Below are 57,671 nucleotides of genomic sequence, written 5' to 3'. Positions count from 1 at the left end.
TGTATAAGCTGGCGGCCTACTACGATACGTGGTTTTGGGCGTACTGTGTCGGCGACATCTATAATAAAGAGCGTTGGCTGCCCGAATCAGAGATCGATGCGAAGCAGTGGCTGAAATTCGGTTTTTATACGGAAAATGAGGATAGTCTTGCGGTTATCCGTCAAGAGCTTGCTTCGTGGAACCAGTTGGAGATTACGAATTCGCACCCATGGAATCTGGAGCTTAATCCGAAGGGCATCAGCAAAGCCAGCGGATTAAAGCGGGTGTGTGAGCTGCTTGGAATCCATATGTCTCAAGTGATGGCGATGGGCGACAGCTTGAACGACGCGGTGATGCTTCAAGAGGTCGGACTTGGCGTCGCGATGGGCAACGCGCAAGATGAGGTCAAAGCTTTGGCCGACACCGTGACGTTAACGAATGAAGAGAATGGCGTCGCCCAAGCGATTAGGCAGTACGCTCTAACATAGGCTAAAGTCCGGAAGGAAGGAGATCGCGCGATGACGGTTGCAGCATGGATCATCATCATTATCTTATTTGCAGTCGGGATGGCCGGAGCGGTATATCCGGTGCTGCCGGGCGCACTGGCCATCTACGCGGCTTTCTTCGTATATGGCTGGATGATTGGATTTGAGCCGTTCGGACTATGGTTTTGGCTCATACAGACCACGATCGTGGCTGTTCTGATGGTGGCCGACTATGCGGTTAGCGCACTGGGAGTCAAGAAGTTCGGGGGCTCCCGTGCGTCCGTTGTCGGCAGTACGATCGGACTTTTGATCGGTCCGTTCGTCATTCCTGTAGCAGGCCTCTTAATCGGCCCATTCCTTGGGGCGCTGATCGGCGAGCTGGTTGCAGGCACCCAACTGCGGCAGGCTTTCCGTGCGGGTATCGGGGCTGTGGTAGGCTTTTTCTCAGGCCTGGTGGTCAAGGTAGCGATTCAGCTGCTGATGATCATTCTGTTTATCGTATGGGTACTAAGGTATTAACGGGGAAGAAGGGAACGTCTTGTCTAAAGATTCGTTAGTCAAAGGAACGCTGATCCTGACCCTGGCTGCATTGGTGGCCAGGGCTCTTGGCGTGGTGCAGCGCATCCCGCTGGTCTACCTGCTCGGGGACATCGGGATGGCGGCATACGGGATCGCCTTCAATCTGTATTCGGTCCTCTTGGTCGTGGCTACGGCAGGGATTCCGAGTGCGCTGAGCAAAATGATATCCGAGCGTACGGCACTCGGTCAGCACGCGGAGGCCGACCGGATCTATAAGGCTGCGCTGGTGTTCGCAGCCGCCGCAGGCATCGTGATGACGGTACTGCTGTATGCAGGGGCGCCTTATTATGCTAAAAGCATCGCCAACCCGGAAGCGGCTCTGCCGATTCAGGCGATCGCGCCGGCTCTGCTGCTGTTTCCGCTCATCGCCATTATGCGCGGTTATTTCCAGGGCCGGCGGATGATGATGCCTAACGGGATGTCGCAAATTATCGAGCAGATCTTTCGCGTAGCCACGTCGGTGCTGTTGGCGTATTTGCTTCTCAGCCACAGCTTGGAGTATGCCGTCGCCGGCGCTTCGTTCGGCGGCGTGATGGGAAGCATCGCAGCTGCCGCCGTGATGCTGTACTACGCCATTCGTCTTAAGCGGAGCGACCGCAAAGAGCGGCTGGAGGAGAGGGCCGAAGCGCCCGGTCCAGACCGGGGCGAACCGTTGACGTTCAAAAAAATCTATGCGCAGCTGTTTAGATTATCCGTACCGATTGTCATTTTCTCCATGACGGTCACGCTGATTTACACGATTGATGCTTCGATCGTGACGCTGCTTTTGAGGGATCAAATCGGAGAATTGCCCGCGAAGGAAATTTTAGGAATACTCGTAGGGCGGGCGCAGTCGTTGGCCGGTATTCCGATCATTCTCGCCATTGCGCTCAGTCAATCCATTGTGCCGATTATCTCTTCGGCTTACTCGCAAAACGATATGAAGCAGGTGGAGGGACAGACGGCAAAGGTGCTTCAGCTTTCGATCCTGTCGGGTCTGCCGATGGTGCTGGTGATCTGTGCCGCAGCAGGCCCGCTTAACGATTTTATTTTCGGCAATCCAACCGGGTCGCCTGTCGTTGAAGAATATGCGGCACCAATCATCATTGCACTGACGGTAAGCGCGATGTTCCAAATCCTTATGCAAACCTCCGGCGCCGTGCTGATGGGTATGGGCCGAATGAAGGTGCTGGTGTTCAGTGTCGTCGCAGGTATTGCCGTGAAGCTGATCGCAAGCTTCACGCTGGCTCCGTTGTTCGGCATATACGGAATTATTGCCGCTACGGCGCTTTGCTTCATCGTCATGACGTTCATCAGCCTGCAGATGCTGCGCAGAACGGTTCGTTTCCGTGTCTTCAGCTTACGCCGCTGGGCGGGTCTGGCTGTAGTTGCTGTGGTGATTGTGCTGTTGGGTATCGGACTGGATGCGGTGAGCCGCAGCTACATTCACCCGTTCGGCAGCGAACGTTGGGACGCTATGGTGCAGTCGATACTGATCGTTGGAGTAACCGGCGCCGCATATCCCGTTCTGTTGTTCCTGACCCGGGTGATGACCGTTCAAGACCTGCAGCATTTGCCGGGTCCGCTGCGTAAGCTGGCCGGGCCGATTCTTGGGCGCTCGGGCCGGGACCGTCAGAGTGATCGCGGATAAAGGAATCATTCGGAGGAGGATACAAGCAGACCGCCGGCCAGAACAGCCAGCTCAATCTTGTTCAGTCCCGAGCAGTATTCCTGGGTCATCTCAAAGGAGATCGGCGCTTCAATTGATGTGAAGTGCCACATGGTCTCCATATTTTGGAACCAGTCGCCAGGCTCCGGCGGAGATAAAGGACAATCCTTCCAACTGTCGGCGAGCTTCGGACTATACAGCTGAACGGCTCCAGGCCGAAGCTTGCAGCCGTTCAGCCGCTCCTTCAGCTGGCCGCGAGGCACAGGCGGCTGCTTGCGGGTCCAGGTAAACAGATGAGGCCAATAATCCGCTCTGGATCCGGAATGACTCGTGGAGAAGGCGAATTCCCTGGCCCCCTTAGAAACGACAGGTATGCCGAACAAAATGGCATACAGCTTTTTTCCAACTTCAATTCGTTCCTGCAGGCTGCTGTAATTCTCCAGTATTAATCCGGCCATACGAATCCGGCCGTTATGGAGATAAGGGAAAACGATCTGATTAAGCTGCAGCAGCGACTGGGCCTGGAAAAACAGCGTTTCGATGACCGAATGGCGGAATACGGGATTTTGGACAACTCGTTGTTCAATGTGATTCTGTTCGTTAACGATTAAACCAATGGTTAACGCAACGGAATCTTTGCGTTCCCAAAAGAGCTCCCAGACCGGACGCATGAAGGAAGAGACCCCTAAAAGAGGGAGCAGATAGAAGAGGGGCGATTGGCACTGCAAGCTTGCCCGGTAGAGAAGCAGCTGGGCGTAAGCATCTCTAAAAATGAGCGCATTGGCCCGCTCGAGAAAGGCGAATACCGCCTGCCGCTGGTTCCCGTCGAGCAGCAGCGGCATGAGCTCGCCCTGCAGATCGGTCATGTACCAGCCGCCGTTTCGCGAAACCATATGAGCGAGCAAAGCCCAATGAAGCTCAGGGTGCTCCCGGTACATATTCAAATAAGCGGCGGTGCGGGTCACATTGTTCCGGTTGTGTACGTCGCGCTCCCGTTCAATTCGCTCTAGAAGCTCCCTGTCCTGCGGAGCAAGAGTGATGGCGCCCCCAGCCGGGCCCACGTCCAGCCTCCGGTGCAGACGTTTACTCAACGCCTCGACGGAGGCGGTTTCGACTTCCATCCGGTGAGCTGCGATGAGCAGCTTTTTTTCATGCGCGGGCAGGCGGGCTTTGGCTTTTAGCCATTGCCAGGCCTCCTGGGGGACATCGGCGATTTTATGAAGCAGGTCCAAACCGCTCCAGCGATAGGGTCCTCCGTTCATTCCGTTTTTCCTCCCGTTGTCAGAATGACTAACCTTTTTTTGAAAAAAAGTGCAACATTCATCTCCTATTTTCGTATAACTCTGTAGGCTGTAATATAAATCATCCTTAATTCAGGAGGCACAAATGAAAAAGAAACGCTGGAATTCCGCACTCATTCTCATGATGATCGGTGTGCTTGCTATCCTCGCAGGCTGTCAACCGGTGGCGAACGTCGATATCAGCAAGGCGCTCGCGAACACCTTTGCCGTCAAATCGGCAGAGGGCAAACAATCCCTGACCGTTGAGCTGACGGCTGATCCATCGGCCGTGCTGTCCCCTGAGGACAAGCGAATATTTGACTTGTTCAGCAAAATTACACTGGATATCACCGAATATAAGGCGAAGGATCCTCTCAATGCATCCATGAAAGGAACGTTTGGTTATTCCGGCGGGAGCATTCCCTTCGAAATGGTGATGACTAACACGTATTACATCATTCAAATCGAAGGCGCCAAGAAGCCGCTGCTGATCCGTAATGATGCTTCAACCTGGAACCCGGCGGGCGATCCGATCCCTCTTTCCGACGAGCTGCAAAAACAGCTTCAGCAGCTGACGGAGAAGGCTGTCGATGCGATGCCTTCATTCGGAACGTTCTTCTCCCGCAACCTTCCGAATCCGAACACGATTACCGTTGAGGAAGTCAATGAAACCGTGAACGGTGAAAGCCTGAACCTGCAAAAGGTGCATGCCGAGATTTACGGCAAAGAGCTGGTCGGACTGGTCAAAGGATTTTTGACGAACGTACTGGCGGATGAGCAGGGTTTAAAAGAATTCATCGGTACGCTGTATGATCTGTATGTCCCTTTTGTGAAACAAATGATGCAGGAAATCGGCACGGAACCAAATGATCCGACGGCCGCTGCGATCACACCTTATTTAAATAACAAAACGCTTGCTGTCGAATTCATTCATACCTTCATCAAAACGAATCTGGAGCAGCTGCTGGCAGATTACGATCAATCCGTTGAAGCGCTGTTTGCCTCCGAGGCGGGAGCCAAGGCCAAGGAGTGGCTGAACGGAAATCAAGTGTTCAAAATGGATATGTATGTCGATGAAGATCTGATGACCCGCAAATCGGCTTCCGAATTGCTGCTGACGCTGCCGCAAGGATTGGAAGGCGGACTGAAGAGCATTAAAATCACTTCAACGGCTGAAACGTGGAACATCAACCAACCGGTGGCCATCAATCAAATCCATACGACCGGCGGTGTGATTGAATTGAACGGCAACGAAACACGGGTCACACCGAGCAAAATCGTTGCCTCCCTGGATCCGAATTCTCAGCTGTATAAGCTCTTGAAGAACGATTTGCAGGTAACGAAAAAAGACATCCAATTGTTCATCAATGAAGAAGTCGACCCGTTCCTCAGCATCAAGCCTTTTAACGATCAAGGAACGGTTATGGTGCCGGCGCGTTTCGTTGCGGAAAGACTGGATGCCGACGTGGAATGGGACGCCGCGGCCCGTCAAGTGAAGGTGACGGATCATCTCAACGGAACAGTAATCCTGCTTACCATCGATAGCAAGGAAGCAACGGTAAACGGGCAAGCCAAACAGTTGGAGAAAGCGGCCGTGCTGGTCGACAATGTCACCTATATTCCTGTACGCTTTGTCTCTGAAAGTATGGGAGCTGAAGTCAACTGGGATCAAGACAGCCAGATGGTCTCGATTACCCGTGACTAAACACGAATGGATTAAGCCGTGTCGATGCGCCTTACAGGCGCATTGATGCGGTTTTTTTTGCCGGAGCAAGCGTATTGCCGCAGTAGATGCAAGATTTGGCAGCCCTTGTTGTTACTATGCGCATGATTCAAATTACTATTCGCCAAGTCCGCTAATTTTGAACTGTAAAAACAGAGCCCCTATCTGACTCCGCCTGGGACAGATAGGGGCTTTCTTGGGCATGAATTCTTTTTCTTTTATCGTACTAGTTCTCCTCCGTCATGCGATCGGGTTCCTGCGGCTTGCGAACGGCAGAACGGGAAGAGGGCAGCCGCCCTGCGCGGACAGCCGCTTCACGCAGCAAATACTCGATATGGCTGTTCACGCTGCGGAAATCATCGGCAGCCCATCGTTCCAGCACTTCATACAGCTTGGGATCGAGCCGCAGGGGAAAGTTTTTTTTCGCGGCCATGGTGATCCCTTAGTACAAGCTCCCTGTATTAATGACCGGATTGGCGGAACGGTCGGATACAATGGCGACGAGAAGATTGTTGATCATGGCCGCTTTGCGTTCTTCGTCAAGCTCGATAACGCCTTCCTGCTGCAGCTGGGCGATGGCCAACTGTACCATGCCTACGGCGCCTTCCACGATCTTGCTGCGGGCGGCAATGATAGCGGTGGCCTGCTGCCGCTGGAGCATAGCGCTTGCGATCTCCGTTGAGTAAGCCAGGTGAGTCAAGCGGGCTTCCATGACTTCCACTCCGGCGACGGACAGCCGTTCCTGCAGCTCGCGGCTGAGCTCTGCGGCCACTTCTTCAGAGTTGCCGCGCAGTGAATAGCCGTTTGAATCGAAGGTATCATAAGGATATTTATTGGCTACATGGCGCAGGGCCGTTTCACTTTGAATTTCCACGAATTGCTCGTAGTTGTCTACGTCGAACGTAGCTTTGGCTGAGTCGATCACACGAAATACGACTACGGCCGCGATTTCGATCGGATTTCCTTCAATATCGTTGACTTTCAGCTTGGCGCTGTTGAAGTTGCGAACTCGCAGAGATACCTTTTTGCGGACCGAGAAGGGAACGGTCATCCACAATCCGCTTTTACGAATGGTTCCGGCATAGCTTCCGAAGAAGGTGACCACCATGGCCTGATTGGGCTGCACGACAGTAATCGCAGAAAGCAGCGGTGCGGATGCAACGAGCAGTACAATACCCAGCAGAATGTACTCATTCATCAAGAGTACCAGACCGAGCGCATCGACAGCCAGCATCAGCAGCAGTCCCAGGAATCCATTAATCACCCATGCATTTTTTTCTTTCATAAGACAGCTCTCCTTAGATGAAATTCATTTAATACTTATTTGATATTTTTATGATATCACATTTAGGAATAAATGTAAAATACATTTTTATGGAAAATGACGAGTCTTGTTGAAAGTTGACAGGAGCCGCTTCGAGTGCTATAAGTGATATAATGTTAACAAACAGATTCATCACTTCCATTCAAAGGCGGTGTTTTCCATGGAACACGTTACAACTGAACAAAGATTCAATGAGATTATCGGCGGCTCTAAGCCAACGATTGCCGTATTTAAAGCGACGTGGTGCAAGGACTGCCATTTTATCGAACCTTTTATGCCTGAAGTGGAGGCGGCTTATCAAGACCGGCTGACTTTTATTCATATTGACCGCGATGAGATGCCGGAACTCTGCTCCGAGCTGAATATTTTAGGTATCCCCAGCTTCATCGCATTCCGGGACGGCAAAGAGCTTATCCGTTTTGTCAGCAAGCTTCGCAAGACCCGGGAAGAAATTGAGCAGTTTCTGGATCGCGCCGTTGACGTTGCGAACGAACTGCAGAAATCATAAGTTTCATCCTTCCGGAGAATTCATCTCCGGAAGTTTTTTTATTCTCCGGTTCATTTCATCAGACGTTGGCTTGCTTCTTTCATTGCTTTGTAACATTTCCACATGGATTTGATCCCCATTTATCGCTATAATGTAATTTGGAACATTAGGGCTTGTCTATTATTGTCGGATTTTACGAAGAAGCGGGTGTGAAGAGCGAATGAATATACAACGATGGCTTAAGCGGCTTTCCCTTGCAAGCATGCTCGGCATGTTTCTGATTCTGTTGATGGGGGCGCTTGTGACCAAGACAGAATCCGGACGGGGCTGCGGGGACGATTGGCCGCTTTGTAACGGACGCTTCGTACCGGCTTATACGATCGAGTCGCTTATTGAATACAGCCATCGCTTCGTTGTAGGTGTGGTTGGAATCATTCTGCTTGCAACGACGATTCTGGTGTTTTTATACAGCCAGCGCAAAGATGCAAAATGGTTTGTTGGCGGAGCGATGTTTTTTACGGTGCTTCAGGCGATTCTGGGCGCGTTTGCGGTCTTATGGCCACAATCCGCTCTGGTCATGGCTCTGCACTTCGGATTTTCGCTTTTGTCCTTTGCCTTCACTTTACTGCTGTATTTGGTATTTACGAAGTTCGGCGAAGCGTTGATCCGCGGGGACGGAACGCGGTTGTCGCGTGGAGCGAGGCTTTCGATATGGGGAGTCCTGCTGTATAGTTATGTCGTCGTTTATCTGGGCGCTTTCGTGCGCCATACCGAATCGATCGGCGGCTGTATCGGTTGGCCGCTGTGTAACGGCCAGGTGATCCCCGAGATGACAGGGGGAACCGGAGTTGTATTTACTCACAGGTTGGCTGCTGCGCTCCTGGGTCTGGCCATTCTCGCCGTGTTCCTGATGATCCGGAATCAGGCAAAACCGGGAAGCAGTGTTTATCAAGCGGCACTATGGTCTCTTGTTCTGGTATTTTTCCAAATTTTAAGCGGCGGCTTCGTCACGCTTACCATTGGGTACGACATGTTTTTGGTGGCCAGCTTGCTGCATGCGCTTTTGATCTCATGTTTATTCGGTATCCTGTGTTATTTGGCCATCATCTCTATGCAGACGGCCGATGACAGGGAAGTGCAGGCTTACGCGGCTCCAAGGCTGCCGTAAGCCTTCTGTTCATTTTGAGCTGTTACCGCTATATAGAAGGGAGAAATACTGAATATGAGGTTTGATAATTTGCGTTCCTTTCTGGAAGCGCTTCGTAAGGAAAATGAGCTGCAAGTGATTTCTGCACCCGTGGATCCCTATTTGGAGCTGGCTGAAATACACAGAAGGGTCATCGACGAGGGTGGCCCTGCCCTGCTCTTTACGAATGTGAAGGGAGCGTCTTTTCCTGTCGTAACGAATTTATTCGGTACGAGCCGGCGTGTCGATCTGGCTTTCGGCCCGCGGCCGGAGCAGCTGATGAAGCAGATTGTCGGCGCGGTGGACACGCTTGTACCGCCTACACCGAAGGCGCTGTGGCAGCAGCGCCAGTTGATTGTGGATCTGCTCAAAATCGGAATCAAAAATGTATCTCCGGATTCGGCGCCGATCCTGCAGCAATGCAAAACCGATTCGCCTTTGGACGGCCTGCCCGTTCTGACCAGCTGGCAGGAGGATGGCGGCCCGTTCGTGACGCTGCCGCTCGTTTACACGGAGCATCCGGAAAATGGGCATCATAATCTGGGGATGTACCGTATGCAGGTGTATGACGCCAAGACGACGGGGATGCACTGGCAAATTCATAAAGGCGGAGGCTTTCACTACCATGAGGCGGAAAAGCGCGGCGAGGCGCTTCCGGTCACCGTATTTTTGGGGGGGCCGCCGGCCTTGATAGCATCGGCCATTGCTCCGGTGCCCGAGCATCTTCCGGAGCTTCTGCTGACATCACTCATCGTAGGACAAAAGCTTCCGATGGTGCAAAATCCGCATGGCGGCCATCGATTGGTCGCGGAAGCCGAATTCGCCATCAGCGGTTCCGTGGCGCCGTATCTGCGTCGTCCCGAGGGACCGTTCGGCGATCATTACGGGTACTACTCGCTCACGCATGATTTTCCGGTTTTTGAGGTCAGTCATATGTGGCACCGTAAAGATGCCATCTACCCCGCTACGATTGTCGGAAAGCCGCGTCAGGAGGATTACTATCTCGGTGAATTTTTACAGCGTTTGCTGTCGCCGGCCTTTCCAATGGCCATGCCGGGAGTCAAGGATTTGTGGACTTATGCCGAAACCGGGTTTCATCCGCTCGCTGCGGCCATCGTCCGCGACAGCTACAGCCGCGAGGCGCTGGGCACCGCGTTTCGTATCCTGGGCGAAGGCCAGCTGACGCTGACGAAGTTTTTGATCGTTACGGATCAACATGTAGAGCTGGAGCGCTTTCCCAAGCTGCTGGAGACGGTACTGGAGAGATTTGATCCGCTTCGCGATCTGTTCATCTTCGACCATACGTCGCATGATACGCTGGACTATACGGGTGACCGCTTGAATCATGGGAGCAAAGCCGTGCTGCTTGGCGTTGGCGAGCCTCAGCGTCAGCTGCCGGCCGTATACGATGGCGGAGAGCTGCCGGGGATCCGTTCCCTGGCCGTCTACTGCCGGGGATGTCTGGTGGTTTCGGGAGCGGCTTATGAGGAGGATCCGCTTCTGCCTCAGCACCTTGTGGAACAAGCGGGAGACCGTCTTGGCGATTGGCCGCTTGTCATCCTCGCGGACGACACCTCCTTCGTTAAAGATCAAACCGCATTCCTTTGGACCGTATTTACGCGCTTTAACCCGGCGGGAGATATTTATGCTCATACGCAGGTTAACCGCCATCACATCGGCTATCGACTGCCGCTTGTCATCGACGCCCGCATGAAGCCCGGGTATCCTGATGAGTTGTTCCCGCGCGAAGATATCGTGGAACTGGTGGACCGGCGGTGGAAAGAATATTTTTCCTGAAAATCATAGATCGGCACGTATCCGGTTATACTTGACCAGACCAAATTCACATATATACGGAGATTTGTTATGCTAAGAGCGATGTTCGGCGAGCAGCCGCGCAAAGACGCAGGCCTGCTGCTGGAAGCCATTCAAGCGATTCGTAAATACATGTACACATTGACATCTGCCTCCCGGCAGTCGTCACAGGAGCGGCGGTACATCATCTGGTGCCAAAGCTTCCTGCGTACGTTGGACGATTTGGAGCAAAGTCAATTCGCAGCCGTTCGGTTTGGCCGCAAGGTAAGCAAAAAATACACCGATCAGATGTCCGCCGAGGAGCTTGATGATTACCATCGGCACTTATATTATTATAACAATGCTTTGATCCGTGTATTTGCGGTTTTGGACAAGTTGGGGCATTTCATGAACGAAAGGTTCTCTTTGCACACGGAAAGGGTCAAATCACGCTTTTCTTACTTTACCGTGCTTCGCCATATGCACAAGGACAAGCGGTTTTCAGATTTGGAACAGCAGCTTTATGAGCTCAAAATCAAATATAATGAACCGCTTAACCGGTTGCGCAACCAGCGGAACATGGAAATACACACCATAAATGCGGATTTACTGGATGACCTGATGAAAGCGGCCGAAGCGAAATATGGCGAACAGATAAGGATAGGGACCGAAGACATACAGCAAAATCTTCAAGATTTGGAGCAAGGGTGCCAAATGACATTTCGTGCGGCAGCGGAGGTATTTCGTTATCTGCACCGCCGTTCTTAAGAGTTGAATCGAATTCCGGCATCCACTATACTTTGATATAGCAAGGTAAGTTAGATGAAGCCGGGAGGAACCGAGAGCATGGAGCAGCAGCGGAAAACCGCACTCATCACCGGAAGCGCCAAAGGGCTCGGCAAAATGACCGCACTCCTGCTGGCCGATCAAGGGTTGGATATCATTGTAAATTATGTGAACAGTAAGCAAGAAGCCGAAGAACTCTGTGGGCGAATCCGCCAAAAGGGCGTAAAATGCGAAGCTATTCAAGCCAACGTAGCCCGGGGGGAGGATCGGGAGCGCCTCGTGGACGAGGCCGTACGCCGCTTCGGGTCGATTGACATTCTCATTAATAATGCGGGGCCGTTCATTCGCGAACGAAGGCTGTTTCGCGATTACAAGACTCAGGAAATACTCGATTTGATGCAGGGCAACTTGCTCGGAGTCATGCATCTGGACCATTTGGTCATCCCTATGATGCGAAGCAAACAGTGGGGCCGCATTATCCATTTTGGTTTCGGTCATGCGGCGGAAGCGCGCGGTTGGCCCCATCGGGCCGTATACGCCGCGGCGAAGGTGGGTCTGGTCTCATTTACCAAGACATTGGCTGTCGAAGAGGCGGCAAGCGGCATTACGGTTAATATGATTTGTCCCGGCGATATCGTTGGAGACAACAAGGAACGCACGATCCGCGAGGTTGAGCACATCCATGATGACGAATCTCCGCGCGGCAGGCCGGGAACCGGAGAAGATATCGCCCGCGTGATCCGTTTTTTGTGCGAGGAGCGTTCTGATTTCATTACGGGCAACATCATGGACATTTCCGGAGGCTTGGATCCGATTCGCGCGATTACCGGCAACGGCACGGCAAAAAAGCCCTGAAACCCGCATACTGCGGGATTCAGGGCTTTATGCTTGCATTATTGTGCCTGAATGGGAATCAAGCCGTTAGAATACTTGTACGACTTCCTCTATGCCTTCCACTTCCTCCAGGAGGGCGCGTTCGATACCGGCCTTCAGAGTAATGGTCGAGCTTGGGCAGCTGCCGCAAGCACCCATGAGCTTCAGTTTAACGACGCCGTCCTCCACATCAACAAGTTCCACGTCGCCTCCGTCGCGCTGAAGAAACGGACGCAGTTTATCTAGAACCTCAAGCACTTCATCGTACACCGTACTTTGTTGAGTACTTTCGCTCATTTGCATCATCTCCCTTCTTACCTTATTATATTACAATCAACGAAAAATGAAAATGGCTGCAAGGCGGTGTTACCTTCCTATGAGACCTATTATTGAATTTTGTACAAATAATATGCATCACGGCACAGACAAGCTGTTCAAAAAACTGGAACAGAACGCCGATTACGATGTGATTGAATATGGCTGCCTGGGCAATTGCGGGGAATGCTACGTTTTGCCGTTTGCGTTGGTTAACGGCGAGATTGTCGCCGCTTCAACGGCCGATGAACTGGAGGCGGCTATCAAGGATAAAATAAAAGAGATCGAAGCCATGTTCGATCTCCTGGGTGAGTAATCCGGTTATCCGAAATGTCTCTTGGACATCCAAAGCACCCCGGACTTTATAGCGCGGGGCACCTTTCCAAGCATGACGGTCCGCTTGCCCATCAGGCCAAACCCCGCTTTTTTTCCCAGCGATCCGAGAACTCCTTTGAGCTTGATTTTGCCGAGCCGGGGAGTTTCGTTTTTCCATATCGCTTGAAGGACATGAGCCACTTGCTCTCCTTGGGCCTCCGCAGCCTGACCGCTGGGGGAGAACGGAAGGGCGGCGCAGTCGCCAACGACGAAGATATCGTTATAATCCGGAAGCTGGTGGTATTCGTTGATGATGAGACGACCTTGTGCATCTTTGGGCAGATTCAAGTTCTGCACGATCGGGCTCGGTTGAATGCCGGCAGTCCATATTGTCATGTCGGTGTAAATGATTTCCTGCTGGTTGTACAGCATGCCGCCTTCCAAACGGGCGAGAGAGATGTGCGAACGCAGCTCAATGTCATGCTCGAGCATCCAGTCGCGGACATACCTCTGCAGCTTGCCCGGAAACGGAGACAGAATGCTGGCACCTCGATCCAGAATTCGGATGTTCATATCGGGCCGGCTTTCACGAAGCTCCGCAGCGACTTCAACACCGCTGAGGCCGCCGCCGACGATGGTCACCTGGCCATAAGGCGCTATGTCGTTAACGTTCTGATACGTTTTCCGGGTGGAGGACAGCGTCTGGATACTATGTGAGAATTCTTCGGCACCCGGAATGCCATGATAACGATCAACACAGCCGAGGGCTATGACCAGCCAATCGTAGGACAACGTCTCATCGTTTGCAAAACGGACTTCCTTTTGCTCCGGCAGGACAGAGACCACTTCTCCGTATTTTAAAATAAGCCGGGGGTCGACCGGGAACTGCACCCGAATGTCCCAATCCGATACCGTCCCTGCTGCCAGTGCGTAATACTCCGTTTTGAGCCCTTGATAAGGCATCCGGTCCACCAGAATCATGACGGTGTCCGACGGCAATTCCTTACTGAGCAGTTCTTTGGCTACGGTTAATCCACCATAGCCTCCGCCCAAAATCACAAGTTTTTTCATACAATGGCAAACCCTTTCTATGACCTAGTTATAAACCTTGATCTCATTATAAAAAGTATCCCGCTCTACAGGAATGCGTCCCGCGCCTTTAATCAGCCATACCAGCTCATCGCGGGTCATGCCTTCAGGCGAAAGCGCACCGGCCGAATGGCTGATCCGCTCCTGGATAATCGTTCCGTGAGCGTCGGATGCCCCGAAAGTGAAGGCGAGTTGAGTAAGCTGTGTACCGAGATTGATAAAGTAGGCTTTGACATGCTGGATATTATCCAGCATCAAACGGCTGATCGCAATCGTCTTCAGATTGTCGTATGCGGACACCCGTTTTTTCAAACCTGCACTGACACTGGCCGGCTGCACAGCATTCGGAATGAATACCATAAAACCTCCGGTTTCATCCTGCAGCTCACGCAGGTATATCAAGTGACGGATACGCTCCTCGTACGTCTCAATCGATCCGAACAGCATCGTGGCATGCGTCTTCATTCCGAGCTGATGCGCCGTACGGTGAACTTCGAGCCACTGTTCCGTCGAGGCTTTGTCGACCAGGTGCATTTTTTTGCGGTACCGCTCGGATAAAATTTCCGCGCCTCCTCCGGGCATTGTATCTAATCCCGCATCGATGAGCGTCTGCAGCACTTCTTTATAGCTTAACCCGCTAAGCCGTGAAAAAAACTCGATTTCTGCAGCGGTATGAGCTTTAATGGTTACATTCGGATAACGCTCTTTCAACGCGCGGATGCTGTCCACATAGTATTGGAACGGCACGTTCGGGTTATGCCCTCCGGTGATGTGAAACTCGCGGAGACCCGGATGAATGTGCTGATCGATATATTCAAACATCTGCTCCGGCGTTAACGTATAGGCTCCTTCCTGTCCTTCATCGCGGCGGAAATGACAGAAAGCGCAATGTTCTTCGCATACGTTAGTAAAGTAAAGACTCATATTATCGACGAAATAAACCTTTTTCCCGTTCTTGCGCAGGTTGACCTTATTGGCCATTTGACCTATGGCGAGCAAATCATCGGATTCGTATAAGTATACGCCTTCCTCCAAGGATAGGCGCTCTCCGTGTTCCACTTTTTCGGCGATTTCAGCCATACGCTGCCCGTAATTTGTCGTGATGCTCATTGTTGCACCTCCGTAAACTGTTTAGGCGCCCCCGGCCGGAGAGCCTGGGACGCGATTTTTTAACGTCCGTGAGTCCGTGAATATTGTCACAAGTGAAGAAGACTGTACGGCAAAACCTTATATTATGAAGTCTTCTTGATGACTGGAATCAACCATCAATCCTTCTCATTATAAACCTACTGAACAAGCTGGGCAATATATGATTCGGTGAAAAACGCATTCGGTGGATGTTTATCAAAATCGATTATGAAAGATCGTTAATAAAAATAATTAATATAATTATGCATAATGTATACATTGCCTATTTTCTTTTCTTTCCAAATATAATATACTTTTTCATTGTAGAACTAGTTTAGGGCGGTGTAACGATCGTGTTAGTTTCGAGTTGTCCCGATAAACAATCAGCTATCACCAGTGAAATAGAAGAGGTTCGCGGACGAATGGTCAGCTTAGGCGTTCAATTCGGTTTGCTGCATCCGGAAGTGCAGAGGTGCAGTCAGCAGTTGGATGAATTATTGCTGCGTTATCATCATATAAAACTCGGCCCCGCGGCTAAAGCTCCATCTTTGTAGATAAAACGCAAATCACGCGCCCTTGAGGTAAGAGCCCGGAAGGAGTATACTTTAAGCAGGATCACATTTTAAATGTAAGGGAGGCAACGGATTATGATTACCATTAGCGAAAGTGCTTGCGATAAAATTAAGGAAATGCTGGCGGCGGAGGAAGCTGCGAATTTGTTCCTTCGTATCGGCGTAAAGTCTGGCGGCTGCAGCGGCTTCTCCTATGGTATGGGATTTGACGATACCCAGCAGCAGGACGATAAGGTTTTGGATATTAACGGTCTCAAGGTAGTCGTAGACCCGGACAGCGCCAAATACCTCTACGGCGTCGAGATTGATTACCAGGACGCAGGCATGGGCGGCGGTTTCACTATTCACAACCCGAATGCTGTTGCTACCTGCGGGTGCGGTTCTTCCTTCAAAATGAAGGATGAAGAGGGGACTCCCGAGAAATGCGACGATAAAGTCGAGGTTTAATATAGATACTTAATTGATTAACAACCCCGGATAGCGAACGTTAACGACCCCAAAGTCGGCGTTTCAGGGTTGAAGATAGCGTCCTCCTGACAGATGTTCATACGTGAGCATCGGTCAGGAGGTTTTTTATTATGACGCTAAAGAAATGTGAGAGGCGAGTTCCTAACAGGACTTTGGTTCCGTAATTCCGGAGAGTGGCGTATTTCAAAGGCTATGTTAATGTTCTTGAATGATTGCATGAGGACAACGTTTTTTTAGTTCAGATAAAAATAGTTCATTGAATTCATTTTAAATGAAAACCACCGAAATCAAAACGGTCCCGCTCGTCTGCATCCGCCCGACCGTATCCAATCCGGCGCATAAGTGCGGGCTTGTATAAGAACTAGCGAATCTAAAATGCAACTTTCGGATGGTTTCCGCGTTAATAATTGTGAAGAGTACATCATGTTTTGCAGAAATACGAGGAGGAAATGAATGAAAAAATCGATGGTTCTATTGATGATCGCGGTTGCTATTGTACTCGCAAGCGGCTGCGGGGAGAAAAGCTCCAGGGAAGGCGAGTCCGCTGTCCCCTCTAGTACGCAGCCTTCTGCCGGCACTGAACAAAAAAACGCTGACGCTGGCACGGTGGCTCCTCCGGTGAGTCAACAGCCTGAAGCGGGTACCGAGCACAAAAACGCCGATACCGGTAAAGCAAGCCCATCTGTGGGCACGCCGCCGGCTAAGGGTACAGAAACCAAACCGTCTGGCGCGGGTGCAGCTTCCCAACCGAGCCCGAAGAAAGCTGCCAGCACGGACCGCAAGATCGATGTGGATTACATTAAGCAGAATCTGAAAATGAACATGTCCCAAGATGAAGTGAAAAAGCTGCTGGGCTCAACCTACACCGAAGTAACCAATGCTATGGAAGGCAATAAGATGTGGCGTTATGATATAGGAACAAAGCAGGGGTACAATTATCAGGGGGAAATGGATTCCATCGATATGGATGGTTTGATAAACGGGTCGGTTACCATTCAGTTGTTTGTGGACTGGTCTGAAGAAAAAACCGTGAATCATTATTCTTTCCTTTACCTGAAGGACGGCAAAATCTATGAGTACCGGGTTTTCGAGGATGGTCAGGTAAAAGAAAGTATTGTTCAGGAATAATACATAGATCCGGCGTATGGAGGGCCTTTCGGGTTTTTTGTATAGCGATCTATTTGTCCTATGTATAGATTGGTTCAGATATGGATAGCCTCCTATATTAAGGGGAGGTTTAACAACACATATGTTAACGAAAACCGCAAGCCATGCCAAATGGATTTGTTTCATCACGCTGATGCTGTCCGTATTGGTATGGTTTGGACAAGAACAAAGGCAAGCTGCAGCATTACGCAGCACAAGCTTTACACCCGTTCAGGCCAGTAACATTCCGATTCCGGTTTCCGGTTTTAGCCAAACGGCTGTAACCTTGGAAAGCCCTAAAGGAGAAACCAAGCCCGTTTCATCCCAATCGGGACAGGGTAAGCAAGCTCGTAATTACAAGTTTTTCCCGCATCCGGGGCAGGATTTATCGAAATATACAGCTGTGGAAGTGACCGCAACAGGTTACTTCGCGGGTAAGGAATCCACCGGAAAGAGTCCGGGACATCCGGAGTATGGCGTTACGTATTCAGGTATGATGGTTGCCCGCGACGTACAATCTTTTTCGACCATTGCCGCAGACCCGAAAGTATTCCCCATTGGTACGGTTCTCTACATTCCCGGCTATGGCTACGGAATTGTAGCGGATACGGGCAGCGCGATTAAAGGTAACCGGATCGATTTGTACTTTGAAACCAAAGATCAGGTCTATCAGGAGTGGGGCAAAAAGAAGCTGAATGTGTTTGTGGTCAAAAAGGGCAGCGGGAAAATAAATCAGTCCCTTTGGAACCAATTAAAAAATGAGCTGCTGTATTAAGTTTCCATCATAAAACCCTTCCGGTGCATCCACAATATCGGATGTAGGGGAGGTGAGACCATGGCTAAAAACAAAAACAGAAAGAAAAACGACTCGGAATTTTCCGAAGAAGTCGTTGAAAATAATGTAAAGCGGCCGGCCCAGAATAATCCGAGCGAGGGTGCGGCTCAAAGCGCCAAAAGATAATGCTCTATAAAATGGAGTGCAACGGGCAACCGGTTTGACACTCCATTTTTGTTGGCAGGTCTGCCCACCCAAATTGAATGTGAGGTGAACGGAAGCGTAATTTACGGATTTTATGCGACGCCGGACCGTTTTATGAAGGCCATCTGAGAACATCGATCGAACGGGTCGGGTATGATTCGGAAAAGGTCATTAAGCTTTATAAAGAAGCCGATTATCCCAATGCGGAAATGAGGATACAGATCAAAGTGTAGGGAACGCTTCTGGAAAAAACAACGGTTGGCATTTTACCGGTGAAATTTAAAATTTCCATAATCAATCACAACAATTTTTCCATTTCTGTTTACACGCAAGTTTTCATAATTGGGTTTGCCGCGGCGGGTGAGAACCTCATAAGCTCTGATACCATTGGACTTAAACATGATTCTTAGTTTGTAAAGATTCCGTTTATGTTTTGAAGAATTCGGGAATTTCCTGGTATGCTTTTTCATGATCAACCAACGGTAATGATTCCCATAATCGATAATTTCGGCAAGGCGTTTTCTTAATGGAGAAGGAGATGAACGATAAGTATTTACTTCTCTTTTGTTGCTTTTGATCCCATATTTGGATTTAGCAACTTTTAAAACGTAACCGTTACCCAGATCATATACAATTCGTCTTGCACCCGAGCCAAGCAAACTGATATTATTCATTTTGCTTTTATCACTATTCACGGTTAATTACCCCCGTCTTTAAAAAAATGTAAAGCAGCTTAATTTATTGTATTGAAAAAAAATAAAATGGTTTATACAATTGGTCTTGTTTGAGAAAAAAATGATGTATACATCGGCAGGCAGACCGTATCAATAAGGACAATGGTCCAATGAGGTTTTTCATTCGTACGGTAAATGCGGAGTTCATCGTGATCCCCAATCAAACATGTGCATGGTATTTTGAGTAGAAAATACATATGGGCATAATTTTCCCATATGTAGTCCATTCTATGAATAGACCATAACACTGCTAACGGTTGGAGGAGATACGGATGATTCCCCTGGATTCGTCATTGTTGAACCGCGAAGAAAATTTTGATCAGGTACGGCAATATTTGCATGAGCATGAGTTTGTTTTGGGCGGAAATTGGGATTATGAGCACGGCAGCTTTGATCGTTATTTGGATGAAGGCCGCAAGGTCTGGCTTCGGATTCCTTTTCAAGTCACTCACGGTGTTCTGGACGGGGATGCGGACTCCACGGATGCGGTCGTTCAAATCGGTACTCCGTTTGTGTTGAAGCATGTGTATAATGAAGGGCTGGACGAAGAAGCCCAGGTGCGAGTATCCGGCGCTTTGATCGATCAGTTTCAGGAACCGCTCGATAAGGATGCCCCGGTGGAGGACAAGTGGGTTGCGCAGGCGAAGTCGCTGCTGAAGGAAGTGGAGCAGGGGTGGAGTGGTGACACATCCCCCTAAATCCCCCTTACCTAAGGGGGACCCCAGGGGTTTCGTCCCCTGGACGACGAAAGCTGTCGGGGGAGCGGTTGCGGCGAGTATCGGGAAGGCTGAGCGTGTGCTCGCGATTTGTCTTCCCTGCCTGGCTTTCAGCAGCCTGGGGACGGATACGCTTTCAGTTGGAGCGGTGCGTGCTTGGGAGCAACTGAGGAGGAATCCCCCGCGTCTGTCCGAGCGTGTTCACCTGATGGCGAACTAGTGACGGACCCGCTTAATTGCGCGGATATAAGCCCCTTATTTTGGAGGATTTGCGACAATATTCGATTTTAACTCCATTTTATTTTTTATTAAGGTTTCTTTAATGTCGCGGGTGCAATATGGAATACAAGAACAGAGAGCTAAACAATCCTATTGAAACCTGAATAAGATGGAGGTTTGGTCTTATGGATAACAACAATAAAAATGGCAATCCGTTATATGACTTCTTTGGTCGTGCGAATGACGGTTCCTCTCATCATAAGGAGCAAGAGATTGACGATAAGCAGGAGATGAAAGAGGAAAAAGCTGCAGATATTGAGCGCCATTCATCTCATTACTTTTCTTACGGACCGTTTAAGCCCGGCGAGAGTGCGGCGGCAAGAGAGAATGCCGGTTCTCCTCCGGTGGAGGTCACCCCGCCGAAGCCCTTGCGGACTTACAGCTTTCATTCACCTGAGGAGCCGAATATAACGAACGGCGGCATGGGAAACTGGCAGGTCGGAAAGCCGAAACGCTCCGGCAGCTTCCGCACTATTTTTGCCTCGTTCATGGCGGGGGTCGTTGTGGTCGGTTCGCTGATGTTCGCCTCCGACAAAATGAACCTGTTTACGGGTGCTGAAGGGGTGATGAACAGTGGAGGATCGAACGGTTCGATTCCGGCAGCATCCTCCAATAACGGTGGCGTACAGCCTTCCGCTCTGGATATCAGCCGCCCGAACAGTGTGTCGAGCATCGTTCAACAAGCCAGTCCGGCGGTGGTAAAGATCGAAACCAAGGTGAAACCTAAAGCCTCGAGCCGCACCGGCAATCCGTTTTTCGACGATCCGTTCTTCCGTCAATTTTTTGGTGATAACGGCGGCCAGCAGCCGGACAGCGATCAGCTGCAGCCCGGAGGCATGGGGACCGGTTTCATTTTTGAAAAGTCCGGATATATTCTGACCAATGAGCATGTCATTGACGGCGCGGATGAAATTTGGGTTTACGTGCAAGGCTATGAAAAGCCGTTCAAAGCCGAGCTTCTCGGCAACAGCTACGATCTTGACCTGGCCGCTCTGAAAATTAAAGGCGATAAAGACTTCCCGACGCTGCCGCTGGGCAATGCGGATAACCTGAACGTCGGCGACTGGGTAGTGGCGATCGGCAACCCGTACGGCTTTGACCATACGGTAACGGTGGGCGTGCTCAGTGCGAAGGAACGTCCGATCAGCATTCCGGACACTAACGGAACACGCGAATACAAGCATTTGCTTCAAACCGACGCATCGATCAACCCCGGCAACTCCGGCGGCCCGCTGCTGAATCTGAACGGTGAAGTCGTCGGCATCAATACGGCGGTCAGCTCCCAGGCGCAGGGTATCGGCTTCGCCATCCCGACGAGCACGATTAATGCGGTACTGGATAACCTGAAGAATAACGTGGAAATTCCCAAAGAACCGGCTCCTTATATCGGGGTAAGGCTGGGTGACGTACAGAAGGACTGGGTTGCCGATCTCAAGCTTCCGAATACCGATGGTGCGATCGTTTCCGATGTTGAGCGGAGAAGCCCCGCTTTTACAGCAGGCATTCGTCCTTATGACGTCATTGTGGAAGTGAACGGAGCCAAAGTGAAAACATCGGCGGAGGCGGTCAGCGCTATTCAAAAATTAAAGGTTGGCGACAAAGCTACCATCGGCGTGATGCGTGACGGACAGAAAATAAACATTGAAGTCACCATCGGCGACCGGAACGCACAGAAGCAGCAATAATGGGATTACAAGCAGAGCGGACCATTTCGGATGCTCTGCTTTTTTTTGCCCCGGTGGAGTTTCTCGAGATCCGTCAATTTGTTAAGATGTAAGAAAGCGACCGATGAAGAACTTTCCTGCCTTCGAGGGCGAGTTCTGCTGCGCACACGTGAAGGTTGGACATCTTGAAGCGACGAGTCATTGTTTTGCAATAAATGTTGAGGATGGTGCGAAGGGGATATGAGAGAGAAAATATTAGTCATTGACGACGATGAAAAAATCACATCGATGCTGCGCAGAAGCCTTGCGTTTGAGGGGTACACGGTGCTGACGGCGAATCATGGCATGGACGGTCTGAAGCAAATATTGGAGAACGATCCGGACACGGTCATTCTGGACGTCATGATGCCGCAATTGGACGGCTGGGAGGTTGTGCGCCGCATACGGGAGGGCGGCTCGGATGTGCCGGTGCTGATGCTCACCGCAAAGGACGAGGTTGCAGACCGGGTTAAAGGGCTTGATCTGGGGGCGGACGATTATCTGGTCAAACCGTTTGCGCTGGAAGAGCTGCTGGCAAGGGTACGTGTGCTGCTGCGGCGTAAAGCGGCGGCCAAAACCGAGCCGGAAACCAACAAAATTCATTATCAGGACGTGTTTATGGATTTGGATACCCGTGAAGTATTCCGGGGAGGGCAGAGGATTGAGCTGACGACCAAAGAGTTTGAACTGCTGCATTTGTTTTTGCAAAATCCGAGAAGAGTGCTTTCACGCGACGTGATCATGGAAAAAATCTGGGGATACGATTACAGCGGGGAATCGAATGTGCTTGAGGTGTATATCGCCCTTCTGCGGCAAAAAACGGAGGAGCATGGGCACAAGCGGATCATCCAGACCGTTCGCGGCGCGGGTTACGTGCTGAGAGGAGAGGACTGACATGTCCGTTCGTATGCGCCTGACGCTGTGGTATACGGGCATATTATCCGCAACGCTGCTGCTGCTCGGGATGGGGTTGTATTTATTTTTGCATTATATCTATTACGACAGCCTTCAATCCCAGCTGCAGCAGCAGGCCGAAAGCGTCAGAACGCGGATTGTACCGCAGTTTTCCTTGTCGGAAAAGGGATTGACTTTGGAATTCCGCTACTCCGGGTCAGGACGCGATTTGCTCCGCTACAATAACATGTATTTTCAGGTTGTTAACCTGCAGAACGGAAGCAAATATTATTCTCCGAATGTAGAGGAGGCCGGTCTTCATTTTCCAGATATACCGGCAAAGCAAATTTCCTGTGTTCTGGATGGAGACTGCCGGTTCGAGAAAATTAAAATTGACGGATTGGACTTTCTGGTCTACTACACGCCGATCATATCCCAGCGGGGAGAGGCCATCGGGATGATGCAGGCAGGGACCTACATTGAGCCTTATGAACAGCTGCTGGCCACGCTTCGTCTGATTCTTACGGTTACGGCTTTGCTCAGTATAGTGCTTGCCTCTTCGGTCGGCTGGTTCCTTGCGCGCAAAGCGCTGCGGCCGATCGAGCGGGTTATTGAAGCCACCAATCAGATCCAAAAAGGAGCCGACCTCCAGAAAAGGATTGAGTATCACGGACCCAACGATGAGATCGGCGTGCTCACCCAAACGATCAACGGCATGCTCTCCAGACTACAAAGCGCATATGAAGAGCTGGAGGAGGCTTACAGAGCGCAGCGGCGGTTCGTATCGGACGCTTCCCATGAGCTGCGGACACCGCTGACGACGATCCGCGGCAATGTAGAGCTGCTGGAGAAAATGTGGAAGCAAACGGCTCTGCAAATAGGGGAGCAGGATGGTCAGCGGCTGGAGCTTTCCATCGAAGCCATGAAGGATATATCGGGTGAGGCGGAGCGGATGTCGCGGCTCGTAGGTGACCTGTTGTCGCTTGCCCGTGCGGACGCCGGGTTTCAAATAAGCAAAACGCATGTCGAGATGAAGACGCTGTTGGATGAGGTTGCACGTAAAGCGCAAATGCTGCCGCGTACCGCTGATTTTATCGTCGGGGATCTGTCTGCCGGGGAAGGCGTATACGTTTACGGCAGTCCGGATTATTTGCAGCAGTTGATGTTTATTTTTGTGGAAAATGCTTTCAAATATACGGAGCAAGGCAGTGTCAGGTTGGATGCGCAGCGTCATAAAGACCAGATTGGAATCCGCATAGCAGATACGGGAATCGGGATGGACAAGGAAGAAGTACCGCATATTTTCGAGCGGTTTTACCGGGCTGACCCGTCGCGCGGCAAAAAATCGGGGACGGGCCTGGGGCTGTCTATCGCCAAATGGATTATCGACGAGCACGGCGGTTCGGTGGAAGTGAAGACCCGTAAGGACGAAGGAACGACCTTTGTCATTTGGCTCCCGATCGTCGCCGAGGGAACGTCTCCATCATCGGATCATTCCCTCCCGTCCGGGAATGAAGTATAATGGACATAAGCAAGTATCGAAAATTCGACAAACAGGCAGGTGCTATGATGGACGTTATCAAAATTTCCCCCCGAGGCTATTGCTACGGAGTCGTCGATGCCATGGCGCTCGCCATGCAGACGGCTAAAAATTTGGATTTGCCGCGGCCTGTATATATATTAGGCATGATTGTACACAATGCGCACGTAACGGAATTTTTCGAAAAAGAAGGGGTCATCACGCTCGACGGGCCGAACCGTCTTGAGATTCTTGAAACAATAGACAAGGGGACGGTCATTTTTACCGCCCACGGAGTTTCTCCGGAGGTTCGCCGCAGGGCGAGAGAGAAAGGCCTGACGGTGGTGGATGCCTCTTGTCCTGATGTGACGAAGACGCATAATCTCATTCGGGAAAAGAGCGCTGAAGGCTATCAGATCATCTATATCGGCAAAAAAGGCCATCCCGAGCCGGAAGGCGCCATCGGTGTAGCGCCGGACCGTGTGCATTTGATCGAAAAGCCTGAAGAAATTGAAAAGCTGCAGATCCATTCGGACAAAATCATCATCACCAACCAAACGACGATGAGTCAATGGGATATCAGGCATATTATGAACCGGCTGCTGGAGAAGTTTCCTCATGCCGAGATTCATAACGAAATTTGCCTGGCGACCCAGGTACGGCAGGAGGCCGTAGCTGAGCAGGCCAAGGATGCCGATCTGGTTATTGTGGTCGGCGACCCGCGCAGCAATAACTCGAACAGGCTGGCTCAGGTATCGGAGGAGATCGCCGGAGTCAAAGCATACCGCATCGCCGATGTGAGCGAATTGAAGCGCGAATGGCTTGAGCCGGTCCGCCGTGTGGCTGTGACTTCCGGTGCTTCCACTCCGACGCCGATTACCAAAGAGGTCATTACTTATCTCGAGCAGTATAATCCAAAAGATCCGCAGACATGGGAAATTCGGCGGACGGTCAATATGGCCAGATTGATTCCGGCGCCCAAGCAAAAGACGGTCTAAGTCATGGTAAAGGACGGCGGCAGATGAATAAAACGGCGAGAAAGAAAAAAACATTCAATGTCTACGGCATCGGTCGCTGGTTTAAATATCAATATTTGCTGCTGACAAGGGCCAAAGGGGGTCCTGTCATGGTGGCACTCGGCTTTTCCATCGGCTTGGCGGTTGAGATGTTCACGCTCCCGACGGCAGGGCTTGCCTTTTTCCTGATCTTCCCTTTGGTGTATTCACTGCGGGCGAGCATGGGGGCAGCTTTGATCGGCTTTGTGTTCGGCAAGGTTATCTATCTCCCCATGTCTTTTATTAACAAACAGGTTGGAGCATTAGTGCTGCCTCACGGCGTCACGATGCATTTGCAGTCGATCCTGCCGGAATGGCTTAATACGTTTCTCCGATTAAATATGAAGCTGTTGGTCGGGGGAATCATTAACGGCGCCGTGCTGGGGCTGCTTGTTTTCTATCCGGTCAAATGGATGCTCGAATGGGTTGACGGAAAACGGAAGGAAAAGCGCAGAAGGCGCAAAGAGCAGCTGTTGTCTTCCGAAGCCGAAGGATAAATTCGAATGGGTTCCGGCATGATAAGAAAAGTATTGACGGAGTGCCGCTCTCCGTTGTATATTTACTTTAACAGTTAAAAGCTTAAAAGCGTATAAGCGTCGAAGCGTTTAAGTATAAAATACATATTTATGGGGAGCGTGCATTGGTCATGATCGTGATTATTTCAAATAAAACGCCGGAAGAACGTATTCACGAAATTGTTCGGCATATTGAGAAGCATGATGTGAAGACGCATGTGTCCAAAGGGGTCGACCGCACGGTCATCGGGATCATCGGTAAAGCCAGTCCTGTACTGGCTGAGCAGCTGCGCCAGCTTTCGGGAGTCGAACAGGTTGTAAAAATATCAAAGTCATACAAGCTGGCAAGCCGTGATTTTCACCCGGACAACACCGTGATTAAAATCAAGGATGTTGAGATCGGAGGAGATCAGCTGGTTGTCATGGGCGGTCCATGCGCCGTGGAATCTCCGGAGCAGATCGATGAGATTGCACGCTTGGTGAAGGCGTCCGGAGCGCAGGTGCTGCGCGGCGGAGCGTTCAAACCGAGAACCGGGCCGTACAGCTTCCAGGGCATAGGCGTCGAAGGGTTGGTTATGATGGCAGAAGCGGGGAAAAAGCACGGCCTGCTGACGATCACCGAAGTGATGACGCCGGAGTATGTGGACGTATGTGCGGAATACGCCGATATCCTGCAGGTTGGCACGCGAAATATGCAAAATTTCGATTTGCTGCGCAAGCTGGGCACGATTCAAACGCCGGTTCTGCTCAAACGGGGTTTCAGCGCCACCTATGACGAATTTTTAAACGCGGCGGAGTATATCCTGGCAGGAGGAAACCCGAACGTTATGCTGTGCGAACGGGGAATCCGGACGTTCGAGCCCTACACGCGCAATACACTGGATTTAGCGGCGATTCCTGCCCTTCAGTCGCTTAGTCATCTGCCGGTGATATCGGACCCGAGTCATGGAACCGGACGCCGCGAGCTGGTAGAGCCGATGAGCAAGGCTTCTGTGGCGGCCGGTGCCGACGGCTTGATCGTAGAAATGCATACGGATCCGGATAACTCCATGACGGGAGACGGGGTTCAATCGTTGTTCCCGGATCAATTCGCAAGGCTGATGCTCGATTTGGAGAAGCTGGCCACACTGTGCGGCAAACGTTTCGATACGAAAAAAGAGCTTGTTCCGCTCTCTTGAATATACGGCTTTAGAATGCAGAAAAGGCTTGGCTTTCCTGGAGCTCAGGAAAGTCAAGCCATTTTTATGGCCGAAATGTGAAAAAAATGTGTTGTGTGTAAGCATACCTAACACTTCCGCAAAAAATACCTGACATAAGTATTGACGATTCTTGTAGAATGGTTTTATAATTAGCACATGATCATCAAAAACTTGAACAATGCACGAACAAACGGCCAATAATGTTCGGAATTTAGGAGGTAAGCGAGACTATGTCAGTTCAAAACGTATTAAACACGATTAAAGAAAAAGGTATTGAGTGGGTCGATTTCCGTTTTGTCGATTTGAGCGGCAGAGCGCACCATATTTCTTTGCCGGCTACCGAGGTGGATGAAGCGACTTTTGAGAACGGCGTTGCTTTTGACGGTTCCTCCATCCCTGGCTTCAGAGGAATTGAAGAGTCCGACATGGTCATGATGCCGGATTCGGAATCTTCGTTCGTTGATCCTTTCACAGCTCACCCGACGCTGGTGATTATGTGTAATATCTTTACACCGGACGGCGAACGTTATGAGCGCGACCCTCGCAGCATCGCTCAAAAAGCGGAAGAGTATCTGCAAAAAGTCGGCGTAGGCACTGCAGCATACTTTGCGCCTGAGTCCGAGTTTTTCATTTTTGACGAAGTTCGTTACGAGAGCGGCCAAAATTCCTCTTCTTATTTTGTAGATTCCGAAGAAGCGCATTGGAACTCCAACCGTAAAGATGAAGGCGGCAACCTGGGCTTTAAAGTGAAGCACAAAGGCGGTTATGTTCCAGTAGCACCAACGGACACCCAGCAGGATCTCCGCAGCGAAATGTGCCGTTTGCTTCAAGAAGCAGGCCTGCGCATCGAGCGCCATCACCACGAAGTGGCTACGGCGGGCCAAGGCGAGATCAACTTCCGTTTTGACACATTGACCAAAACAGCTGACAACCTTTTGAAATATAAATACATCGTTCAAAATACAGCAAGACAATACGGTAAAGTGGCAACCTTCATGCCGAAGCCTCTGTTTGGCGATAACGGCAGCGGCATGCACGTTCACCAATCGATCTTTAACGGCGATACTCCTTTGTTCTATGAAAAAGGCGGCTACGCCAACCTGAGCGAAACGGCTCTTCATTACATCGGCGGTATCCTGTATCATGCTCCGGCTCTGATCGCTATAACGAACCCGAGCACGAACTCCTTCAAGCGTCTGGTTCCCGGCTATGAAGCGCCTGTAAACCTGGTATTCTCCAAAGGCAACCGTTCTGCGGCTATTCGTATTCCTGTAGCTGCCGTAACACCAAAAGGCTGCCGTATCGAATTCCGTACTCCGGATTCCACAGCTAACCCGTACCTGGCGTTCGCTGCTATGCTGCTTGCCGGTCTTGACGGTATCGCTAAGAAAATCGACCCTCGTGCACTTGGCTACGGTCCGCTCGACAAGAACATCTACGATCTGTCCGCTGAAGAAAAAGCGGAAATCCGCAGCGTTCCGGGTACGCTTGACGAAGCGCTCAATGCATTGGAAGCAGATTACGAGTTTCTGACTGAAGGCGGCGTATTCACGAAAGAATTTATCGACAACTACATTGCTCTGAAGCGCGAAGAAGCGAAAGCCGTATCCATTCGCATTCATCCGCACGAGTACTCCCTGTATTTCGATCTGTAAGATCCGGTCTTATTCCTTCATATCAGGACTACCCTTAAGCCATTTTGACTTAGGGGCAGTCCTTTTTATTTTTTCAGCGGATAAAATAAAAGCTCTTGTACAGAAGAAATCATTTTTTCTGTACAAGAGCATATTTTGACGTAATGTATCGTATGGATTGATGTCGATTAGTTATTATTGATGGAACGTTCAGCACGGACAAAAGCGATAAATCTTTTGGCCTCTTCCGGGGTGAGTTTTTTACCGTCAATGGTCAGTGAGAATTTTTCTAAAATGTTGTCGTCGGATAATTCCAGGCTGTCCACGAATTTTCTGACTTCATCGTCAAGCACTATATGAGGATCATCGGTTCTTCCAAGCAAATAATCAATAGATACGTTGAAGAAGCCGGCAATTTTCGTGATCGTGTCATAGTCCGGCGCTCTTCTGTTGTTTTCATAGTGGGATAGAGAAGCGCGAGTGATACCAAGTTTTGCAGATAATTCCTCTTGCGTCATTGCGTGTTTTTCTCTGAGTGAAGCAATGCGCTCCCCATACTTCATGTAACCTAACCCCCGTTTAAAACTGTATTGATCTATCAATAATAAAAAAACGCTACATTATATTATACCACGAATTCACAAGAAAAAATGATGAAAATCACTTGACAATAATAAAGATATGGAATTTAGTTCTGAACACATTATTATTACATTATGTGTCAAAAGTAATTATCTTAATCCATTCTACCTAAAATCATTTGCTAAGGGAAGATGTCTGATAAATTAATCTGTTGATGTCATGTTTCAGCCGTATAAGCAGAGTCCGGGACTTCCTTGGCCGGCCTAACAAGCAATTTTAATGAGCAGTCCGGAATATGAATGGAATATACATTAGATAAAGGATCCGGCTGCCGGAGTTTAGCATACAAAACCGAAAGCATTCGTCGTCCAAAGCCGCATTTTAACTGGGCCGGAGAACATTTCCATCTGGAATCGGACTGAAGCGATAAATCCAATGGACAATTCGATGGCCGTCTCATTTTTCATGTCACCGGTATTTTATCCTGATACCGGGAGGATCCATGAGAGACGGCAGGATGAAGTATGATCTTCTCTCAAGTATAGTTCCTTCTTTTTAAATAATCTATGTGACCACTTTCTCATATAAACGAATCTTTAGGAAAATCCTCCTGTTTTTGTGTGTATTGAGTTTCATTTCGACATGAATCGGCATTATAATCGTTTGACAAGATACATAATGTATCATAAAGTGATAATATACAAATTCAAGAAATACTAGAGAATTCCAGTTGAGAATTCCAAAAATCGGATGATCAAAGGGAGAGTTCAATGTGAGAAATCAAGAATCCAGCCACACCAAAATTCAATTGGATGTCAATAAAGTCTTGTCACAGCTTCATTTGGGCAACGGCAAGTATTCCCATGCTCTCTTCAATGTTCAGAATGCATCACGATCCTCATCTAACATGATGGCTCTCCGGAATTCAGGGTACCAGAAAAATGAAAATATGAATTGACATGATACATAAAGTATCGTAAATTTGATGTGTGCTGTACGTTATAAGATACGTTTAGTATCGTGTTGATGGTAATGTATGTTCTTATGTAAGAACAGTTTCAAAGAGGAGGGAAATAATGACGTAAACATTTAGATACAAAATGTAACATTACACACAGGTTAGTCAAAAATCTAATGGATGCGGAGAGTATACATGGAATTAGAACTCAAGGAATATTTTAATATCATCAAAAAACGGATCTGGATGTTAGTCGTTATTGTGCTTGTATCCTGCATTACAACCGGCATTGTCAGTTACTATTATTTGAAGCCCGTATATTCGGCCAGCACCAAGCTGATCGTCAATAAATCGAATGAAATCAGCGGGCTTGACACGTTAACGACCGATCTTGTCCGATCCAATATCATGCTTGTGAACACTTACAAGGAAATCATGAAGACACCGGCTATTTTGGATTATGTAGCAGCCGATTATCCGGAACTGGAAATGACCACGGAGCAGCTGATCAATAAGATCAAGGTAAGCTCCGTCAATGATACGCAGGTGATCACAGTCAGTGCAGAGGATTATTCGCATGCGAAAGCGGTGATGATCGTCAATGCGGTCTCGGAGGTGTTCAAGAGCCAAATCCCGCAAATCATGAAAGTCGATAATGTCATGATACTGAATGCGGCAAAGCAGGTTGAACATCCGGTGCCGGTAAAGCCTCAACCGGAACTTAACTTGGTCATCGCTTTCGTGGTTTCGTTAATGGCGGCTATTGGTCTCATCTTTTTGTTGGAATATCTGGACGATACGATCAAGACAGAAGCGGATGTTCAGAATTACTTGCAGCTGCCTGTACTGGTCACGATTAACAAATTTCATAAGGATGAATTCAAAAACAACAAGATAGATGAATCATTAAACCAGCAGCAAGTAGGTGAAAAATCATATGCCAACCTCAACTAGGAACTACAACATTATTACCGATGTGAATCCGAAATCGTATATTTCAGAAGCGTATCGGACACTCCGAACGAATATCCAGTTCTCAACGATCGATAACCATATTAGAAGTATTATCGTTACATCGCCGGAACCGTCCGAAGGCAAGTCAACCACCATTACGAATCTGGCTGTTGCATTCGCCCAGGAAGGCAAGAAAGTGGTCCTTGTTGATGCGGATCTCCGCAAACCGACACTGCATCACTTCTTTATGAAGTCAAATCGCATCGGGTTGTCAAATCTATTGGCAGGACAGTTCACGTTACAGCAAGCGATCTCTGACACCCATATCGATAATCTGTCGTTGATCTGCTCCGGGCCTGTCCCCCCCAATCCGGCGGAAATGTTAAATTCCAAACGGTTGGAGCAGCAGCTTGAAGAACTTAAAAAGATGTTCGATATCATTCTGTTCGATGCGCCGCCTACGCTTGCGGTAACGGATGCTCAGGTGCTGTCTACCAAATGCGATGGGGTGGTGTTCGTACTCAATAGCGGAAAAGTCAAGCGGGATACGGCACGTAAAGCAATAGACCGGTTAAACCATGTGAATGCGAAGATATTAGGCGTTGTTCTGAACAACAAGGATCGTAACAAGAACGAAAGTCCTTACTATTACTACTATGGTCCGAACGATAAAAAGTAACTAGGCTTAGAAGAATCTATAGGTAATGTCTACTGCACCTATATCACTGTAGGCACTCGGTCATGCTGTGGGCGGTGCGCCGCCTTAGACGTATATCGTCGAGGGTGTGATGTGAGGAGGGGTTAGATGCCCTGTATACATAAAACTGCAAGCTATGTTGTTTTCTTAATGTAAAACGACATAGCTTGCAATTTTATATTGGCAGCATGGGTTGTATTCTTAATTACTAGATAAAAATAGATTATTATTCGGGAGGTAAAAGAGATGAAAAAAGTAAGAAAAGCTATCATTCCTGCTGCCGGATTGGGTACCCGTTTCTTGCCGGCCACCAAGGCGATGCCAAAGGAAATGCTCCCCATCGTGGATAAGCCTACGATCCAGTACATTGTTGAAGAAGCAGTTCAATCAGGCATTGAAGATATTATCATTGTAACCGGCAAGGGAAAACGAGCGATTGAGGATCATTTTGATAACGCCTTTGAATTGGAACAAAATCTTTTGGAGAAGGGAAAGCTGGAGCTGCTGAAAGAAGTGCAGCATTCTTCGAAGATTGTAGACATTCATTATATTCGTCAAAAAGAGGCCAAGGGTTTAGGACATGCGGTATGGTGCGCAAGGAAATTTATCGGCGACGAACCGTTTGCTGTACTGCTGGGCGATGATATTGTCCATTCGGCCCCTCCTTGCCTGGAGCAGTTGATTGATCAATATAACCAAACCGGTAGCTCTGTGATTGGAGTACAGCCGGTATCCCAAGAGGAAACCAGCCGTTATGGCATTATTGATCCGTTGGAACGCGAAGGGCGATTGTATCAAGTGAAAAATTTTGTAGAGAAGCCGGCGAAGGGGAAGGCTCCATCGAACCTTGCGATCATGGGGAGATACATATTGACTCCGGAAATCTTTAATATTTTGGCGGAACAAAAGATTGGCGCAGGCGGAGAAATCCAGCTGACGGATGCGATTCAGAAGCTGAATACGATGCAGAAGGTATATGCCTATCATTTTGAAGGCATTCGCTACGATGTTGGCGAGAAATTGGGTTTTATTTTGACCACTTTAGATTTTGCATTAATGAATAAGGAATTAAGAATGCCATTGCTAAATGCCCTCGAGGAGATTCTAAATCGAAAAATACTTTTGTTGGGTAAAAAGGAGTCGGTTTTATGAGTTCTTCTGATTTAGAAGTGGCTGTAGAAAGAAGTCAACATAAGACGGCACAACTAAGTGATGCTATTACCAGGGATCTGGCATTATATCTTTTTGTCAAAAGAGTAATGGATGTCGTCTTATCATCGATTGGACTCATACTTCTTCTACCTCTTTTTATTCTGATAAGCATATGGATCAAATTGGATGATTGGAAAGGGCCTGTGTTTTTTAAGCAGGTTCGAATCGGCAAAAACGGCAAAAAATTTGTTATGTATAAATTTCGTTCTATGGTAAATAACGCGGAAGAGATGTTATCTGACCTATTAAGTCAAAACGAAGTTAGCGGTGCCATGTTTAAGATGAAGGATGATCCCAGAGTCACATGGGTTGGAAAATTTATAAGAAAGACAAGTATCGATGAACTGCCTCAATTATGGAATGTATTGAAAGGTGAAATGAGTCTTGTCGGACCCAGACCTCCCCTTCCGAGAGAAGTGGAGGAATATACGACCTATGATAAACAAAGATTGCTTGTTACACCTGGTTGTACCGGGTTATGGCAAGTGAGCGGAAGGAGCAATATCGGGTTTAAGGAAATGGTGGAGCTTGATTTGAAATACATTCGGGAGCGTTCGATTTTATTTGATATCAAGATCATTCTTAAAACGATTTTTGTTTTGTTTGGTTCAAAACATGCATTTTAGTGCATTAGCAGAAGGATGAAAATGATATGAATAAAATATTATTTATCACGAATAGACTCCCGTTTCCTAAAACAGACGGGAGGAAAAATATACTCTCTCAATATTGTGAGCAAATTAAGGAAATATACCCGGATTGCTCCATTGTCAACTTATCTTTTGTAGATGAAAAAAAACATCTAAATGAGAAGCCCGATTTTATTTCCAAGGTTATTGAATTAGATCCACCCCATTTCTTTGAGAAAATATACAATGTCGTGATTCATTCCTTTATAAGAAGGAAATGGCCTATTCAAGTAGCTGTTTATTACAGCAGATCTACACATCATAGAATCAAAAAGATTATTGAACATGAAAAGCCGGATTTTATATTTTACGATATGGTACGGCTTGCGGAGTATATTGTTCAATGTGAATCACAGACAATTATGAGCTACGATGATCTCTTATCACTTCGCTACAAAAGACAGCTGCAATGGATCAAGTATACGCCCTCGCTATTGGGTAGTTTTGCCTATAAACTGCCTAAGGTCATTAGGCCGCTGTTCAACATGAAATATTTTCAATCACTCCTGCTAAAATTTGAATCTTATTTGTTAGTTAAGTATGAAGTTGAAGTTGCCAAAGTATTTGATAAGCTCATTTTTACTTCTCCAAAAGAGGCAAGGGAGTTCCAGCTTCTAACCACACACCCCGTTTGTATGGGGATACCGATGGTGTTTGAAACGAAGAACAGAATGGATAAGCGAAGCATTGACAAGAATAAAATTGTCTTTGTCGGAAAAATGGATATTCCTCATAACATTTCCGCTGTTCTTTATTTTTACAACAAGATCTGGCCTAAAGTAAAAATGCATAGTCCCAATGCAAAATTTTATATCATAGGAAAATCTCCTGCTCCCGAAATTTCTGAATTGGCACGACAGAAAGACATTATTGTAACCGGAGAAATGGAAAACATCTTTGAAGCCATTCAAGATGCGGCTGTGTTTGTTGCTCCGTTATTATTTGGGACAGGAATTAAAACCAAGGTCATTGAAGCCATGTCGATAGGGATTCCGGTTGTAGCCACTACCATCGGAGCTGAAGGAATATTTTATGGAGAGAATAAGGGCTTATTTGTAACGGATGATAGTGAAGAGTTTGTTGAGTATATATTAAAACTGATGAATAATGTCGAATTGAATTATGAGGTTACAAACAATGGTTACAAGTTAATCGATGAATATTACTCAAAAACAAGAAGTATATCGAGATGGGATGAACTGTTGAATAATCAATGCATAACCCACAGTTAGGTTCAAGGAAAGGAAATGTACAATGTTACCGGAAGATCCGAAAAGATTAAGAAAAACTTATTTTCTTTACGGTTTCCTGCTGTTTTTTATTGTGTTTAGCCAGAGATTCGCTCTTCCGTTAGGAGACAAGCAATTACCAATGATTATTCCGGTCATTTATGGAGTAATAATCATACTTATCATTCAAAAGACACTTGTTTTAGATAAAGTAAAATTCATACTTTTTTATTTGTTTACCGTATTGATGTTATCCCTGTTGTTATTTCAAAATGAATATTCCCATTTTTCAGTTATTTACATTCTTATCTGCTACGCGCCTTTTGTACTGATCCAAAAAGAAATAACCGAAAAGCTCCACAGAGACCTATTAATCTTATTTCAAAAATTAATGTTTGCTGCCGCAATGATCGGGATCATCCAATTCGTACTGCAGGCAGTTCATATTTGGAAATTCCAAGATTATTTTAATTTGCTGCCGGCCCAGTTCGTTCAACAGCATTATCAAAACCCTTATCCAATTCAATGGGGCTCAAGTATTTACAAATCCAACGGTATCTTTTTTTTGGAACCATCATTTTATTCGCAATTTTTAGCAGTGGCTATCATCATCGAGCTGATCTATTTCAAACGAATCAAATCCATATTCATCTATTTGTTGGGATTACTCTCCTCATTTTCGGGGACAGGAATTCTGCTTTTATGCGTGAGTGTTCCTTTTATTATTTATCGCATGAAATTATGGAAATTATTTGTAATGGCTGGGGTTTTATTTATTTTTTCTTTCCTGTATATCAATAGTGAATACTCCTCGGCACTCATTAGTAGATACGGTGAATTTAATTCTTCGCAATCCAGTGCCTTTCAACGATTTATCGGGCCTTACAAAGCATTCGATGAAATTAAACGTTCAGATGCTACGTTATTAATCAAGGGAATAGGTATAGGCAAAGTGGATGAGTATGATTTGGCATTTAAAGCCAACTTCTCCACCATTGCAAAGTTGCTTTATGAATATGGTTTAATTGTCGGCATCGTATTTTTGATATTTATTATCTATTCGATGACACGTGTAGAATCTAAGGCACTTTCTTTTTCATTCCTTTTTATGTATTTGATTCTTTCGGGCAGCTTGCTCCAGCCTCAAACCATATATTTAATTTATACCTTAACATTAGTTTGCAGCAGCCTGAAAATAGAGAAAGAATCTCCTGTATTCGTTTCGGATAAGTTATTACGACCAGATCCTTCTTAATGAGGTTAAAATTAAATGAAAAACATTTTATTTTTAACACATCTTTATCCGTATCCCCCCAATGACGGCGGGAAGATTGTCAGCTTTAATACACTAAAGCATTTGGCGGAATATGGTCATCATATCACGGTGTGCACCTTTTACTCAAAAGAAAAAGATGACTTAAGCACTTTCCCGCTGGAAATGCAAGTGTATGGAGTGCCGGTTGACTATGCCAATACATTAGGAGGTGGAATGAAAAACCTGATCTCGCCTTTGTCCTACAACATGGAGAAGTACGTGAATCGGCAGATGAGAGAATTGGTTTTTTCATTATTATCTGAGCTGAATATCGACATTGTTTACGTGGATCATCTGCATATGGCTTATTACGGGAGGCTTATTAAACAAACCTATCCCCATTTGATAGTGGTGTTGAGACAGCATAATGTGGAAAGCCTGATCATGAAAAGAGTGGCAGAGGAAGAACGAAACCCGATTAAGAAACTGTATTTTCAGATGCAGTATGCAAAGCTTAACGCTTACGAAAGCAGTATTTGTGCTGATTTTGACGAGTGCATTATGATTACGCAGGAAGATTTGAATTTAATGGAAAAAATGAATCATCGTGTTAGATTAAGTTTACTGCCTGCAGGGGTTGATATGAATAAATATGTTCCTCTGGATTACCGGCAAAATGAATGGCCGACGATAACCTTTCTAGGTTCATTGGCTTGGATGCCTAATATTCAAGGGGTTACGTGGTTTATGGAAAACGTGTTTCCATCATTGCTGCGTCAAGTACCCAATATCCAATTTTATATTGTCGGTAAGAATCCTCCGGAAAGCATCGTGAAATATGAATCGCAATATCCAAAGAATGTTCATGTTACCGGTTTTGTCGAAGATGAAAGACCCTACATTGCCGCTTCAGACGTTTTCGTCGTTCCATTAAAAATTGGCGGCGGGATGAGAATTAAAATATTAAATGCGTTGGCGATGAAAAAACCGGTCGTAACTACAAGTATCGGTGCAGAGGGGATACATTTAAAGGAAGGCAGCTTCGAAGTAGCAGACAGCTCTGCAGATATGGAGAAAACAATATTGAAGTTGTTGAACAATAAAGATCTGGCCGGGCAAATGGGGGAATTAGGATATCAGGAAGTGCAAGCCCATTATTCAAATCAGCTCATATTGGAAAAGCATGCCGCTAACCTGGATCATTTCGATTCTCCCGTTCATGATCATAAGATGAATGTGATGTATGTGACTCATTCCAAGAAGAAGGGTGGAGCCGAGCAAAGTCTGATTCATCTTATCAATCATATGGACACAAGCCTGTATAACATTTATTTGCTTTGTCCGCAGGATACCGAATATGTAGATGAAATTAAAACTCCTCATAAACGGCTGCATATGGAATTGGGGAGCATCAAAAAAAACATTGCAGCTTATATTCAACGAAATATGGCAATCATTCATTTGGTCAGGAAGCACAACATTCATATTGTTCATGCCAATGGTTGGAGAGCTCCATGGTATGTACTATTTGCCAAATACTTCACAAAAGCGAAAACCATTTGGCATCATAGAGATGCAATGGAATCCAAATTTTATACATGGCTGCTCCCCCATTTTTTCGATCAAGTCATTTGTATATCGGATTTCGTAAAAAGCACGATAAAAGTAAAGAGAAAGTGTGCTGTTGTATATAACGGAATTGAGCAAAAAAATGATGCAAGCTTAGAGAAGCAAAGAAAATTTAAAGAAGATGGTATATTAGTCATTGGAGTAATTGGGAGAATCGTTGAGTGGAAAAGATATGACTATATCATCAAGGCGCTCTCCATATTTACCCGAAAATTCAACATCACCAATTGGAAGCTTAACATTTATGGCGATACGGCCGTAGATGGGTCCGATGTTTATTTACAGCAGCTGAAAGATCTGGTAGCAGAATTAGGGCTTGAATACAACATTAATTTTAAAGGTCATACCCGTACACCGATTAAAGCTATGGGTGAATGTGATGTGACGATTAATTTCTCGGATAAAGAGCCATTCGGTCGAGTCATCATAGAGTCATTGCTTGCAAAAACCCCGGTAATCGTTGCGAATTCCGGAGGAGCACACGAAATTATTGCAAGGACTGAAGGAGGTTTTATTTGTCAGGACGGAGATATTGATCATTTGGCACATCAAATTAAAGAAATCTATGATTTAAGCGAGCATCAGTACGAAAGCCTATCTTCAACAGGATATGAAAATGTCAAAAAATTTTTTGATGCAAAAAATAAATCCAGAGATGTTTCACAAATCTATAATCGACTGACCAAGAAAGCTTTCCTGTCGCAGCATATGTAATAGGATATTCAAATCGATGACCAAATGATGATTGCAGACATGAGGCAACCGTCTTAACCATCATTCGTCAGTAAAAAGGAGGTATTATGAAAAAGCGGCTGTTTGTCAGTATTGATTTCCCGCCGGAAGCCGGCGGTATACAAAATTACGTTCATGGCATCATTTCGAATTTAAATCCTGCCGATTCGTTTGTACTGACACACACACACGAAAAGGCAAAAGAATTTGATCATGAACAAACATATAAAATATTTCGTACTTCAATGAAGGGCAATAAGTTTAAAAATGTCCTCGTACTGTTCAAATTAATCATATACTTGATTTATTTAAAGTACAAAATCAAATATGATGAAATCCACTTTGGGAATGTCTATCCCATTGGCCTTGTCGGGCCTATAGCCAAATGGGTATTGCATGTTGATTATTACTGCTATACTCACGGGTTGGACATTTTAAGTTTGAAAAACACCAAAAGAACATATCAATCCTTATTATTTATATTAAGACACTCGAAAAAAATCATTTGCAACAGCAAGTATACGAGTGAAAAAGTGAAGGAGATGGGTTTTTCTAATGAAAATATCGTCATCGTTCAACCAGGAATCCATGAAAAACCAGATGTAAAGCATAATTTAACAGAGATTAAAGACCGCTATGATTTGCATAACAAAAAAGTCATATTAACGGTTTCCAGGTTGGTTGAACGTAAAGGCCATGACGTTGTTCTAAAAGCTCTAAAGACGATATGCAGAGATAATCCTGATATTCGGTATGTCATATGCGGTGACGGTCCTTATAGGAAAACATTGGAAAAAATAGCGAATGACTATGGGTTGAACCAAAGCGTGATATTTACAGGAACCTTGGATAATGATGAGCTTGAAGGCTTATATTTATGCTCGAATATCTTTATCATGCCAAGCAGAGAAATTAAAGAAAATGGCGATGTAGAAGGATTCGGAATCGTATTCCTGGAAGCCAATTATTATGGCCTGCCGGTCATTGGAGGAAACAGCGGCGGAATTCCTGAAGCGGTATTGGATCAAACCACGGGTTTTCTTGTAGATCCGTTGAATGCGGAAGAGATCCGTGTGAAGTTAAAAGAACTGCTGACAAATGAAGCATTGGCAAAACAAATGGGAGAAAACGGAAAAAAATGGGTTGTTGAGAAATGTTTTTGGAAGCACAGAGTGAAAATCATCGAACAGTTAAACTAATGAAATGAATCCAACGGAATAAAGTTGGATTTAATCTAAATAAGATAAGAGGCTGTTAAAATGAAAGTAACTGTGGCCATATGTACCTTTAACCGGGCGGAATATTTGGAAAAAACAATAAACAGTGTGCTGGTACAGTCCTATCCTGATACAGAATACGAAATTCTCATTATCGATAATAATTCCACGGATCATACAGCCCAATTAGTGATGCCCATTGTAGAAAAAGAGCATCATGTCAGGTATGTCCTGGAAGTCAATAAAGGCTTGTCTTATGCCAGAAATCGAGCTATTGCAGAGGCAAAGGGCGAGTTTATTTTATTTTTGGATGATGATGCGACTGCTTGTCAGGATTGGATACGACACATCTTGGATTGCTTTCAAGATGAGAAGGTTGCCTGCGTAGGTGGGAAAATCAATCCGGTTTGGGAAAAGTCCGTTCCAACCTGGCTGCCTGAAAGGTATTACTCTTTGTATACCATACTGGACTACTCGGATAAAGTCACTGAAATGGATCACAATTCCATACCTTTCGGAGCGAATGTTGCGTTTAGAAAAGACGTCCTCAAGAAATATGGCTGCTTTCGAACGGATTTGGGGCGAGTAGGGAATAATTTGCTTTCGGGAGAAGAATCGGAACTGATCCGTAAAATACGGAAGGATTACATCATTATGTATACTCCGTATGCTTTTGTCAATCATACGATCGCTTCTAATCGAATCAATAAAAAGTGGTTTCTCAGAAGATTATACTGGCAGGGCGTAAGCGATGTAATCAGGGTGGAAAAAAAGTTAAAAAGACTCAAGTTTTTCATTGGTTCCAACATTAGAATCGTTTTTTACCTTGTTTACATCCTTTTCAACTTATCAGAGAAGAAGAAAACAATCCATATTTTGGCAAAACTAATGTATAGATTAGGGGTTGTACGTTATACACTGACTTCGGTAATGAAAAGATGAGATCAACCGGAGATAAATAGAAAATGATCAGTTCGGGAGAGTAACAAAAACGGATAGAGGGTGTTTATATGAATATAAGTGTGATAGGTGTAGGTTACGTTGGCCTTGTTTCCGGCGTTTGTTTTTCTGAACTTGGAAACAAGGTGATTTGTGTTGATAAAGACATAACGAAAATAGAGATGCTGAAGCGCGGCGAGGTACCCATTTATGAACCGGGTTTGAAAGAACTTATAGACAAAAACGTAAAAGCCGGACGTCTGTCTTTTACTAATGAATTGTCTGAATCGGTGCAAGCATCGGAGATTATTATCATTGCAGTCGGTACTCCATCATTGCCAAACGGTGAGGCGAATTTACAGTATATAGAGCAGGCAGCAAGAGAAATTGCGCTGGCGATCAACGAATATAAAGTCATCATGACCAAAAGTACGGTTCCTGTAGGAACCAATGAAAAGATCGCACAAATGATATATGAATTGACAGAACATCCGTTTGACGTCGTTTCTGTACCCGAATTCCTCAGAGAAGGATCCGCCATTAAGGACACCTTGTATCCGGATCGCATTATCATTGGAACGGATAGCAAGCCGGCGGAACAAAAAGCGGTGGAACTGCATTCAACTCTCACGGACCAGATTATCGTTACAGATATTCGAAGCGCGGAAATGATCAAATATGCCTCCAACGCCTTCCTCGCAACTAAAATTTCATTTATCAATGAGATAGCAAATATTTGCGAAAAAGTGAACGCCGATGTCACACTTGTTGCCAAAGGAATGGGGCTGGATAAACGTATAGGTCCATCCTTCTTAAATGCCGGGATCGGCTACGGCGGATCATGCTTTCCTAAAGATACGGAAGCATTAATTCAGATTGCCGGAAATGCCAATTATGAATTTAAGTTGTTGAAGTCCGTTGTCGAAGTAAACAAACATCAAAGATTCAATGTCATTAATAAACTTGAAGATCTATTGGGGAACCTTTCTTCCAAAACCATTGGGATTTGGGGATTAGCATTCAAACCCAATACCGATGATGTAAGAGATGCTCCGTCTATTGAAATTGTTGAAACACTAATCAAGAAAGGTTGTATAATCAAAGTTTATGACCCGATCGCAATAAATAACTTTAGAAAAGTTGTCAACCATGAGAACATTGTTTGGTGTGACAGTATAACAGATGCAGCCATCGATTGCCATGGCGTCTGCTTGTTGACCGAATGGAACGAGTTCAAAGAAGTTGACTTGAAAAACATAGAAAAATTGATGAAGCTGCCGGTATTTATTGACGGCAGAAACGTGTATGCCAAGGAACGCATCGAAGAGACCGGATTGAATTATTACTCGATCGGCAGACCTGACGTGAATCAGAGTCATATTGCAGATTTCATCGAAAGAGTAAAATGACGGATTATATTAAGTTCTTGTGGAGTGTGTGATGAGCTTACTATCAAGAAGAACCAAATTTTTTGGGAACGGCATGTTCGGCACCATCGTTCAAACGATGTTTTTCAATGTATTTATTTTGGCGGTTACAGTATTAACTACTGTAATCACAGCAAGAATGCTGGGGGTTGAAGGAAGAGGAGTGTTAGCGGCGGCGTTATTTTGGCCGGGTTTCTTATCCAGTTTAATTAATCTCGGACTGCCCAATTCACTAATCTACCATATGAAAAAGGGCGGCAAAGATAATATACAAACTTATCTGTTATACTCCGTATTTATTCAATTCCCGGCAAGTGTTGTTGTAGGCGGGATCGCCTGGTGGCAGATGCCGGCTTGGATGGCGAAATATCCGCCTGTTATTATTGAATTATCACAATCTTTAATTGTATTTCATATTTTTTTACTGTTGGTAACCAATCTTTTATTGGCGGTTTTTCAGAGTCTCGACAAGTTCAAAATATACAATCTGATTCGGTTTTCCGTTCCTACGTTTAATATTATAGGACTTGTTTTGTTGTGGCAGTTAGGTAAACTTACGGTTTACTCTGCGATTCTCAATAACTTCCTGGTTAGTTTCCTAGTGACTGTATGGGCGATCTACCTAATGATTCGCGAGATCAAAGATAAATGGAAATGGGAATGGGAATGGAACAACTCGCTGCTTGTTCCTTTTACACGTTATGGTCTTAGGGTCTTTATCCTGGAACTGTTGGGAGTACTCTCAGGGCAGCTGGACAAAATCATTATTATTACTCTGCTTACCCCCCGCGAATTCGGCCTGTATTCTGTTGCTTTTACGTTATCCCGAGTATTTAACGTATTGCAAACCGCGGTCAGCAATGTCATATTTCCGAAAGTGACAGGACTGGATCAATCCGATATTGTTACCAAAGTGAGCAGGGGCTTCCGGATCTCAATGATCATCATGGGCATGATTATCATTCCTTTTATTTTATTGGGGCCCTTTCTGATTCAGCTGTTTCTCGGAAAAGATTTTATCAGTTCCAGCTTCATATTTTATCTATTATCCTGGGAGTGTGTGATCGGAGGAGGATCATGGATATTGGCACAGGCTTTTAATGCACTTGGCAGACCAGGATTAATTGTTGTAAGACAAGCCATTGCTTTAATCGTAACGGTAGGCTTGTTTTTTATTCTGGCTCCGATCTGGGGCTTGATTGGAATAAGTATCGCTTTGTTAACCGGAGCGATGATTCGGCTGGCCATAACGTTGGTTTCGTTCCCCATCGTTTTGAAAATTCCCCTTAAACAAGTAATATACAACAAAGATGATTATCAATACTTGAAAAGTGTACTTAATTTAAAGAGGAGGGGACTTGTATGAATGCCATACACCCTATGCAGGAGATCAAGGAAAAACTCAAACAAATTTTAAAGGTAGTCCCTCCAAAAACAGAAATTTGTTATATTGATTACCCCGTTTATAATAACGTTGGCGATCTGCTGATCATGAAAGGAACAGAGGCGTTTTTTAGGGATAACCAATATAAGGTGAAAGCAAGGTTCAGTTGTATTAATTTTAAAAAAGGGATGTATATTCCCAAGGAGTGGACAATCGTACTTCAAGGCGGAGGCAATCTTGGAGACATGTATTTACAGCATCAGTCATTAAGGGAATATATTATCGACAATTATCCGGAGCACCGTATTGTCATCCTGCCCCAAACGATTTATTTCAAAAGCGAAAATGAATTCAATAAAACAGCAGTCATATTCAATAGGCATAAGGATTTGCATGTTTTTGTAAGAGACGCAAACAACTATGAAATGGCAAAGAAAAAGTTTCATAAGTGTTTCGTGTATTTATGTCCTGATATGGCCCATCACTTGTGGCCAATGAAACCAACCGGCAAGGCGGAAAAGGAAGAGCTTCATTTTCTGAGAACCGATATTGAAATCAATCATTCGTATCAAAAGGATGTAAGTTCTACACATGACCAAAAGGATTGGTCAACATTATTGACGCCACTCGATAGAAAAATAACAAGAATGTTTATGAAGTTGCATAAAATGGATCGTGCTGTTGGCAATATACTTCCCGTACAACCGTTTTGGTATAAATACGCTGATTATCTGGTGAGTAAATCGGTCAAGTTTTTTAGTACGTACCATAAAGTGAGAACTTCCAGGCTTCATGGACATATATTAGCATGTCTTTTGGATAAGGAAAATATATTGTTAGATAATTCTTATGGTAAGAATTCGAACTATTATCTAACCTGGACCTATAAATATCCATCGGCGAAATTGGATGGAGAAATAAATATGCAGCAGCAGGAGTCCGTTGCTCCATGACTCATGACATAACGAAGACATTGTTCGACATAGAAAAGGAAGCAGCTTTTTTGTGCAAGCCCAGTTTTTATTTATATTGTTTAAAATCAGAGGAGTGGATTCTATGAAACTTGTATTATTATCCGGAGGTTCAGGCAAACGCCTTTGGCCATTATCCAACGATTCCAGATCGAAGCAATTCCTTAAAGTGCTGAAAAATTCAAACCAGGAATTGGAATCCATGGTGCAAAGGGTTTGGGGGCAGATATCCGCCGCCGGACTTTCGAACCAGTCGTACATCATAACCGGTCTGGGACAAGTAGAAATGATTTACAGCCAACTGGGCCACGAGGTGAATGTCGTATGTGAACCGAACCGCCGCGATACTTTTCCCGCAATCGCCTTAATGTCCACCTATCTTTATTCTATTGTTGGTGTAAGTTTGCAGGAGGTCATTACGGTTTTGCCTGTCGATCCTTACGTAGAAGATCACTTTTTCCACAAAGTAAAGGAGTTGGAATCGATCGTCCATGATTCAGGCGCGGATATAGCACTTATGGGCGTAAAGCCTACGTATCCTTCCGAAAAGTATGGGTATATCGTTCCGGATAAATCGCAAAATGAAGTCTTGACACCATACAGGACTGTTGATCATTTTAGAGAAAAACCTCACGAAGACCAAGCCAAACTTTTGATTGAACAAGGTGCGCTTTGGAATTGTGGGGTTTTTGCATTTAGATTAGATTATGTGATCAACATGCTGATACAGAGAGGGCTGCCGATTCAATATGAAGAGCTGGTGAAGCATTATGATGCTCTTCCGAAACTAAGCTTTGATTATGAAGTAGTGGAGAAGGCTAAACACATTGTTGTGGCGCCGTATGACGGTTTCTGGAAGGATCTTGGAACCTGGAATACATTAACGGAAGAGATTGAAACACAGCAAATAGGAAGCGGGATAATCAGTGCGGATTCAAAGAACACACATCTGATTAATGAGTTGGAAATACCGGTAACGATCATAGGTTGTTCCAATTTGGTTGTCGCTGTTAGTCCGGACGGCATATTGGTTTCAGATAAATCGGCTAGCGCCAAAATAAAAGAAATTATGAAGGATATTGAGCAAAGACCTATGTTCGAAGAAAGGCGTTGGGGTTGGTATAGAGTATTAGATTACACGAAAAAAGACGGTAAAGAAGTGTTAACCAAACGGATCGGAGTACATGCGGGGAAAAACTTGAGCTACCAGCTCCATCTGAAGCGAAGTGAAGCATGGACGATCATATCGGGTGAAGGCGAACTTGTGCTTAATGATAAATTGATTCATGTAGCCGCGGGAGATGTAATTCAAATCCCGGTACGGGCAAGACACAGTATAAGGGCCATTACGGATCTGGAAATCATTGAAGTACAGAGCGGCAACGAGCTGGTAGAAGAGGACATCGTCCGGTTATATATGAATTGGGCAGATATTGAAAGACAGTGTGTGAAAATGAGCTAATTTCCGCAGCTTATGAAGCCGTTCAGTCAGTGAATTCAATGAAAAGGATGCGTAACGTTTGAGAATGAAAAGACGCAGAAGGAGCGTGTCCTTCTGGAACCATTGGATTCCGCTCCTCTGTTGGATGACGGTAATTTTCCTGATGTCGGCCCAGCCCCATGAAAAGCAGGATCTGAAACCATGGCTTCAAAATAGTAAGGCAGAACAAGTCGTGAAAGAGCGTTTTTCAGGAGTACAGCTGAACTATGGCGGGAAAGAGATCAGTGTGCATAAGAATGGGGCTGCCGCGTTTATGGAGTTTTTCATTCGAAAGCTGGCTCATATCATGGAATATATGGTCTTAGGTTTTCTTGTATTCCGATTGTCGGCAAGAATAATACACAGGAAGGCGAAAGTACACATGGTTCTTTCCCTTCTTTTTTGCGGGATATACGCGGGTTTGGATGAGATGCATCAGATCTATACGGCCGGCAGGACGCCGATGATATCGGATGTTATCCTGGATACTTGCGGGGCTGCCTTTGGAATCATGACTTATTATTTATGCAAACAAATGATAGAAAGAAGTGGTGATACGGTTTGAGTGGAATTCTAAAACGACCGTCGCGTTGGTTTAAATGGAGTTTGCTGATCTTATTGGCAATCGCCCTTGGTTTCATGATTTACATTAGCTACATGTACTGGATGATTCGTTCAACAACGATTGAAGATATAGTGCAGCGTCAGCATGTGCAAGAGGACAACGGTAAATTGAAGGAACCGGAAAGCACATCTCCTATATTGGGGAATACGCTGGAAAAAGCCAATGAATTCGCCAATAAACCGATCAGCAAGCAGGATGCGATGGATGCAGCGGCGATTCTGTTAAATTCGGGCTTGTCCATGCGGGATATTTATTTCTTGCTTGGCCAGGCTACCGATAAGCTGAACAATGAGGAAAAACAACATATACGGGATTTACTGCTTCAAAAACTCAGTCAACAGGAAATAGATGCCTTGAAAGCTATCACCGGCAAATATGGTAAAAACCTCATTATTTTGGACCCCAACTATCCTATTGAATTAGTGGGCGTTTATGATGAGGAAGAGCGCAAGAAGATTAAAAAGGAGCTTGAAGCACGTAAGAAACAGCAGAGCAGTACGGAAGAGCCGCCGACCCAATCCACCTCTGCTCCCCCTGAGGCTGCTCCTTCCGCTCCTTCTGCAAACCAGCGGGATCCTAAATCAGGAATTACGGCAGAAATCGAGAACAAATATAGAGCAGAGCTGGAGAAGCTCAAGAATACATGCCAGGCTGAAGCTAACGGGATCGTAAATGAAATTTCGGCAGCTATGGGTGATCAGGAGCAATTGGATAATGATGCACTTCAAACAATCAAGGACAAATATTTCAAAAAAATAGCTGATGCGGAGAAACGGTGCAGCGGGCAAGTCGATCGTATTATTCAGAACGCAAAACAAGAACTGCGCGATGCCGGTTTAAACGATACCGGACCGAACGCGTGGAAGCAGGAGTATGAATCGCTCAAAAGCCAAGCACAATCCAAGGCGCTAAGTCGATTGCAAAACAGTTGACTAAAATCAATGGATACTAATTTATCTAATTTAAAGGTGATATTATGATTGGAAAGCGTATACAAAAACTGAGGCAGAAAAAGCGTTTGTCACTCTCGGAACTTGCGAGCCGGGCTGGAGTGGCCAAATCGTATTTGAGCTCCATCGAAAGAAATATTCAACATAATCCTTCCATCGAGTTTTTACACAAAATTGCTGTAGTTCTTAGTGTAGATATTCATAACCTTATTAGAGAAGAAGGACAGTGTGAGGTCGAATATCTGGAGAAGGAATGGGTTCAATTGGTTAGGGAGGTACGGGCCTCCGGCTTAAGTATTGACGAGGTCAGGAGCTGTTTGAGCCAATATAACAGTCATGCTTAGGCGGTCTAGTTGGTATAAGGGGCTTTATAAAAAGTGCAAAGTAACTTCGCTTCGGACAAGAAAACGAGCATTGACTCCAGTCTGCCCCATCCCCTTGGAGATATAATAGGTTCCGTATGGCCCTCGATGCAGCCCCTTATAAATTCCCATAGCAGGCAGCTTTCCCATTGGTCGAAGCCGATAAAAGAAAGGGATATTCAATTGCTTGCCGTGGAGATGCCCCGCCATAAGATAATCAAACCGCTCCCTCATCTCGAGTACAATATTAGGGTCATGGGTAATCACAATGCGCGGGCGGCCGGTGTTTGTTCCATGAAAGGATTCGCCGATACGACTTTTGCCGCTGTCGTAGTCGTCGATCCCGATGAGTTCAAACCCGGGAAGCCGAACCGATTCATTACGCAGAAGATGGATTCCGCTTTGCTGAAGCAGCTTGATGAGTTTGCTCACTTTCCGCTGTTGATAATCGTGATTTCCGAGCACGCCAAAGGCAGGGATGCCGCTTGCTTGGAACACGTTCAGATAACGCTTCAATAAAGGAAGGTACGCTTCCAGCTTTGTATAATCTCCCGTAAGGAACAGATAGTCCGGCCGCTCCTGTTGTATGACCCTTCTTAATTGCTCGGGACGAATCCGAAGCCGTTCTATATGCATATCGCTGATTTGTAATATTTTTATGTTTAATCCCAGCGAGTGTCTGACTTTCTCCACCTTCAACCATTGAGTCGGAAAAATAAACAGCAGATAACAAGCGGCAATGGCAAGGATGATCCCCCATAAAATCGACAAACGTCTCGTTTCTCCCTTCATGCACCATTTAGTATCATATTACTATAATTCCAACGGATTAGATACATAATGTTTCGGCTTTATGAAGAAATGCCAGCCTATGATAGTCAAAATGATTTAATTTATAAATCTTTTTTTTCTACCGACATCCTTCGAGTTACTTTTTAGTATAAAGCTGGTAAGGTTACCTCTGTAAACCTATATCGGAGGTATGCGGAATTGAACTTTTTCAAATGGTCCATCGTAGTGCTGTTGTTCGTGGCAAATATCGCGGTTATCGTGTTTGGGAAAAAGCATTTTGAGAATCAAGCTTCTGCGGCTGGCGGCTACGTGCAGACCGACACAGCCAGTGTTCAACAGACGGTTTATGAAGATTCTATTAATCGGGTGGTCAAATAATGAATAATAAAATTGAAATTGACGTTCAGAAAATACTGGTATCCTTAAATTTGGGTACAAGGTTGCCTTATCTGGTAAGTGGAGATTATATAAATCATCTGATAGAATCCGATCTGAAAACCCAGCCGTCGCAGACTCTTAGTAAATCTCGCCGCTTTATAGATGAAATACAGACTTGACGGTTGTGAACAAAAACAAAAGTGCACTCATCCGGTGCACTCTTTTAACAATTCGGATTTTAGAAAAAGGATAAACCTCATTGCATTTTCATTGGACAAGATCTCCCCTTCATGGGTGAAAGAAAATCGTTCCAATATTTCATTTTCCGGGAGATGCAAGCAATTCACTAATTCCTGTACATCCTGATCAATTAGGTCCTTTACATCATGTTTCATTAGGTTCTTCATGTTCCAACCCCTTCCCATTAGTCCCACATCATTCCAACGGAAGCCGGTTTTCGGCAACTGGCTGGCATGTTGAAGCGAATAGCTCAAGGTAGCCCCTATAGCTTTGCGTCACCATTTTTCAATGGTTTTGCCAATTATCTCGTTTTATGGTGGTTGTGAACCTATCATATACGAATTTACATTTTGGGACAATATGAATTTGTTATATCTTGGTTAAATTTGAATAAAAATTTAAGTCTTTTGTACCCATTATATGATCTCCAAAGCGTACGGTCTGCGATGAAATCCTATGATTCGTTATAGATTAAGATAAGAGCCCCCCTTCTTTGATACTAAATGTTTCTTTTTATATGCTATTTTAGTGAAAATCTACCATTAAACTATTGATAAAATCGACTAAATTGGCTAAAATTATGTTACAAATTGTATCTAAACCGGGAAGGTAGATGTATCATGCCGCCAAGAATTGTGAAAAAAGTACCAAGGGAAAGAAAGATGACGATAGTCGAGTACCCAGAGAAGATTACTTTTCCGGTCTTACAGAAACCTGACAAAGACCTCAGCCCTTTCTTTGAAGGAACGGAGAATGGAATGGACTTTGTATGCGGTTCATGTAATCATGTATTGATTAAGAATGTTAGAATTGTATCTCTTCCTATTTTAGCCGTATACCGGTGCCCCCAATGTGAACAATTAAATACCCTTTAGCCCTTATTGCCATAAACCAGCGGGAAATACTCTATTTCTTCGTACATCGGATTCTGGTGCAAATGGCTCCGGTACAAGACCACTTTTTGTACCTGCCATGCATGCAGGGAGGCATCGGGATTTGCGGACTCGGCTGTCCATGGATCCGACGGGAATTTAGTTTTTCCATTATATCTTCGTGCCAGAGTGATATGAGGGCTGTAAGGGCGCTTTTCACGCTCAAATTCCGCCTGGAGCGCTGCGTGCTCGACTCCGGCCTGCAGAGCAAACAGACGCTGCAGATCGCCTCCAACTCCTGCCCAGAGGATGCCGGGGGAAGCGGGACGGCCGAAAGTCCCCCATCCTTTTAGACGCAGGTCAAAAGCAGGGAAAGACGAGGTAAGTGCGGTTAAGCTTTGCACGATTTGACGGCGGGCTGTCGCTGAGGCTGCTCCCAAAAATTTCAATGTGATATGCAGATCTTGGGGATGGACCCACTTTTGAAAAGCATACGGTTTCTTCATGACGTCCATGTTCTCTTTCAGGACGGTTCGTATTTCGTCAGGAATAGGGATGGCGACAAACCAACGCGGTTCGATCATAGGGGATACACCTCTTTTTTTGTCGTTTGTTACTATTTTATAACCTTATGCTTTGCAAAGTAGGGCAATCTGATGAATCCTGTAAACAAATACTTGATGAAGCGTGACGAACTTTGCTATCATAGCGTATATCCTATGAAAAAGCGAAGGTGTGAAATCAGTGACTAAGCGCGCATACAATTTCAATGCGGGACCCGCGGCGCTGCCTTTGGAAGTGCTTCAGAAGGCGCAGGAAGAACTAGTGGAATACCAGGGAATCGGTATGTCCATTATGGAAATTTCCCACCGCAGCTCTCAGTACGAACAGTTAAATGCGGAAACACAAAGCCTGCTTAAGGAATTGTTTGCGATCCCGGACGGCTACAAGGTTTTGTTTATGCAGGGCGGGGCAAGCACGCAGTTTGCTGCGATTCCGATGAATTTCTTGAAAGCCGGCCAAGTGGGCGGCTATGTTCATACCGGGTCTTGGGCGGATAAAGCGCTCAAGGAAGCGAAGCTGTTCGGTGAAACGAAGATCGTGGCCAGCTCGGAAGCCGACAAGTTTACCCGTATTCCGGATGTAAGTCAATTGGCACTGGATCCCGGCACGGCTTACCTGCACATTACTTCGAATGAAACGATCGAAGGCGCCCAGTATCAGCAGTATCCGGATACCGGCAGCGTTCCGCTCATCGGCGATATGTCGAGCGACATTCTTTGCCGTCCTGTCGATGTTTCCAAATTCGCCATGATTTATGCAGGTGCGCAAAAAAATCTGGGGCCATCGGGCGTGACGGTCGTCATTTTGCGGGAAGACATGCTTCAGGATACGCCTAAAAATATCCCGACGATGCTGCGGTATGAAACACATGTGAAGAATAATTCCTTATACAATACTCCGCCGGTATACTCGGTATACATGGTGAATCTGGTGCTGAAGTGGATCAGGGACAACGGCGGATTGACCGCGATGGAAAAGCGCAATCGTGAGAAGACGAGCCTCATCTACAAAGCGATTGACCAAAGCGGCGGTTTCTACCGCGGCGTAGTAGATCCTGGCAGCCGCTCTATCATGAACATCACCTTCCGTCTGAAAGACGATGAGCTGGAGAAGCAGTTTATTAAAGAGTCGGAGCAGCACGGCTTCGTTGGACTCAAGGGACACCGCAGCGTTGGCGGACTGCGTGCATCGACATACAATGCCGTTCCTTATGAGGCCTGCAAGGCGCTGGCAGAATTTATGGTTGATTTTCAAAAACGCAACGGATAAGAACATTCGCTTAAAAATGCCGGAGAAAGAGCTTCCCGGCATTTTTTATCATCACTTCCGATACTAATTGTATCGATGCTCTTAAAGGCAATAAGCTGCCTCAAAATAAATATTTATTAAAAATTCACAATAAATGGTGGAAAAAAAAGCGAGAATATGATACATTTTGTATCATATAGATACATAGATAAGCTTTGGATGGAGGAGGATTTGATATTTTGGGGTATAAAAGCCGCTTATGGAAACGTACTTTTTTGATGTCTGCCCTAGTGAGTATGGTTGCAACTGCCGAGGTTAGTGCCAATGTAGCTTTTAGTGATTTGAATGAATCCTATGCAGCAGCAGAAATTTCGCGTTTGGCAGAGGCGGGATTCCTCAACGGTTATGAAGACGGAACATTCCGGCCAGCCCAAGCTGTAACCCGCGCCGATCTCGCCAAAATTCTCGTTCTATCCTTAAAGCTTGCCGAAGATCCGGAGGCGGCGTCAGAGTTTGAAGATGTTCCGGAGGATGCCTGGTATAGAGGTTACGTAGGAGCATTGGCGAAATCAGGAATTACGAGAGGGACCTCACAAGCAGCGTTCTCTCCGAATGAACCCGTGACCAGAGAACAAATAGCCGGTTTTTTTATACGTGCGTTTGGTCTGGAAGACAAAGCCGGCAAGCTGGCTCTTGAGGTGCCCTTTACGGATATAGATCAGGTGTCGGATTGGGCAAAACCTTATGTTGCTTTGGCTTATCATATAGGCTTCATTCAGGGGATCGCTAATGCGGACGGGACTCTGAGATTTGCTCCGGGCGAACATACGCAAAGACAAGCGCTGGCCCGATTGGCTTTCGAGTTTAATTTTAACCGCGATTCCTTCATAGAGGCTGCCAACCGCATCGCGAAGGAGCCTTCCGGTCCTGCCGGATCGGGTACGGGAGCGCCGAAGACACCACCTGGTTCAAGTGCAGGCGGAGGTACAGGCTCAACCACCGCGCCTGGAAGCATTGCTGTTCAACAATTGACCGCAATCGATCAAACCACGGTGGAAGTTACATTCAACCTTGCCGTCAGTACAGTAAGCAGCAGCGATTTTGCCTTTGATAACGGGCTGACTGTACAGAACGCTTCGCTGAAAGAGGGAAGCGGGGGCAAGGTCATCGTACTCACGACGTCCACCCAGACGCGAGGGACTGTTTATACATTAAGTTATAAGGGTCGGGATTCCGGTGTAACCGTAACCGGAGCGCTGCCGGTCCGGGAGATTCAAGCGGCGGTAGATGCCATTGAGGCTCTGCCTTCCGTGGATCAGCTCACCTTGAGTCATAAACAGGCGGTAACAGAGGCTCGGGAAAAAGTAGAAGCGGCCAAATCCAAAGGCGCTGTCGATACGGATTTCGCTAATTTGAACCTTTTGCAAGAGGCCGAAGCCAAAATAACTGATCTGGAGTCGTCGGGTTCCCAGCCTGAAAGCGGGCAGTGGATTCAGTCCGCATTTGCAAATATCGGCGGACAGCGTATTGCTGCCGAGATTGGAGAAGACAACGTGATTTCGTTTACGTTACCAGGCTCGATTGCAGATTCGGATCGTTTTACCGGTTTTTCCATTCAGGCTTCCCCTGATGTCCAGTCGATCTCCGTTACCGCCATGGGAATGACGAAGAGCATTGCATTTGATCAAGGTACCGTCCATATTGATGTAAGCCAAATATTGGGAGGTGCCGATCCGCAGGGCGACGGCGTATCGGTCAGCACGCTAAGGTCGCTGGCGGGAGGAACGGCGTTGAGTATTCCGGCCACCGTCACCCTTCAATCCGGCGGGACAAAACAACTGACACTTGTATTTAACCCATAGTGTTTTGTATTGAAAGCTTTTATAAAAATCTAAATCAAGAAAATGGAGGAATGCCGCTTGTATTCCATGAATATCAAAACGGTTCGTTATCATCTGTCCGTCCTCTTAATCGTTGCTTTGTTAATTTCGCTGTTCAGTGTAAGCACCGCAAATTCCGCAGAGACGGAAGCTCCCGACTCGGCAGCCGGAACGGCCGCGGAGAATTCGCATCCTTTCTCCGATATTGCCGATTCCTATGCCGCACAAGAAATCCGGTCCTTAGTGCAGGACGGGATCCTCTCGGGCTACGAAGACGGCACCTTCAAACCCCGTGAAACGATGACACGGGCACATCTTGCCAAAGTCCTGGTGCTTGCTTTGGGACTGGAAGAAGACGGGGCGTCCGCCGATGTGTTTGCCGATGTTCCCGCAAATTCATGGTTCAAAGGATATGTAGGAGCACTTCTCAATACAAACATTACGAACGGTACATCCCAGACTACGTTTTCACCAGATAGCCCTGTGACCAGAGAGCAATTGGCCGTATTTTTTATCCGCGCATTCAATCTGGAAGCACTGGCGGTGAAGCTGCCTTTTGATGCTTCTCTTTCCGATGTCGGTCAGATTTCGGATTGGGCGAGGCCGCATGTTTCTTTGGCATTCAAAATCGGCTTCCTGAAGGGGATCGATAACGGGGATGGAACACTGCGGTTTAGCCCGCTGGATGCCGCCGACAGGCAAGCTCTGGCGAGATTGGCTTATGAATTTAAATTAAATCAGGCGTTGTATAAGAGCAAAGTCCAGCAGCTGGAAGCGGCGATAGCATTGGCGGCGGCAGTGAAAGCGGCCAATGAGGCCATCGCGGCATTACCCGATGCTTCAGAATTAACGATCGATGATAAAGCGGCCGTGGAAGAGGCCAGGGCTAAAGTTGAGGCGGCGCGGAAGTTGGGGGCAACGGACAAGGACTTTCCAAATCTGAGTAAGCTGGCGGATGCCGAGCAAAAAATTGAAGAACTGGGCAGGCCAAGAGGAGGAGGCATCATTGGCGGTGGCGGCGGCGGTGGTGGCGGTGGAATTATTAGAGATACCGAACCGCCGGTCATTATTTCGGGATCTGTCAAGATCGGTGAAGCGTCCGTCCCTCTCGTCATCGGAACGAATAATGAGGTCACATTCAATGTGGATCACGCTTTGAACAATGCGGATATGATAACCGATTTTACGATTGTTGCTTCATCGGACACAGACAAATTAATCGTTACGTCATCCGGTGTGAGCAGAACGGTAACGTTCCAGAACGGGACTGCTCATGTGAGCGTAGCCGATCTGCTTGGCCCTGATTTTGACCGGCAGGGTGACGGTGTTTCCGTCGGCACATTGAGAAGGCATCTTTTCGAAGGAAACCTCGAATTGACAGGAGAGTTGACCGATAAGACAGGCAATAAATCCACAGTCAAGTTGAAAATCGTCAAACCTGCGAGTGCACCGGTTCCGGAAATCACCTCTGCATCCGCCGTTATTGGGGGCAAAGCGTTTTCGATTCACACGAATGTGCCCAATTACATTGCCTTCATTATAGACGATGCTTTGCAGGATACAGACATGTTCACCAGCCTGACGGTCGCAGCTTCCAGTGGCGCCGAAGCTCTAACGTTTTCCGAAAGCGGGCAATCCAGAACAATATCCTTTGCCAGCGGTACCCAACAAACGGTGAAGGTCGCAACATTGCTCGGCCCCGCATTGGATCCGCAGGGCGATGGCGTATCTGTCAAAAAGCTAAGAGAGCTGCTTCAAAATGGAAACATTACGGTGCGCGGGGTATTGAGCGATACGAATGGAAAACAATCTCCCGTCATTTTAACCATCATCAAGGGGAATAATGACTCGGTGCCTACGTTAATAGGCGCTGCCGCTGTCATCGATGGGAATGCCGAACCGGCAGTCATCACATCCGGGAATACCATTACATTCACATTGAGCAAATCCCTGGATGATTCCCAGATGCTGGAGAGTCTGCTGATCCATGCTTCAAGCAATGCCGACACGCTTGCGATAACGGAAGCCGGAATTACCAAAAGGATTCACTTTTCAAACGGTACAGCTCAGGCGACAATAAAAGAGCTGCTCGGCACCGCCTTTGATCCTCAAGGCGATGGTGTTTCCGTCGGGAAATTAAGAAGTGCGCTGGAGAGCGGAAACATCACCGTTTCGGGAACCCTGACGAATTACACGGGGGTTGCCAATAATGTGACGATCAATGTCATTGTGGAATAGGTGACCCGGATCAGAATAAAGAAAAGAGCACCGGCCGATAAGGGCGATGCTCTTTTTTGCTTTTAGGCCAAAGATTCTTTGGCAGCAGGCTCTATCAATTTGTATCCGACGTTGCGAATGGTTACAATATATTCGGGGTTGCGCGCTTGATTTTCGATTTTGTCGCGCAGATGGCTGATGTGGACATCGACGATGCGCGTATCCCCCAGGAAATGATAATCCCAAACGCCGTGAAGCAGCTGCTGCCGGCTGAGTACTTTGCCGCGGTGCTTGCAAAGGAACAGGAGCAGGTCGAATTCTTTGGGCGTGAGTTCAATGAATTCGTCTCTTACTTTCACCTCACGCTGCTCCGGAAGGATCTCGATTTCTCCGATGGTGACCGGGGTATCTTCCCCTGCGGACGGGAGCAATTGGGAGCGGCGCAATATGGCCTGGATACGCGAGATCAGCTCCTGCGGGCTGAAGGGCTTGGTCATGTAGTCATCCGCACCGTTGTCGAGTCCTGCAATTTTGTCGGAAAGATCATGCATGGCGGTGAGCATAATAATAGGAACCAGGTTATTTTGGGAGCGAAGCCGGCGGCAGACCTGGAAACCGTCCACCTTGGGCAGCATCAGATCAAGAACAATAAGGTCCGGTCGATATTCCTTGATTGCACTGAATACGGATTCTCCATCATAGACACAGTGAACATCATAGCCAACCAATTTAAGGTTGAATTCAATGAGCATCGAAATCGAAGGTTCGTCGTCAACGACAAGAATTTTTTTCTTCAACATTCGAGAGTCTCCTTTTTATGTGCACTTGATATTTGTATTATGGCATCACTGGATCATCCTTGTATTAAGAAAGCGTAAAATGTATGTTAAAATTGACAAAGATCTAGTAGTCTAGTGGTTGACGTTGAAAGAGGAGTGGACTCAAGACAAATGGCATTTCATATCGTATTGGTTGAACCCGAAATACCCGCAAACACCGGCAATATCGCCAGAACCTGCGCTGCTACGGGAACCTGGCTTCATCTGGTCAGGCCGCTGGGATTTAATACGGATGACAGAACGTTAAAACGTGCGGGTCTGGATTACTGGCACGCGGTGAATATCGAATATCATGATTCATTCCAGGAAGTGAAGGATAAGTACAAAGATTCACGCTTTTTCTTTGCAACGACCAAAGCGGACAAGCTGTATACGGAGTTTTCATTTCAGGATGGAGACTTTTTGGTATTCGGCAAAGAGACGAAGGGGCTGCCCGCCGAGATTTTGGAGCAGCATCCAACGGCACTGATGAGGATGCCTATGACAGAAGCGGTTCGTTCGCTGAATTTATCCAATTCTGCGGCCATCATATTATATGAGGGACTGAGGCAAACCGGCTTTCAAGGGTTGAAATGAACAAGACGGAAGGAATTCCCTCATAGGCGTCGAACTGTATAAAGTAAAATAGCAGACAGTTATCGATAAGCGAGGTGACTAGATCATGAAACCGGCAGGTGTTGTTAGAAAAGTCGACCAATTGGGGAGGATCGTGCTGCCGAAGTCTTTGCGTAAACGGTATCAAATGAATGAGGGAGATCCTGTAGAGATTTTGGTTAGCGGAGATCATATCATTCTGGAGAGATACCGTCCGCGCTGCGTCTTTTGCGGATCAATGGAACTGGTGAGCGAATTCAGAGAACGGCATATTTGTGCGGAGTGTCTTGGTGAAATGCAATTATTGAAACAAAATAAAGAATAGAAGAGAGCATCACGTCTCCCGAGAAT

Annotated in this window: 57 protein-coding genes and 1 riboswitch (2 of these 58 running past the window's edge); of the genes, 45 read left to right on the top strand and 12 right to left on the bottom strand. The window is 46.5% G+C overall.

What is annotated here, in order from left to right:
- The 3 genes in view from BLT35_RS06435 to BLT35_RS06425 are tightly spaced (at most 30 nt apart) and all read left to right on the top strand, a layout consistent with a single transcriptional unit that may run on beyond the window.
- Nucleotides 1-467, top strand: partial view of a Cof-type HAD-IIB family hydrolase gene (locus BLT35_RS06435; RefSeq protein WP_054817071.1) — the 3' portion only. 277 nt of this gene lie to the left of the window's left edge; 467 of the gene's 744 nt are visible here — the last part of the coding sequence; its start codon lies off the left edge, out of view; its stop codon occupies nt 465-467.
- A 30-nt stretch (nt 468-497) separates the two neighbouring features.
- The gene (locus BLT35_RS06430) at nt 498-983 is read left to right on the top strand and encodes a DUF456 domain-containing protein (RefSeq protein WP_074727319.1); all 486 of its coding nucleotides are present in this window, start codon (nt 498-500) and stop codon (nt 981-983) included.
- A 19-nt stretch (nt 984-1,002) separates the two neighbouring features.
- Nucleotides 1,003-2,673 carry a putative polysaccharide biosynthesis protein gene (locus BLT35_RS06425; RefSeq protein ID WP_074727318.1) on the top strand — a complete coding sequence of 557 codons (1,671 nt, stop codon included), beginning with the start codon at nt 1,003-1,005 and terminating at the stop codon, nt 2,671-2,673.
- A 5-nt stretch (nt 2,674-2,678) separates the two neighbouring features.
- Here BLT35_RS06425 and BLT35_RS06420 read toward each other — a convergent pair whose 3' ends face one another.
- On the bottom strand, nt 2,679-3,953 hold the full coding sequence (locus BLT35_RS06420; protein WP_074727317.1) for a DUF2515 family protein: 1,275 nt from the start codon (nt 3,951-3,953) through the stop codon (nt 2,679-2,681).
- Between the two features lie 124 nt (nt 3,954-4,077).
- Here BLT35_RS06420 and BLT35_RS06415 point away from each other — a divergent pair, with 124 nt between their 5' ends.
- Nucleotides 4,078-5,676 (top strand): copper amine oxidase N-terminal domain-containing protein, encoded by a 1,599-nt coding sequence (locus tag BLT35_RS06415; RefSeq protein WP_074727316.1) that lies wholly within the window; start codon nt 4,078-4,080, stop codon nt 5,674-5,676.
- Nucleotides 5,677-5,920: 244 nt separating this feature from the next.
- On the opposite strand, the gene BLT35_RS06410 is transcribed toward BLT35_RS06415, so the two are convergent.
- On the bottom strand, nt 5,921-6,127 hold the full coding sequence (locus tag BLT35_RS06410) for a type II toxin-antitoxin system antitoxin (RefSeq protein ID WP_054817073.1): 207 nt from the start codon (nt 6,125-6,127) through the stop codon (nt 5,921-5,923).
- A 9-nt stretch (nt 6,128-6,136) separates the two neighbouring features.
- On the bottom strand, nt 6,137-6,979 hold the full coding sequence (locus BLT35_RS06405; protein ID WP_062406725.1) for an SPFH domain-containing protein: 843 nt from the start codon (nt 6,977-6,979) through the stop codon (nt 6,137-6,139).
- Nucleotides 6,980-7,178: 199 nt separating this feature from the next.
- Here BLT35_RS06405 and BLT35_RS06400 point away from each other — a divergent pair, with 199 nt between their 5' ends.
- From BLT35_RS06400 to BLT35_RS06380, 5 genes are all read left to right on the top strand, one after another.
- Nucleotides 7,179-7,526, top strand: a complete 348-nt coding sequence (locus BLT35_RS06400; RefSeq protein WP_054817074.1) for a thioredoxin family protein — start codon at nt 7,179-7,181, stop codon at nt 7,524-7,526.
- Between the two features lie 199 nt (nt 7,527-7,725).
- Nucleotides 7,726-8,673 (top strand): COX15/CtaA family protein, encoded by a 948-nt coding sequence (locus BLT35_RS06395; protein ID WP_054817075.1) that lies wholly within the window; start codon nt 7,726-7,728, stop codon nt 8,671-8,673.
- 54 nt (nt 8,674-8,727) lie between these two features.
- Nucleotides 8,728-10,488, top strand: coding sequence for a menaquinone biosynthesis decarboxylase (locus BLT35_RS06390; RefSeq protein WP_062406729.1), 1,761 nt, complete (start codon nt 8,728-8,730; stop codon nt 10,486-10,488).
- Nucleotides 10,489-10,557: 69 nt separating this feature from the next.
- Nucleotides 10,558-11,253: a Cthe_2314 family HEPN domain-containing protein gene (locus BLT35_RS06385; RefSeq protein WP_074727315.1), complete on the top strand. Its 696-nt coding sequence runs from the start codon at nt 10,558-10,560 to the stop codon at nt 11,251-11,253.
- A gap of 78 nt (nt 11,254-11,331) precedes the next feature.
- On the top strand, nt 11,332-12,126 hold the full coding sequence (locus BLT35_RS06380; RefSeq protein WP_074727314.1) for an SDR family oxidoreductase: 795 nt from the start codon (nt 11,332-11,334) through the stop codon (nt 12,124-12,126).
- Nucleotides 12,127-12,192: 66 nt separating this feature from the next.
- Here BLT35_RS06380 and BLT35_RS06375 read toward each other — a convergent pair whose 3' ends face one another.
- Nucleotides 12,193-12,441 carry a NifU family protein gene (locus BLT35_RS06375; RefSeq protein WP_062406733.1) on the bottom strand — a complete coding sequence of 83 codons (249 nt, stop codon included), beginning with the start codon at nt 12,439-12,441 and terminating at the stop codon, nt 12,193-12,195.
- Between the two features lie 79 nt (nt 12,442-12,520).
- On the opposite strand from BLT35_RS06375, the gene BLT35_RS06370 reads away from it, so the two are divergent.
- Nucleotides 12,521-12,775: a YuzB family protein gene (locus tag BLT35_RS06370; RefSeq protein WP_062406735.1), complete on the top strand. Its 255-nt coding sequence runs from the start codon at nt 12,521-12,523 to the stop codon at nt 12,773-12,775.
- Between the two features lie 5 nt (nt 12,776-12,780).
- Here BLT35_RS06370 and BLT35_RS06365 read toward each other — a convergent pair whose 3' ends face one another.
- Both BLT35_RS06365 and mqnE read right to left on the bottom strand, forming a co-directional pair.
- A complete protein-coding gene (locus BLT35_RS06365; RefSeq protein WP_062406737.1) occupies nt 12,781-13,845 on the bottom strand; it encodes an NAD(P)/FAD-dependent oxidoreductase in 1,065 nt (354 codons plus the stop codon).
- Nucleotides 13,846-13,869: 24 nt separating this feature from the next.
- Nucleotides 13,870-14,973: an aminofutalosine synthase MqnE gene (gene mqnE, locus BLT35_RS06360; RefSeq protein ID WP_062406739.1), complete on the bottom strand. Its 1,104-nt coding sequence runs from the start codon at nt 14,971-14,973 to the stop codon at nt 13,870-13,872.
- A 371-nt stretch (nt 14,974-15,344) separates the two neighbouring features.
- Here mqnE and BLT35_RS06355 point away from each other — a divergent pair, with 371 nt between their 5' ends.
- From BLT35_RS06355 to BLT35_RS27785, 5 genes are all read left to right on the top strand, one after another.
- A complete protein-coding gene (locus tag BLT35_RS06355; RefSeq protein ID WP_054817077.1) occupies nt 15,345-15,545 on the top strand; it encodes an aspartyl-phosphate phosphatase Spo0E family protein in 201 nt (66 codons plus the stop codon).
- A gap of 93 nt (nt 15,546-15,638) precedes the next feature.
- Nucleotides 15,639-16,010, top strand: coding sequence for an iron-sulfur cluster insertion protein ErpA (gene erpA / locus BLT35_RS06350; protein WP_054817078.1), 372 nt, complete (start codon nt 15,639-15,641; stop codon nt 16,008-16,010).
- 474 nt (nt 16,011-16,484) lie between these two features.
- The gene (locus tag BLT35_RS06345; RefSeq protein ID WP_074727313.1) at nt 16,485-17,159 is read left to right on the top strand and encodes a hypothetical protein; all 675 of its coding nucleotides are present in this window, start codon (nt 16,485-16,487) and stop codon (nt 17,157-17,159) included.
- Between the two features lie 121 nt (nt 17,160-17,280).
- Nucleotides 17,281-17,952 carry a 3D domain-containing protein gene (locus BLT35_RS06340; protein WP_074727312.1) on the top strand — a complete coding sequence of 224 codons (672 nt, stop codon included), beginning with the start codon at nt 17,281-17,283 and terminating at the stop codon, nt 17,950-17,952.
- A 60-nt stretch (nt 17,953-18,012) separates the two neighbouring features.
- Nucleotides 18,013-18,138: a hypothetical protein gene (locus BLT35_RS27785; RefSeq protein WP_256380582.1), complete on the top strand. Its 126-nt coding sequence runs from the start codon at nt 18,013-18,015 to the stop codon at nt 18,136-18,138.
- A 284-nt stretch (nt 18,139-18,422) separates the two neighbouring features.
- Here the strand turns inward: BLT35_RS27785 and BLT35_RS26790 are convergent, their stop codons facing one another.
- Nucleotides 18,423-18,851: a hypothetical protein gene (locus BLT35_RS26790; protein WP_062406746.1), complete on the bottom strand. Its 429-nt coding sequence runs from the start codon at nt 18,849-18,851 to the stop codon at nt 18,423-18,425.
- Between the two features lie 311 nt (nt 18,852-19,162).
- On the opposite strand from BLT35_RS26790, the gene BLT35_RS06330 reads away from it, so the two are divergent.
- The 8 genes from BLT35_RS06330 (at nt 19,163) to glnA (ending at nt 28,425) form a co-directional block, all read left to right on the top strand.
- Nucleotides 19,163-19,588, top strand: coding sequence for a YugN-like family protein (locus BLT35_RS06330; RefSeq protein WP_062406748.1), 426 nt, complete (start codon nt 19,163-19,165; stop codon nt 19,586-19,588).
- Between the two features lie 422 nt (nt 19,589-20,010).
- A complete protein-coding gene (locus BLT35_RS06325) occupies nt 20,011-21,570 on the top strand; it encodes a S1C family serine protease (RefSeq protein WP_062406750.1) in 1,560 nt (519 codons plus the stop codon).
- Nucleotides 21,571-21,789: 219 nt separating this feature from the next.
- Nucleotides 21,790-22,482 (top strand): response regulator transcription factor, encoded by a 693-nt coding sequence (locus BLT35_RS06320; RefSeq protein WP_062406752.1) that lies wholly within the window; start codon nt 21,790-21,792, stop codon nt 22,480-22,482.
- Nucleotide 22,483: 1 nt separating this feature from the next.
- The gene (locus BLT35_RS06315; RefSeq protein WP_062406754.1) at nt 22,484-24,004 is read left to right on the top strand and encodes an ATP-binding protein; all 1,521 of its coding nucleotides are present in this window, start codon (nt 22,484-22,486) and stop codon (nt 24,002-24,004) included.
- A 47-nt stretch (nt 24,005-24,051) separates the two neighbouring features.
- Nucleotides 24,052-24,999 (top strand): 4-hydroxy-3-methylbut-2-enyl diphosphate reductase, encoded by a 948-nt coding sequence (locus BLT35_RS06310; protein WP_062410817.1) that lies wholly within the window; start codon nt 24,052-24,054, stop codon nt 24,997-24,999.
- A gap of 23 nt (nt 25,000-25,022) precedes the next feature.
- Complete coding sequence (locus BLT35_RS06305; RefSeq protein WP_062406756.1) at nt 25,023-25,553, top strand: DUF2062 domain-containing protein; 531 nt, start codon at nt 25,023-25,025, stop codon at nt 25,551-25,553.
- A gap of 149 nt (nt 25,554-25,702) precedes the next feature.
- A complete protein-coding gene (aroF, locus tag BLT35_RS06300; protein ID WP_074727311.1) occupies nt 25,703-26,749 on the top strand; it encodes a 3-deoxy-7-phosphoheptulonate synthase in 1,047 nt (348 codons plus the stop codon).
- A gap of 251 nt (nt 26,750-27,000) precedes the next feature.
- Entirely contained in the window at nt 27,001-28,425 is a 1,425-nt protein-coding gene (gene glnA / locus BLT35_RS06295) for a type I glutamate--ammonia ligase (protein WP_062406759.1), read from the top strand.
- A 167-nt stretch (nt 28,426-28,592) separates the two neighbouring features.
- On the opposite strand, the gene BLT35_RS06290 is transcribed toward glnA, so the two are convergent.
- Nucleotides 28,593-28,967: a helix-turn-helix domain-containing protein gene (locus BLT35_RS06290; protein ID WP_062406761.1), complete on the bottom strand. Its 375-nt coding sequence runs from the start codon at nt 28,965-28,967 to the stop codon at nt 28,593-28,595.
- Between the two features lie 1,172 nt (nt 28,968-30,139).
- On the opposite strand from BLT35_RS06290, the gene BLT35_RS06285 reads away from it, so the two are divergent.
- The 16 genes from BLT35_RS06285 (at nt 30,140) to BLT35_RS06210 (ending at nt 47,678) form a co-directional block, all read left to right on the top strand.
- On the top strand, nt 30,140-30,898 hold the full coding sequence (locus tag BLT35_RS06285) for a YveK family protein (RefSeq protein WP_054817084.1): 759 nt from the start codon (nt 30,140-30,142) through the stop codon (nt 30,896-30,898).
- Nucleotides 30,882-31,577 carry a CpsD/CapB family tyrosine-protein kinase gene (locus BLT35_RS06280; protein WP_054817085.1) on the top strand — a complete coding sequence of 232 codons (696 nt, stop codon included), beginning with the start codon at nt 30,882-30,884 and terminating at the stop codon, nt 31,575-31,577. Before BLT35_RS06285 ends, BLT35_RS06280 begins: the two co-directional genes overlap by 17 nt.
- Nucleotides 31,578-31,841: 264 nt before the next feature.
- Entirely contained in the window at nt 31,842-32,747 is a 906-nt protein-coding gene (galU, locus tag BLT35_RS06275; protein ID WP_062406767.1) for a UTP--glucose-1-phosphate uridylyltransferase GalU, read from the top strand.
- Nucleotides 32,744-33,433: a sugar transferase gene (locus tag BLT35_RS06270; protein ID WP_062406769.1), complete on the top strand. Its 690-nt coding sequence runs from the start codon at nt 32,744-32,746 to the stop codon at nt 33,431-33,433. Before galU ends, BLT35_RS06270 begins: the two co-directional genes overlap by 4 nt.
- A gap of 26 nt (nt 33,434-33,459) precedes the next feature.
- Nucleotides 33,460-34,728 (top strand): glycosyltransferase, encoded by a 1,269-nt coding sequence (locus BLT35_RS06265; protein WP_062406771.1) that lies wholly within the window; start codon nt 33,460-33,462, stop codon nt 34,726-34,728.
- A 22-nt stretch (nt 34,729-34,750) separates the two neighbouring features.
- Nucleotides 34,751-35,980, top strand: a complete 1,230-nt coding sequence (locus BLT35_RS06260) for a hypothetical protein (protein WP_074727310.1) — start codon at nt 34,751-34,753, stop codon at nt 35,978-35,980.
- 15 nt (nt 35,981-35,995) lie between these two features.
- The gene (locus tag BLT35_RS06255) at nt 35,996-38,323 is read left to right on the top strand and encodes a glycosyltransferase (protein ID WP_074727309.1); all 2,328 of its coding nucleotides are present in this window, start codon (nt 35,996-35,998) and stop codon (nt 38,321-38,323) included.
- Between the two features lie 86 nt (nt 38,324-38,409).
- Nucleotides 38,410-39,540: a glycosyltransferase family 4 protein gene (locus BLT35_RS06250; RefSeq protein ID WP_074727308.1), complete on the top strand. Its 1,131-nt coding sequence runs from the start codon at nt 38,410-38,412 to the stop codon at nt 39,538-39,540.
- Between the two features lie 60 nt (nt 39,541-39,600).
- Nucleotides 39,601-40,500, top strand: a complete 900-nt coding sequence (locus BLT35_RS06245) for a glycosyltransferase family 2 protein (RefSeq protein WP_062406779.1) — start codon at nt 39,601-39,603, stop codon at nt 40,498-40,500.
- A gap of 68 nt (nt 40,501-40,568) precedes the next feature.
- Nucleotides 40,569-41,906 carry a UDP-glucose dehydrogenase family protein gene (locus BLT35_RS06240; protein WP_054817093.1) on the top strand — a complete coding sequence of 446 codons (1,338 nt, stop codon included), beginning with the start codon at nt 40,569-40,571 and terminating at the stop codon, nt 41,904-41,906.
- Between the two features lie 73 nt (nt 41,907-41,979).
- Nucleotides 41,980-43,290, top strand: a complete 1,311-nt coding sequence (locus BLT35_RS06235) for a lipopolysaccharide biosynthesis protein (RefSeq protein WP_175471940.1) — start codon at nt 41,980-41,982, stop codon at nt 43,288-43,290.
- The gene (locus tag BLT35_RS06230; protein WP_062406783.1) at nt 43,287-44,261 is read left to right on the top strand and encodes a polysaccharide pyruvyl transferase family protein; all 975 of its coding nucleotides are present in this window, start codon (nt 43,287-43,289) and stop codon (nt 44,259-44,261) included. Before BLT35_RS06235 ends, BLT35_RS06230 begins: the two co-directional genes overlap by 4 nt.
- Nucleotides 44,262-44,364: 103 nt before the next feature.
- Nucleotides 44,365-45,741: a sugar phosphate nucleotidyltransferase gene (locus BLT35_RS06225; protein ID WP_062406784.1), complete on the top strand. Its 1,377-nt coding sequence runs from the start codon at nt 44,365-44,367 to the stop codon at nt 45,739-45,741.
- A gap of 64 nt (nt 45,742-45,805) precedes the next feature.
- Nucleotides 45,806-46,324 (top strand): VanZ family protein, encoded by a 519-nt coding sequence (locus BLT35_RS06220; RefSeq protein WP_074727348.1) that lies wholly within the window; start codon nt 45,806-45,808, stop codon nt 46,322-46,324.
- Between the two features lie 41 nt (nt 46,325-46,365).
- Nucleotides 46,366-47,316: a synaptonemal complex protein 1 gene (locus BLT35_RS06215; protein WP_175471938.1), complete on the top strand. Its 951-nt coding sequence runs from the start codon at nt 46,366-46,368 to the stop codon at nt 47,314-47,316.
- Nucleotides 47,317-47,360: 44 nt separating this feature from the next.
- A complete protein-coding gene (locus BLT35_RS06210) occupies nt 47,361-47,678 on the top strand; it encodes a helix-turn-helix domain-containing protein (RefSeq protein WP_062406790.1) in 318 nt (105 codons plus the stop codon).
- A 24-nt stretch (nt 47,679-47,702) separates the two neighbouring features.
- Here the strand turns inward: BLT35_RS06210 and BLT35_RS06205 are convergent, their stop codons facing one another.
- Nucleotides 47,703-48,467, bottom strand: coding sequence for a metallophosphoesterase (locus BLT35_RS06205; RefSeq protein WP_054817099.1), 765 nt, complete (start codon nt 48,465-48,467; stop codon nt 47,703-47,705).
- 219 nt (nt 48,468-48,686) lie between these two features.
- On the opposite strand from BLT35_RS06205, the gene BLT35_RS06200 reads away from it, so the two are divergent.
- The gene (locus tag BLT35_RS06200; RefSeq protein WP_054817100.1) at nt 48,687-48,866 is read left to right on the top strand and encodes a hypothetical protein; all 180 of its coding nucleotides are present in this window, start codon (nt 48,687-48,689) and stop codon (nt 48,864-48,866) included.
- Nucleotides 48,867-49,322: 456 nt separating this feature from the next.
- A riboswitch (cyclic di-GMP riboswitch) is annotated at nt 49,323-49,415 on the bottom strand.
- A 562-nt stretch (nt 49,416-49,977) separates the two neighbouring features.
- Here the strand turns inward: BLT35_RS06200 and thpR are convergent.
- Complete coding sequence (thpR, locus tag BLT35_RS06180) at nt 49,978-50,562, bottom strand: RNA 2',3'-cyclic phosphodiesterase (protein WP_054817102.1); 585 nt, start codon at nt 50,560-50,562, stop codon at nt 49,978-49,980.
- Between the two features lie 160 nt (nt 50,563-50,722).
- Between thpR and serC the strand changes: the two genes are divergently transcribed.
- The 3 genes from serC to BLT35_RS06165 all read left to right on the top strand — a co-directional run bounded on the left by serC (nt 50,723) and on the right by BLT35_RS06165 (nt 55,908).
- Complete coding sequence (gene serC / locus BLT35_RS06175; RefSeq protein ID WP_062406793.1) at nt 50,723-51,811, top strand: 3-phosphoserine/phosphohydroxythreonine transaminase; 1,089 nt, start codon at nt 50,723-50,725, stop codon at nt 51,809-51,811.
- 257 nt (nt 51,812-52,068) lie between these two features.
- Nucleotides 52,069-53,652 (top strand): S-layer homology domain-containing protein, encoded by a 1,584-nt coding sequence (locus BLT35_RS06170; RefSeq protein WP_217634699.1) that lies wholly within the window; start codon nt 52,069-52,071, stop codon nt 53,650-53,652.
- Between the two features lie 66 nt (nt 53,653-53,718).
- Complete coding sequence (locus BLT35_RS06165; protein WP_175471936.1) at nt 53,719-55,908, top strand: S-layer homology domain-containing protein; 2,190 nt, start codon at nt 53,719-53,721, stop codon at nt 55,906-55,908.
- Nucleotides 55,909-55,970: 62 nt separating this feature from the next.
- On the opposite strand, the gene BLT35_RS06160 is transcribed toward BLT35_RS06165, so the two are convergent.
- Entirely contained in the window at nt 55,971-56,687 is a 717-nt protein-coding gene (locus tag BLT35_RS06160; RefSeq protein WP_054817107.1) for a response regulator transcription factor, read from the bottom strand.
- A gap of 150 nt (nt 56,688-56,837) precedes the next feature.
- Between BLT35_RS06160 and trmL the strand changes: the two genes are divergently transcribed.
- Nucleotides 56,838-57,302, top strand: a complete 465-nt coding sequence (trmL, locus tag BLT35_RS06155) for a tRNA (uridine(34)/cytosine(34)/5-carboxymethylaminomethyluridine(34)-2'-O)-methyltransferase TrmL (protein WP_062406799.1) — start codon at nt 56,838-56,840, stop codon at nt 57,300-57,302.
- A gap of 85 nt (nt 57,303-57,387) precedes the next feature.
- The gene (locus BLT35_RS06150) at nt 57,388-57,645 is read left to right on the top strand and encodes an AbrB/MazE/SpoVT family DNA-binding domain-containing protein (RefSeq protein ID WP_054817108.1); all 258 of its coding nucleotides are present in this window, start codon (nt 57,388-57,390) and stop codon (nt 57,643-57,645) included.
- 9 nt (nt 57,646-57,654) lie between these two features.
- Here BLT35_RS06150 and BLT35_RS06145 read toward each other — a convergent pair whose 3' ends face one another.
- A protein-coding gene (locus BLT35_RS06145; protein ID WP_062406801.1) for an alpha/beta fold hydrolase crosses the window boundary here: on the bottom strand, nt 57,655-57,671 show its 3' end. The gene runs 1,543 nt beyond the window's last position; only the last 17 of its 1,560 coding nucleotides appear in the window; its start codon lies off the right edge, out of view; it ends in the stop codon at nt 57,655-57,657.

The sequence above is a fragment of the Paenibacillus naphthalenovorans genome, from assembly GCF_900099895.1.
GTDB classification, from domain to species: domain Bacteria; phylum Bacillota; class Bacilli; order Paenibacillales; family NBRC-103111; genus Paenibacillus_G; species Paenibacillus_G naphthalenovorans.
This window is presented reverse-complemented; position numbering and strand designations above follow the sequence as displayed.

What these genes read in the sequence shown, in the direction of transcription:
- BLT35_RS06430 (WP_074727319.1), top strand. Translation starts at nt 498, where the DNA reads ATGACGGTTGCAGCATGGATCATCATCATTATCTTATTTGCAGTCGGG.
- BLT35_RS06420 (WP_074727317.1), bottom strand. Translation starts at nt 3,953, where the DNA reads ATGAACGGAGGACCCTATCGCTGGAGCGGTTTGGACCTGCTTCATAAA.
- BLT35_RS06415 (WP_074727316.1), top strand. Translation starts at nt 4,078, where the DNA reads ATGAAAAAGAAACGCTGGAATTCCGCACTCATTCTCATGATGATCGGT.
- BLT35_RS06410 (WP_054817073.1), bottom strand. Translation starts at nt 6,127, where the DNA reads ATGGCCGCGAAAAAAAACTTTCCCCTGCGGCTCGATCCCAAGCTGTAT.
- BLT35_RS06405 (WP_062406725.1), bottom strand. Translation starts at nt 6,979, where the DNA reads ATGAAAGAAAAAAATGCATGGGTGATTAATGGATTCCTGGGACTGCTG.
- BLT35_RS06400 (WP_054817074.1), top strand. Translation starts at nt 7,179, where the DNA reads ATGGAACACGTTACAACTGAACAAAGATTCAATGAGATTATCGGCGGC.
- BLT35_RS06395 (WP_054817075.1), top strand. Translation starts at nt 7,726, where the DNA reads ATGAATATACAACGATGGCTTAAGCGGCTTTCCCTTGCAAGCATGCTC.
- BLT35_RS06390 (WP_062406729.1), top strand. Translation starts at nt 8,728, where the DNA reads ATGAGGTTTGATAATTTGCGTTCCTTTCTGGAAGCGCTTCGTAAGGAA.
- BLT35_RS06385 (WP_074727315.1), top strand. Translation starts at nt 10,558, where the DNA reads ATGCTAAGAGCGATGTTCGGCGAGCAGCCGCGCAAAGACGCAGGCCTG.
- BLT35_RS06380 (WP_074727314.1), top strand. Translation starts at nt 11,332, where the DNA reads ATGGAGCAGCAGCGGAAAACCGCACTCATCACCGGAAGCGCCAAAGGG.
- BLT35_RS06375 (WP_062406733.1), bottom strand. Translation starts at nt 12,441, where the DNA reads ATGAGCGAAAGTACTCAACAAAGTACGGTGTACGATGAAGTGCTTGAG.
- BLT35_RS06370 (WP_062406735.1), top strand. Translation starts at nt 12,521, where the DNA reads ATGAGACCTATTATTGAATTTTGTACAAATAATATGCATCACGGCACA.
- BLT35_RS06365 (WP_062406737.1), bottom strand. Translation starts at nt 13,845, where the DNA reads ATGAAAAAACTTGTGATTTTGGGCGGAGGCTATGGTGGATTAACCGTA.
- mqnE (WP_062406739.1), bottom strand. Translation starts at nt 14,973, where the DNA reads ATGAGCATCACGACAAATTACGGGCAGCGTATGGCTGAAATCGCCGAA.
- erpA (WP_054817078.1), top strand. Translation starts at nt 15,639, where the DNA reads ATGATTACCATTAGCGAAAGTGCTTGCGATAAAATTAAGGAAATGCTG.
- BLT35_RS06345 (WP_074727313.1), top strand. Translation starts at nt 16,485, where the DNA reads ATGAAAAAATCGATGGTTCTATTGATGATCGCGGTTGCTATTGTACTC.
- BLT35_RS06340 (WP_074727312.1), top strand. Translation starts at nt 17,281, where the DNA reads ATGTTAACGAAAACCGCAAGCCATGCCAAATGGATTTGTTTCATCACG.
- BLT35_RS27785 (WP_256380582.1), top strand. Translation starts at nt 18,013, where the DNA reads ATGGCTAAAAACAAAAACAGAAAGAAAAACGACTCGGAATTTTCCGAA.
- BLT35_RS06330 (WP_062406748.1), top strand. Translation starts at nt 19,163, where the DNA reads ATGATTCCCCTGGATTCGTCATTGTTGAACCGCGAAGAAAATTTTGAT.
- BLT35_RS06325 (WP_062406750.1), top strand. Translation starts at nt 20,011, where the DNA reads ATGGATAACAACAATAAAAATGGCAATCCGTTATATGACTTCTTTGGT.
- BLT35_RS06320 (WP_062406752.1), top strand. Translation starts at nt 21,790, where the DNA reads ATGAGAGAGAAAATATTAGTCATTGACGACGATGAAAAAATCACATCG.
- BLT35_RS06315 (WP_062406754.1), top strand. Translation starts at nt 22,484, where the DNA reads ATGTCCGTTCGTATGCGCCTGACGCTGTGGTATACGGGCATATTATCC.
- BLT35_RS06310 (WP_062410817.1), top strand. Translation starts at nt 24,052, where the DNA reads ATGGACGTTATCAAAATTTCCCCCCGAGGCTATTGCTACGGAGTCGTC.
- BLT35_RS06305 (WP_062406756.1), top strand. Translation starts at nt 25,023, where the DNA reads ATGAATAAAACGGCGAGAAAGAAAAAAACATTCAATGTCTACGGCATC.
- aroF (WP_074727311.1), top strand. Translation starts at nt 25,703, where the DNA reads ATGATCGTGATTATTTCAAATAAAACGCCGGAAGAACGTATTCACGAA.
- glnA (WP_062406759.1), top strand. Translation starts at nt 27,001, where the DNA reads ATGTCAGTTCAAAACGTATTAAACACGATTAAAGAAAAAGGTATTGAG.
- BLT35_RS06290 (WP_062406761.1), bottom strand. Translation starts at nt 28,967, where the DNA reads ATGAAGTATGGGGAGCGCATTGCTTCACTCAGAGAAAAACACGCAATG.
- BLT35_RS06285 (WP_054817084.1), top strand. Translation starts at nt 30,140, where the DNA reads ATGGAATTAGAACTCAAGGAATATTTTAATATCATCAAAAAACGGATC.
- BLT35_RS06280 (WP_054817085.1), top strand. Translation starts at nt 30,882, where the DNA reads ATGCCAACCTCAACTAGGAACTACAACATTATTACCGATGTGAATCCG.
- galU (WP_062406767.1), top strand. Translation starts at nt 31,842, where the DNA reads ATGAAAAAAGTAAGAAAAGCTATCATTCCTGCTGCCGGATTGGGTACC.
- BLT35_RS06270 (WP_062406769.1), top strand. Translation starts at nt 32,744, where the DNA reads ATGAGTTCTTCTGATTTAGAAGTGGCTGTAGAAAGAAGTCAACATAAG.
- BLT35_RS06265 (WP_062406771.1), top strand. Translation starts at nt 33,460, where the DNA reads ATGAATAAAATATTATTTATCACGAATAGACTCCCGTTTCCTAAAACA.
- BLT35_RS06260 (WP_074727310.1), top strand. Translation starts at nt 34,751, where the DNA reads ATGTTACCGGAAGATCCGAAAAGATTAAGAAAAACTTATTTTCTTTAC.
- BLT35_RS06255 (WP_074727309.1), top strand. Translation starts at nt 35,996, where the DNA reads ATGAAAAACATTTTATTTTTAACACATCTTTATCCGTATCCCCCCAAT.
- BLT35_RS06250 (WP_074727308.1), top strand. Translation starts at nt 38,410, where the DNA reads ATGAAAAAGCGGCTGTTTGTCAGTATTGATTTCCCGCCGGAAGCCGGC.
- BLT35_RS06245 (WP_062406779.1), top strand. Translation starts at nt 39,601, where the DNA reads ATGAAAGTAACTGTGGCCATATGTACCTTTAACCGGGCGGAATATTTG.
- BLT35_RS06240 (WP_054817093.1), top strand. Translation starts at nt 40,569, where the DNA reads ATGAATATAAGTGTGATAGGTGTAGGTTACGTTGGCCTTGTTTCCGGC.
- BLT35_RS06235 (WP_175471940.1), top strand. Translation starts at nt 41,980, where the DNA reads ATGTTCGGCACCATCGTTCAAACGATGTTTTTCAATGTATTTATTTTG.
- BLT35_RS06230 (WP_062406783.1), top strand. Translation starts at nt 43,287, where the DNA reads ATGAATGCCATACACCCTATGCAGGAGATCAAGGAAAAACTCAAACAA.
- BLT35_RS06225 (WP_062406784.1), top strand. Translation starts at nt 44,365, where the DNA reads ATGAAACTTGTATTATTATCCGGAGGTTCAGGCAAACGCCTTTGGCCA.
- BLT35_RS06220 (WP_074727348.1), top strand. Translation starts at nt 45,806, where the DNA reads ATGAAAAGACGCAGAAGGAGCGTGTCCTTCTGGAACCATTGGATTCCG.
- BLT35_RS06210 (WP_062406790.1), top strand. Translation starts at nt 47,361, where the DNA reads ATGATTGGAAAGCGTATACAAAAACTGAGGCAGAAAAAGCGTTTGTCA.
- thpR (WP_054817102.1), bottom strand. Translation starts at nt 50,562, where the DNA reads ATGATCGAACCGCGTTGGTTTGTCGCCATCCCTATTCCTGACGAAATA.
- BLT35_RS06170 (WP_217634699.1), top strand. Translation starts at nt 52,069, where the DNA reads ATGTCTGCCCTAGTGAGTATGGTTGCAACTGCCGAGGTTAGTGCCAAT.
- BLT35_RS06165 (WP_175471936.1), top strand. Translation starts at nt 53,719, where the DNA reads ATGAATATCAAAACGGTTCGTTATCATCTGTCCGTCCTCTTAATCGTT.
- BLT35_RS06160 (WP_054817107.1), bottom strand. Translation starts at nt 56,687, where the DNA reads ATGTTGAAGAAAAAAATTCTTGTCGTTGACGACGAACCTTCGATTTCG.
- trmL (WP_062406799.1), top strand. Translation starts at nt 56,838, where the DNA reads ATGGCATTTCATATCGTATTGGTTGAACCCGAAATACCCGCAAACACC.
- BLT35_RS06150 (WP_054817108.1), top strand. Translation starts at nt 57,388, where the DNA reads ATGAAACCGGCAGGTGTTGTTAGAAAAGTCGACCAATTGGGGAGGATC.